42 protein-coding genes and 1 other RNA gene are annotated in these 57,671 nt (G+C 28.9%); 32 read left to right on the top strand and 11 right to left on the bottom strand.

What is annotated here, in order from left to right; translation table 11 throughout:
• The first annotated feature begins 257 nt into the window (after positions 1-257).
• The 9 genes from BR69_RS0101460 to BR69_RS0101420 all read left to right on the top strand — a co-directional run bounded on the left by BR69_RS0101460 (position 258) and on the right by BR69_RS0101420 (position 10,879).
• The gene (locus BR69_RS0101460) at positions 258-1,451 is read left to right on the top strand and encodes a phosphoglycerate kinase (protein WP_027631582.1); all 1,194 of its coding nucleotides are present in this window, start codon (positions 258-260) and stop codon (positions 1,449-1,451) included.
• Between the two features lie 240 nt (positions 1,452-1,691).
• Positions 1,692-2,444 (top strand): triose-phosphate isomerase, encoded by a 753-nt coding sequence (tpiA, locus tag BR69_RS0101455; protein WP_027631581.1) that lies wholly within the window; start codon positions 1,692-1,694, stop codon positions 2,442-2,444.
• Positions 2,445-2,820: 376 nt separating this feature from the next.
• Positions 2,821-4,350 carry a 2,3-bisphosphoglycerate-independent phosphoglycerate mutase gene (gene gpmI, locus BR69_RS0101450; RefSeq protein ID WP_027631580.1) on the top strand — a complete coding sequence of 510 codons (1,530 nt, stop codon included), beginning with the start codon at positions 2,821-2,823 and terminating at the stop codon, positions 4,348-4,350.
• A gap of 448 nt (positions 4,351-4,798) precedes the next feature.
• Positions 4,799-5,710, top strand: coding sequence for an ABC transporter ATP-binding protein (locus tag BR69_RS0101445; protein ID WP_027631579.1), 912 nt, complete (start codon positions 4,799-4,801; stop codon positions 5,708-5,710).
• Positions 5,710-6,942, top strand: a complete 1,233-nt coding sequence (locus tag BR69_RS0101440) for an ABC transporter permease subunit (protein WP_027631578.1) — start codon at positions 5,710-5,712, stop codon at positions 6,940-6,942. Before BR69_RS0101445 ends, BR69_RS0101440 begins: the two co-directional genes overlap by 1 nt.
• Before the next feature lie 281 nt (positions 6,943-7,223).
• Positions 7,224-7,658, top strand: a complete 435-nt coding sequence (locus BR69_RS0101435) for a PTS sugar transporter subunit IIA (protein WP_034849043.1) — start codon at positions 7,224-7,226, stop codon at positions 7,656-7,658.
• A gap of 58 nt (positions 7,659-7,716) precedes the next feature.
• Positions 7,717-8,007: a PTS sugar transporter subunit IIB gene (locus BR69_RS0101430; RefSeq protein WP_034849041.1), complete on the top strand. Its 291-nt coding sequence runs from the start codon at positions 7,717-7,719 to the stop codon at positions 8,005-8,007.
• 16 nt (positions 8,008-8,023) lie between these two features.
• Entirely contained in the window at positions 8,024-9,313 is a 1,290-nt protein-coding gene (locus tag BR69_RS0101425; protein WP_027631575.1) for a PTS ascorbate transporter subunit IIC, read from the top strand.
• A gap of 447 nt (positions 9,314-9,760) precedes the next feature.
• Positions 9,761-10,879 (top strand): Ldh family oxidoreductase, encoded by a 1,119-nt coding sequence (locus tag BR69_RS0101420; RefSeq protein WP_027631574.1) that lies wholly within the window; start codon positions 9,761-9,763, stop codon positions 10,877-10,879.
• 76 nt (positions 10,880-10,955) lie between these two features.
• Here BR69_RS0101420 and BR69_RS0101415 read toward each other — a convergent pair whose 3' ends face one another.
• Positions 10,956-11,489 (bottom strand): DL-endopeptidase inhibitor IseA family protein, encoded by a 534-nt coding sequence (locus BR69_RS0101415; protein WP_027631573.1) that lies wholly within the window; start codon positions 11,487-11,489, stop codon positions 10,956-10,958.
• 444 nt (positions 11,490-11,933) lie between these two features.
• On the opposite strand from BR69_RS0101415, the gene eno reads away from it, so the two are divergent.
• From eno to BR69_RS0101375, 8 genes are all read left to right on the top strand, one after another.
• On the top strand, positions 11,934-13,235 hold the full coding sequence (gene eno, locus BR69_RS0101410) for a phosphopyruvate hydratase (protein WP_027631572.1): 1,302 nt from the start codon (positions 11,934-11,936) through the stop codon (positions 13,233-13,235).
• Positions 13,236-13,419: 184 nt separating this feature from the next.
• Complete coding sequence (secG, locus tag BR69_RS0101405) at positions 13,420-13,650, top strand: preprotein translocase subunit SecG (protein WP_027631571.1); 231 nt, start codon at positions 13,420-13,422, stop codon at positions 13,648-13,650.
• A 317-nt stretch (positions 13,651-13,967) separates the two neighbouring features.
• Positions 13,968-15,995 (top strand): sodium-translocating pyrophosphatase, encoded by a 2,028-nt coding sequence (locus BR69_RS0101400; protein WP_027631570.1) that lies wholly within the window; start codon positions 13,968-13,970, stop codon positions 15,993-15,995.
• Positions 15,996-16,676: 681 nt separating this feature from the next.
• Complete coding sequence (gene citS / locus BR69_RS0101395) at positions 16,677-17,978, top strand: citrate/sodium symporter CitS (RefSeq protein ID WP_242840636.1); 1,302 nt, start codon at positions 16,677-16,679, stop codon at positions 17,976-17,978.
• A gap of 140 nt (positions 17,979-18,118) precedes the next feature.
• Positions 18,119-18,379, top strand: a complete 261-nt coding sequence (gene citD / locus BR69_RS0101390) for a citrate lyase acyl carrier protein (RefSeq protein ID WP_027631568.1) — start codon at positions 18,119-18,121, stop codon at positions 18,377-18,379.
• Positions 18,379-19,257, top strand: coding sequence for an HpcH/HpaI aldolase/citrate lyase family protein (locus tag BR69_RS0101385; protein WP_027631567.1), 879 nt, complete (start codon positions 18,379-18,381; stop codon positions 19,255-19,257). The genes citD and BR69_RS0101385 overlap by 1 nt, the downstream gene beginning before the upstream one ends.
• Positions 19,258-19,270: 13 nt before the next feature.
• The gene (citF, locus tag BR69_RS0101380; RefSeq protein WP_034849033.1) at positions 19,271-20,827 is read left to right on the top strand and encodes a citrate lyase subunit alpha; all 1,557 of its coding nucleotides are present in this window, start codon (positions 19,271-19,273) and stop codon (positions 20,825-20,827) included.
• Between the two features lie 516 nt (positions 20,828-21,343).
• Positions 21,344-22,018: a GntR family transcriptional regulator gene (locus BR69_RS0101375; protein WP_027631565.1), complete on the top strand. Its 675-nt coding sequence runs from the start codon at positions 21,344-21,346 to the stop codon at positions 22,016-22,018.
• Between the two features lie 340 nt (positions 22,019-22,358).
• Here BR69_RS0101375 and BR69_RS0101370 read toward each other — a convergent pair whose 3' ends face one another.
• The 4 genes from BR69_RS0101370 to BR69_RS0101350 form a co-directional block, all read right to left on the bottom strand.
• On the bottom strand, positions 22,359-22,643 hold the full coding sequence (locus tag BR69_RS0101370) for a PqqD family protein (RefSeq protein WP_027631564.1): 285 nt from the start codon (positions 22,641-22,643) through the stop codon (positions 22,359-22,361).
• 15 nt (positions 22,644-22,658) lie between these two features.
• Positions 22,659-24,395, bottom strand: a complete 1,737-nt coding sequence (locus tag BR69_RS0101365; protein ID WP_027631563.1) for an ABC transporter ATP-binding protein — start codon at positions 24,393-24,395, stop codon at positions 22,659-22,661.
• 7 nt (positions 24,396-24,402) lie between these two features.
• Complete coding sequence (locus BR69_RS0101360) at positions 24,403-25,434, bottom strand: radical SAM protein (protein ID WP_027631562.1); 1,032 nt, start codon at positions 25,432-25,434, stop codon at positions 24,403-24,405.
• A 336-nt stretch (positions 25,435-25,770) separates the two neighbouring features.
• Entirely contained in the window at positions 25,771-26,652 is an 882-nt protein-coding gene (locus tag BR69_RS0101350) for a radical SAM protein (protein ID WP_027631561.1), read from the bottom strand.
• Between the two features lie 484 nt (positions 26,653-27,136).
• On the opposite strand from BR69_RS0101350, the gene BR69_RS21640 reads away from it, so the two are divergent.
• The 3 genes from BR69_RS21640 to rnr all read left to right on the top strand — a co-directional run bounded on the left by BR69_RS21640 (position 27,137) and on the right by rnr (position 31,273).
• Positions 27,137-27,505, top strand: a complete 369-nt coding sequence (locus tag BR69_RS21640) for a hypothetical protein (RefSeq protein ID WP_150112240.1) — start codon at positions 27,137-27,139, stop codon at positions 27,503-27,505.
• Positions 27,506-27,626: 121 nt separating this feature from the next.
• On the top strand, positions 27,627-27,794 hold the full coding sequence (locus BR69_RS21745; RefSeq protein WP_160169929.1) for a hypothetical protein: 168 nt from the start codon (positions 27,627-27,629) through the stop codon (positions 27,792-27,794).
• Between the two features lie 1,247 nt (positions 27,795-29,041).
• A complete protein-coding gene (gene rnr / locus BR69_RS19675) occupies positions 29,042-31,273 on the top strand; it encodes a ribonuclease R (protein WP_051623441.1) in 2,232 nt (743 codons plus the stop codon).
• Positions 31,274-31,589: 316 nt separating this feature from the next.
• On the opposite strand, the gene BR69_RS0101330 is transcribed toward rnr, so the two are convergent.
• Positions 31,590-32,360 (bottom strand): SDR family NAD(P)-dependent oxidoreductase, encoded by a 771-nt coding sequence (locus BR69_RS0101330; protein WP_027631560.1) that lies wholly within the window; start codon positions 32,358-32,360, stop codon positions 31,590-31,592.
• A 572-nt stretch (positions 32,361-32,932) separates the two neighbouring features.
• On the opposite strand from BR69_RS0101330, the gene BR69_RS0101325 reads away from it, so the two are divergent.
• On the top strand, positions 32,933-33,685 hold the full coding sequence (locus BR69_RS0101325) for a class I SAM-dependent methyltransferase (RefSeq protein ID WP_051623440.1): 753 nt from the start codon (positions 32,933-32,935) through the stop codon (positions 33,683-33,685).
• 73 nt (positions 33,686-33,758) lie between these two features.
• Here the strand turns inward: BR69_RS0101325 and rsgA are convergent, their stop codons facing one another.
• Positions 33,759-34,823, bottom strand: a complete 1,065-nt coding sequence (gene rsgA / locus BR69_RS0101320) for a ribosome small subunit-dependent GTPase A (protein ID WP_027631558.1) — start codon at positions 34,821-34,823, stop codon at positions 33,759-33,761.
• Positions 34,824-35,122: 299 nt separating this feature from the next.
• On the opposite strand from rsgA, the gene fsa reads away from it, so the two are divergent.
• The 3 genes from fsa to smpB all read left to right on the top strand — a co-directional run bounded on the left by fsa (position 35,123) and on the right by smpB (position 36,998).
• The gene (gene fsa / locus BR69_RS0101315; protein ID WP_027631557.1) at positions 35,123-35,767 is read left to right on the top strand and encodes a fructose-6-phosphate aldolase; all 645 of its coding nucleotides are present in this window, start codon (positions 35,123-35,125) and stop codon (positions 35,765-35,767) included.
• A 222-nt stretch (positions 35,768-35,989) separates the two neighbouring features.
• Positions 35,990-36,316, top strand: coding sequence for a DUF6054 family protein (locus tag BR69_RS0101310; protein WP_027631556.1), 327 nt, complete (start codon positions 35,990-35,992; stop codon positions 36,314-36,316).
• Positions 36,317-36,524: 208 nt separating this feature from the next.
• A complete protein-coding gene (gene smpB, locus BR69_RS0101305) occupies positions 36,525-36,998 on the top strand; it encodes an SsrA-binding protein SmpB (RefSeq protein WP_027631555.1) in 474 nt (157 codons plus the stop codon).
• Between the two features lie 135 nt (positions 36,999-37,133).
• On the opposite strand, the gene BR69_RS0101300 is transcribed toward smpB, so the two are convergent.
• Entirely contained in the window at positions 37,134-37,895 is a 762-nt protein-coding gene (locus BR69_RS0101300) for a Nif3-like dinuclear metal center hexameric protein (protein ID WP_027631554.1), read from the bottom strand.
• Positions 37,896-38,429: 534 nt separating this feature from the next.
• On the opposite strand from BR69_RS0101300, the gene BR69_RS0101295 reads away from it, so the two are divergent.
• Both BR69_RS0101295 and BR69_RS0101290 read left to right on the top strand, forming a co-directional pair.
• Positions 38,430-39,332, top strand: coding sequence for a hypothetical protein (locus BR69_RS0101295; RefSeq protein ID WP_027631553.1), 903 nt, complete (start codon positions 38,430-38,432; stop codon positions 39,330-39,332).
• A gap of 112 nt (positions 39,333-39,444) precedes the next feature.
• Positions 39,445-43,482 carry a hemoblobin-interacting domain-containing protein gene (locus BR69_RS0101290; protein ID WP_027631552.1) on the top strand — a complete coding sequence of 1,346 codons (4,038 nt, stop codon included), beginning with the start codon at positions 39,445-39,447 and terminating at the stop codon, positions 43,480-43,482.
• A 107-nt stretch (positions 43,483-43,589) separates the two neighbouring features.
• On the opposite strand, the gene BR69_RS0101285 is transcribed toward BR69_RS0101290, so the two are convergent.
• Complete coding sequence (locus tag BR69_RS0101285) at positions 43,590-43,904, bottom strand: DUF3784 domain-containing protein (RefSeq protein WP_027631551.1); 315 nt, start codon at positions 43,902-43,904, stop codon at positions 43,590-43,592.
• Between the two features lie 105 nt (positions 43,905-44,009).
• Positions 44,010-44,141 carry a hypothetical protein gene (locus tag BR69_RS22050; protein WP_423219665.1) on the bottom strand — a complete coding sequence of 44 codons (132 nt, stop codon included), beginning with the start codon at positions 44,139-44,141 and terminating at the stop codon, positions 44,010-44,012.
• A 178-nt stretch (positions 44,142-44,319) separates the two neighbouring features.
• Here BR69_RS22050 and BR69_RS0101275 point away from each other — a divergent pair, with 178 nt between their 5' ends.
• The 6 genes from BR69_RS0101275 to dptH all read left to right on the top strand — a co-directional run bounded on the left by BR69_RS0101275 (position 44,320) and on the right by dptH (position 56,601).
• A complete protein-coding gene (locus tag BR69_RS0101275; protein ID WP_027631550.1) occupies positions 44,320-44,895 on the top strand; it encodes a GNAT family N-acetyltransferase in 576 nt (191 codons plus the stop codon).
• Between the two features lie 423 nt (positions 44,896-45,318).
• Positions 45,319-45,652: a transfer-messenger RNA gene (ssrA, locus tag BR69_RS21355) on the top strand.
• Between the two features lie 541 nt (positions 45,653-46,193).
• Positions 46,194-48,017, top strand: coding sequence for a radical SAM protein (locus BR69_RS22045; RefSeq protein WP_207640745.1), 1,824 nt, complete (start codon positions 46,194-46,196; stop codon positions 48,015-48,017).
• A gap of 160 nt (positions 48,018-48,177) precedes the next feature.
• Complete coding sequence (gene dptF, locus BR69_RS0101255; protein WP_027631549.1) at positions 48,178-49,956, top strand: DNA phosphorothioation-dependent restriction protein DptF; 1,779 nt, start codon at positions 48,178-48,180, stop codon at positions 49,954-49,956.
• Complete coding sequence (gene dptG / locus BR69_RS0101250; RefSeq protein ID WP_027631548.1) at positions 49,956-51,368, top strand: DNA phosphorothioation-dependent restriction protein DptG; 1,413 nt, start codon at positions 49,956-49,958, stop codon at positions 51,366-51,368. Before dptF ends, dptG begins: the two co-directional genes overlap by 1 nt.
• Complete coding sequence (dptH, locus tag BR69_RS0101245) at positions 51,349-56,601, top strand: DNA phosphorothioation-dependent restriction protein DptH (RefSeq protein ID WP_027631547.1); 5,253 nt, start codon at positions 51,349-51,351, stop codon at positions 56,599-56,601. Before dptG ends, dptH begins: the two co-directional genes overlap by 20 nt.
• Positions 56,602-56,638: 37 nt before the next feature.
• On the opposite strand, the gene BR69_RS0101240 is transcribed toward dptH, so the two are convergent.
• The gene (locus BR69_RS0101240) at positions 56,639-57,640 is read right to left on the bottom strand and encodes a hypothetical protein (protein WP_027631546.1); all 1,002 of its coding nucleotides are present in this window, start codon (positions 57,638-57,640) and stop codon (positions 56,639-56,641) included.
• Positions 57,641-57,671: the final 31 nt, after the last annotated feature.

The following is a 57,671-nucleotide window of genomic DNA, read 5'->3' as shown; positions in this document are numbered from 1 at the left end:
AAAATGTATAATATTTTATAATAATATATGCTTATTGGAATAATTATTTCTATGATATAATATTTATGGCTTTAATTAAACATTAAAATATAAAATTTAGCTTAATTTACATGAGTTTTATTTATCTTAAGTTCTAGGTAGTTTCATTCTAAAGTTTTCAAACTTTTATATAAAAGTTTGAAATTATAGATGATAGGACTTTAAGGTTAGGATAAATTTATGTAGTACCATCAATAGAAAGTAAAGAGGTGGATAAAATGAAATTTAATAAGAAGACTGTAGAAGATTTACAAGTTAAAGGTAAAAAGGTATTAGTAAGATGTGATTTTAACGTACCACTAAGTGAGGGCAAAATCACTGATGAAAACAGATTAGTTGGAGCAATGCCAACTATAAAGTACTTAGTAGACAATGGTGGAAGAGTTATACTATGTTCTCACCTTGGAAAGGCTAAGGGTCCAGATCCAGCATTAAGCCTTGAGCCAGTAGCTAAGAGACTATCTGAAATGTTAGGAAAAGAAGTTGTTTTTGCAGCAGATGACAATGTAGTTGGAGAAAATGCTAAGAAGGCAGTAGAGTCAATGAAGGATGGGGATGTAGTACTTCTTCAAAACACAAGATTTAGAAAAGAAGAAGGAAAGAATGAAGAGACTTTCTCAAAGGATCTTGCATCTTTAGCTGATGTTTATGTAAATGATGCCTTTGGAACAGCTCATAGAGCTCACTGTTCAACAGTTGGAGTAACAAACTTTGTAAATGAAGCAGCATGTGGATATTTAATACAAAAGGAGCTTAAGTTCCTTGGAGAAGCTGTTGAAAATCCAGAGAGACCTTTTGTTGCAATACTTGGAGGAGCTAAGGTTTCAGATAAGATAAATGTTATAAACAACCTATTAGATAAGGTAGATACCCTAATAATAGGAGGAGGAATGGCATATACCTTCTTAAAAGCTCAAGGATATGAAATCGGAACTTCATTACTTGAAGCAGATAAGGTGGATTACGCTAAAGAAATGATGGAGAAAGCTAAGGCTAAGGGTGTTAAGCTATTACTTCCATTAGATAATGTAGTTGGAGATAAGTTTAGCAGTGATGCAACTCCAGTTATAACAGAGGATCAAAATATACCAGAAGGACATATGGGACTTGATATAGGACCAAAAACTTCAAAAATTTATGCTGATGCAGTTAAGGAAGCTAAAACTGTAATATGGAATGGACCAATGGGAGTATTTGAGTTTGAAAACTTTGCTAAGGGAACTATAGAAGTTGCAAAAGCTATGGCAGGCTCAGATGCTACAACAATCATTGGGGGAGGAGATAGTGCAGCTGCTGTTAATATATTAGGCTTTGGAGATAAAATGACTCATATATCAACAGGTGGTGGAGCATCTCTTGAGTTCTTAGAAGGAAAAGACCTTCCAGGAATATCAGCTTTAAATAATAAATAATATATAAAATTTTTCAATTAAATAATTAGTCATTATGCTTATATATCTTATGTTATACTTGGTGAAGACACTATGTTTATATAATTTTTAAAAGCATATTATATTTACTGAACTTCCATAGGATATTAAGGGCATATTTGACTAATTATTTTCTTAAAATACCTAAGTTTAATTTATAATTGGCTATTGATTAGTTATCAATGGTGAATTATAAATTAAAATTAAAAGGAGTGTTTAACAATGAGAAAGTCAATAATAGCTGGAAACTGGAAAATGCACTATACTGTTTCTGAAACAGTTAAAACAATAGAGGAATTAAAGCCACTTGTTAAAGGAGCAAACTGTGATGTAGTTCTTTGCGTACCTTTCACATCATTAGATGCTGCATTAAAAGCAGTAGAAGGAACTGATATAAAAATAGGAGCTCAAAACATGCACTTTGAAGAAAAGGGTGCCTTTACTGGAGAAATAGCTCCAGGAATGCTTGAAGATATGGGAGTTCATTATGTAGTAATAGGACATAGTGAAAGAAGACAATACTTTAATGAAACAGATGAAACTGTAAATAAGAAGATTAAGGCAGCATTTAGCCACAACATAACTCCTATACTATGTGTTGGAGAAAGCTTAGAAGAGAGAGAAGCTAATATAACTAATGAAGTTATAGGAGCTCAAGTTAAACTTGATGTTATGGGACTTACTAAGGAAGAAGTAGAAGATCTTGTTATAGCATATGAGCCAATCTGGGCAATAGGAACAGGTAAGACTGCAACTTCAGATCAAGCTAATGACACAATAGGAGCTATAAGAAGCATTGTAGAAGGATTACATGGAAAAGAAGTAGCAGATAAGGTAAGAATACAATATGGTGGATCTGTTAAGCCAGGAACTATAAAAGAGCAAATGGCAAAACCACACATAGATGGAGCTTTAGTTGGGGGAGCAAGCCTTGTAGCTTCAGACTTTGCTGGAATTGTAAATTTTGATAAATAGCATAGACAATAGTTAAAGGTAAGTTTTAAGACTTTAAGTAAGCTTAAACAATTAAGAGGGATTGAGAGGTGAAAATGTTTTGATAATCCCTCTTAATTGATAACCATTCCTTATATCTATTGTCTTTTTTATTACATAAAGAGTATAATTAAGTTAATAAAAGAAAAACAATAATATTAAGATTTATAAGTCTTATAATAGTTAAAATAAAATTTTTAAAATTAAGTTTAAGTTTTGTTTAGGCTTTAATAGAGCCAGAGAACAAAATCAATCCTTTTAATTAAGCTATTTATTCTCTAAAAGATAGCTAAGTTTATTAGGATAAATATCACATAAATATAATAAGAATTAGGACTTTAGGTTTAGGAGGGATATTATGGCTAAAAAACCAGTTATGTTAATGATATTAGATGGATTTGGAATAAGTGATAAGGTTGATGGTAATGCTGTACTTGCAGCAAATAAGCCTAATTATGATAAATGTTTTAATAACTACCCACATACACAAATTGCAGCTAGTGGATTAGATGTTGGACTTCCACAAGGACAAATGGGTAACTCAGAAGTGGGACACTTAAATATAGGTGCTGGAAGAGTTGTTTATCAAGAGCTTACTAGAATCACAAAGGAAATAGAAGAAGGAGCTTATTTAAACAATGAAGAACTAAACTTAGCTATGAATAATGCAAAAGATAAGGGAACAGCTCTTCATCTTCTTGGATTATTATCTGATGGGGGAGTTCACTCTCATATAGATCACTTAAAAGGTCTTTTAAGAATGGCTAAGGAAAAGGGACTTTCAAAGGTTTATGTTCATGCTTTTATGGATGGTAGAGATGTTTCTCCAACATCAGGTAAGGGAACTGTAGAAGAGCTTAAAGCTTATATGGAAGACCTTGGTGTAGGTGAAATTGCTACTTTATCAGGAAGATACTATGCAATGGATAGAGATAATAGATGGGAAAGAGTAGAACTTGCCTACAATGCTATGGTTCTTGGAAAAGGCGAAACTGCAATAAATCCAGTAAACTATATAGAAAAGTCTTATAATGATAATAAGACAGATGAGTTTGTTCTACCATGTGTTATTATGAAGGATGAGAAGCCAGTAGCTAAAATCCAAAATGGGGATTCTATTATCTTCTTTAATTTTAGACCAGATAGAGCTAGAGAAATTACAAGAGCAATAAATGATAAAGTTTTTGAAGGATTTAAAAGAGAAAACTTAGATCTTACTTTTGTAACTATGACTCAATATGATAAAACTATAGAAAATGTTCATGTAGCATATAAGCCACAAAGTTACTCTAATACTTTAGGTGAATACCTAGCTAAGAATGATAAGACACAATTAAGAATGGCAGAAACAGAAAAATATGCTCACGTAACCTTCTTCTTTAATGGAGGAGTTGAAACTCCAAATAGTGGAGAAGATAGAGCGTTAATACCATCTCCAAAGGTAGCTACTTATGACTTAAAACCAGAGATGAGTGCTTATGAACTTACAGATGAATTAATAAGTAGATTAGACTCTGATAAGTATGATGTTGTAATAGTAAATTATGCTAATCCAGATATGGTAGGACATACAGGAGTATTTGAAGCAGCTAAGAAGGCTGTAGAAGCAGTAGATACTTGCCTTGGAAGAGTAGTTGAAAAAGTTCTAGAAAAGGATGGAACAGTATTTATAACTGCTGACCATGGTAATGCAGAGCAAATGATAGATTACTCTACAGGAAAGCCAATGACTTCTCATACAACAGAGCCAGTTCCTTTCATATATGTATCAAAGGATGCTAAGGAAATGAGAGAAGGCGGAAGATTAAGTGATATAGCACCAACAATGCTTAATGTTATAGGTCTTCCAGTTCCAGAGGAAATGACAGGTAAGAGTTTAATAAAATAATTAATATATTATATAAAACAGAATTCTAACATTAGTTAGGATTCTGTTTTTTTACTTTAATTATAGGGTTTTTAGCTTAAATCTTAACTTATACATGCACTTAAATCCTTTAAAACCTTAGATCTTAAGTAGTGCATAAGATGAATTTTAAATTGAAAACCCTATATAGGATTTTAATATAAAGCATTAATTTATTCATTAAAATATATTTTATTTATAATGTTTAGATATGGGGATGAATTAAATTTTAAACTTAAAGCCTCATATAAAAACTACTATTTAATAATTTCTTAAGAAATACTTTCAGATTTCTAAAGCTTTAGGTTATATAATTACTTATATGATATAATTGTTTACAGAAAGTAATTGCATAAAATGTAATTACTTACATTTCATGCATGTAACAAGGGTTGATACAGGGTAAAATATTATAATTAGGAGTGAAACTATGAAGGCTTTAGAAATTAAAAATCTATATAAATCCCTAGGAAAGCGAGAAATAATAAAAGACTTATCCCTAGAGGTTAATGAAGGAGAAATATTTGGTTTTTTAGGACCTAATGGAGCAGGAAAGACTACAACCATAAGAATGATAGTAGGGCTTATAAACCAAGATAAAGGTACTATAAGAATAATGGATAAGGATCTTAAAACCCACAGGGAAGAGGCTCTTAGAAATGTAGGGGCAGTGGTTGAAAATCCAGAACTATATAAGTATTTATCAGGAAGAGAAAATCTTATGCAAATAGCTAGGATTAGAAAGGTTTCAAAGGATAGGGTAGAGGAAGTAATAAAACTTGTAGGATTAGAAGGCAGAATAGATGATAAGGTTAAAAAATATTCCTTAGGAATGAAACAAAGACTTGGACTAGGTGCTGCCTTATTATCTAACCCAAAGTTATTAATCTTAGATGAACCTACTAATGGATTAGACCCAAATGGAATTATTGAATTTAGGGAAATAGTTAAAAGAGCGGCATTAAGAGAGAGAATAGCAGTTTTTGTATCTTCCCATATTTTAAGTGAAGTAGAACAGTTATGTGATAGGGTTGCATTTATAAACCATGGAACTATAAAATCTGTAGAAAGCATAAATAAAAGTGGTATGGATACAGAAGAAGAAACTGTGGTACTGCTTACAAGAAATGAAGAGGTAGCTATGACAAGTTTACCATCCATAGAGAGGGTTATTAGCTTTAATAAAAAGGAAGAAGGAATAATTATTAAGGTGGAAAGTGGACAAATACCAGGCCTAGTAAAGGATTTAGTAGCAGTAGATATAGAAGTAGATGAAATTTATAGAAGACATAGAGGGCTTGAGCAAAGGTATATGGAGATTATGGAAGGGGGAGAGAAATAATGATTTTTACGCTAATTAAAAATGAAATTATAAAAATACTTTCAAGGGGAAAGACTTGGGTAGTATTTGTTATGTTTATAGCACTAATTGGTCTTTTATCCTATGGTTTGAATAGAGAAGCAAATTATATGAAAAAAATTGATTCACCTAAACAAATGGTTAAGAATTCAGAATCACAGATTGATTATTATAAGGATCAAATAAAATCAATGGAAGATAGTTTGAAAACAAAGGATGATCCTGAACTTAAAATAAAGAAAGAAAGTATGGAAAGAAATAAAGAGGATATGGAAAATAGCACTAAGGAAGCTAAGAAATTAATAGCAGAGGGTAAAGGAGATGAACCATTTCCTTTAGATTTAGATAAGGAAATAAAAGATATAGAATCTAGGCTTAAGAATGCTGATATACCTGATGAACATAAAGTTAGGGATGAAAATCAATTAAAATTATATAAATATTTAAAGGAAAATGGAATTACCCCTGAAAAGCCTTATGTTCTTAATGGATATAATCATATAATGACAGTAATAAGTATTTTAGGACTTATATTCTTAACAATTGGATTATCTATATTTGGTAGTGATATGGTATCAGGAGAATGTACACCACCTACTTTAAAGTTTTTACTTGTACAACCTATAAGTAGGGGAAAGGTACTTTTCTCAAAATTTATATCTCTTGTAATTGTATGTATAGCTATGATTCTATCTGTAGAAGTCCTTTCATTTATTGTTATGGGGGTAATTAAAGGTTTTGGAAACTCCAATTATCCTGTGATATATGGAACCCAATATGCTTTTGATTTAACAAGGGTTGTAGATGGATCACATCCTATTAATATGGTTAAGGGAAGTGGTGAAATTATTACTATAGCAGCCTTCCTTTTAAAAGCTTTAGCTTACCAAACTTTATTTATAGTTACAGTTTGTTCTGTAGTATTTTTAATGTCTACTATATTTAAGAGTAGTATGATATCTATGGCAGTATCTACTTCATTTTTTATAATATATAGTGTGTTAGTAAATGCTATAAGCTCCTTAAAAAAGATATCACACTTTATTTTTATAACCTATGGACAAGCTCCTTCAGTATTAAGTGGGGACTTGGCTATGATGTATAAAAACCCTAGTATAACCATAAGAAATGGTATTATAGTTATGGTTATTACTATTTTAGTATCTTATACCATAGCACATATTAATTTTAAGAGAAAAGATATACTTATATAAAATTCTTATAAAAAGTAAAATGTACCCTATAGAGTAGACATGATAAAAAGTCTATTTTATAGGGTACGTTTTATTCCCATAACTTAGGTTATACTATTTTTTATATATGACTCTTTTAGGCTAGACTTTAAAATCACAATAATAAATAGTTGTAGAGTATATAAGAATTTTCTATAGAAATATGAATTTCTATAAGTATTATAAATACATGAAAGGTTTCCTAGAAATAAAGTGATTTATTTCTTATAATTAATAAGGAGTTATGGGGAGGTGAGAACATTTTGAAAAAACTTTTAACTTATAATACTGTGGAACTTCAGGTGGATGCTAATACTTGGAAAGATGCTATAGAAGTTTCAGGTAATCTTCTTGTTAAAGAGAACAAGGTTGAAAAAGCTTATATAAATGATGCCATAGAAGTGGTAGAGAAATTTGGTCCTTATATAGTTATAACTAATGGGGTAGCCATAGCCCACGGAAGACCTAGTGAGAATGTTAAAGAAGATGCTATAAGCTTAATTACTTTAAAGAAGCCAGTAAATTTTAATTGTGATAAGGATCCTGTATATGTGGTACTTACCCTTGCAGCTACCAGTAAGAGTAATCATATAGAAGCTTTAGGAAGTATTGCAGAGTTTTTAAGTGATGAAAAAAATATAAAATACTTAATGGAAGAAAAGGATAAGGAAAAAGTTTTAAAAGCTATTAATGTATAAGAGTTTATTGTTCCTTATAAAAAATAGCTTAATTATTTATAAGATAAGGGGGAATAACATGAATAAAATTAAGATAATGACAGTATGTGGATTTGGAGTAGGAACAAGCTTAATATTAAAGATGAATATTGAAAGTGTTTTAAATAGTGAAAGTATAGATGCAGAAGTTTTTTCAGAAGAGATAATGGCAGCTCCATCTAATAACTGTGACTTAATATTTACATCTAAAGAGTTTTATGAAGAGTTAAAAAGTAAGGTTAAGGTACCAGTTATAGAAATAAATAATTTTTTAAGTAAAGATGAAATAAAAGAGAAAGGATTAGATGTTATAAAGGGAATTTTAAAATAACATCTAGAAGGTAATTATGAAGGGAATAAGTTTTTTAGTTAATGAAATAATGAAACAACCACCTCTATTTTTAGGAATAATAAGTCTCCTAGGATTAATTTTTCAAAAGAAATCCATAGAGGATATAATAAAAGGAACAGGAAAGACCATAGTAGGGGTAATAGTCCTTATGAAGGGTGTAGACATTATAGCGGCAGCAATAGAGCCTATATCTAAGGCTTTTAATGCTCTATATGGAATTGAAGAAGCTGCAGGTGCCTCTTATATGGGAACCACAGCATTTATTGATACCTATGGTTTCTCTATAGGAATTGTTATGTTATCAGCTTTTATAATAAATATAATAGTAGCAAGATTTACAAGGATAAAGAATGTATTTTTAACAGGTCATATATTATTCTGGATGGCAGTTATATGTGTATCCATTGGGGTAGAAATGAATCTTTCAGGAATGAACTTATTTATATTTTCAACTATAATACTTTCATTATACATAATAATAACACCAGCACTTATAAGACCTTTTGTAAAAAATGTTACGGGAGATGATTCCTTTACTATAGGACACACTACCCTAGGATTTAGTTTAATAGGAGGTTATGTTGGTAGATTTCTTGGAAATAAGGAAAAGTCTACAGAGAATTTAAAGCTTCCAAAGTCCTTAGGATTTTTAAGAGAGACTACAATAACTACATCTATAGTCATGATTATTGTTTATTTAGCTGTGGGAATTATAGTGGGACAAGGTTCTAGAGTTATGATATTTGGAGAAGGAAAAGAAGTTTTCGCTAGTTTTTTTGTTTATGCTATAATACAAGGATTTACCTTTGGAGCAGGATTATACATATTACTTGCAGGAGTAAGACTTATGATGTCTGAAATAATACCAGCATTTAAAGGAATATCAGATAAGTTTATTAAGGGAGCAGTACCTGCTTTAGATTGTCCTATGGTATTCCCTTTTGCTCCTAATGCTGTTTTAATAGGCTTTATAGTAAGTATGATATCCAGTGTTATAACCATAGTTATAGTTTCTTATATGGGATTATTTAAGGTTGCTTTAATACCTTTAACAGTGGCATGTTTCTTTGATATAGGTCCAGCTGCAGTGTTTGCAAACTCAGAAGGAGGAGTAAGAGGCGTTATTATCTCAAGTATCCTTAATGGAGTACTTTTAATTTTATTTGCAGGTATATCTATTGGACTTCTTACTGAAACTATACCAGATTTCCTTAGAGCTTTTGGGGGAAATGACTTCTCCATATGGACTATATTATTTAGGGGAATCTTTAAGATATTTGTATAACGGATTAGAATTAGTGAGACTCTATTTTATGAGTTTCACTAATTTTTTTTATGGTTTTGATTATAATTACTTTTGAGTAAGGATCTTTATTATAGATAGTCACAGAGAAATTAAACTTATCCAATAATTTTTCCTATCATCTATAAAGTTACTAAATAAAAATTTAAGGAATAATTTAATGGTATATTGTAGATATCTATAGTATTAATAAAAGAAATAATTAAACTTAAGGAACAACTTACTTTAAGCTTATAATATTATATATAGAAAACAACTTTGGAAATATATAGAAGGTAGAAAAAACACCATCTGAAGGAAGATTCCTTCTATATCCTTAAAAGTAGTTTGATTTTCTTTAAAATAGGTTAATGGTTATTAGTTGACTATTATTATCCATAGAAATATAATGTAAGTAAATTCTGAAAACTTAAACGAAGAGGTGTAAATATGAAGGAAAATATTTATTGGATAGACTTTGAGACAATGCATAACTTTATGATAGACGTATTTAAAGGCGTGGGTGTTAAGGAAGAGGATGCTAAAATCTGTGCTGATGTTTTAATAGAAGCAGATATGAGAGGAATAGATTCCCATGGAATAGGAAGATTAAAGCCAATATATTATGATAGAATAAAAGAAGGTATACAAGACCCTGTTACTAATATTGAAATAGTTAGAGATAAGATGGCAACGGCAGTTATAGATGGGCATAATGGAATGGGTCATGTTATCAGTAAAAAAGCTATGGAAATGGCCATAGAAAAGGCAAAAATCTATGGAATGGGAATGGTGGTTGTAAGAAATTCAACTCACTATGGTATTGCTGGATATTATCCTTTAATGGCTGTAGAGAATAATATGATAGGAATAACAGGAACTAATGCAAGACCAAGTATAGCTCCTACCTTTGGGGTGGAAAATATGCTTGGAACTAATCCATTAACTTTTGCAATGCCAAGTGATGAGGAATTCCCATTCTTTTTAGATTGTGCAACATCCATAAGTCAAAGAGGTAAAATTGAGGTATATGACAGAATGGGAAAAGATATTCCAGAAGGCTGGGTTATTGATGAGAATGGTAATGCAAGAACTGATACCCATGAGGTCCTTAAGGATCTAGTTAAAGGTAAGGCTGCTTTAGCACCACTTGGAGGAATTGGAGAAGATGGTGGAGGGTATAAGGGCTATGGATATGCAACTGTTGTAGAAATTTTAAGTGCTGCATTGCAAGGAGGAGCCTTCCTTAAGGGACTTTTAGGCTTTGATGAAGAAGGAAATAAGGTTCCTTATAGACTAGGACATTTCTTTATAGCCATTGATGTAGAGCATTTTATAGATGTAGATAAGTTTAAGAAGAGCACAGGAGATATTCTTAGGGATTTACGTAACTCTAAAAAAGCTCCAGGGCATGATAAAATATTTACTCCAGGAGAAAAGGAACATGAAGCATGGCTTTATAGAAAAGATAAGGGAGTTCCAGTAAATGCTGCTCTTCAAAAGGATATGATTACTTTAAAGAAAGAACTTAATTTAAGTAAGTATAGTTTCCCTTTTGAAGAAGCTTAAAATAATATATACCTAAAAAGAAACACTATGGGTTATATTTTTATAATCCCTTAGTGTTTCTTTTATACTATACTTCTTATACATACCAAAACTCACAAAATTTCCATTTTCCATTTATAAGCTTTAATACTTTTTTCTCTTCTACTTCTAATGATTTATCTAAAAAGGTAACAGTTATTTTATCTTTATCAAAATGAAAGTTTTTTTCAGATTTATCATAATTAACTCTTAAGCCAGCATCTCCCATGACAAAGTATAAGGTTTTATTAATAGTTATCATATATCTATTTAAAATGTTATCAATAACTTCTTTCTTAAAATAAGGAGAAAGCTTTTCTAAAATTTCTTCCTTAGAATTGTAGTTAGTATATTTACCATAGGTAAAACCATTAAGGGATATGGGGTTTTTATCATAGTAAGCACTGCCTTTAAATAGGGTTTTAAGGAGCTCTTCTCCTTTGGCTACAATTTTTAAAAGTTCTTCTTCAGAAGGGTATTCTATGGTTGACTTAATTTCTATTTTCTTAGGGGGTTCTAAACTTTCACTTTTATAAGTACAGCCAATTAAAAGAAGGGGTAATAAGGAGAGAGAGAAAATAGTTTTTTTCAAAACATCACATCCTAAATATAATAGTTCACTAGCAGTATATTAAGAAAAATATATAAGGGAACTAAAAGATAATAATTTAAATAAATCAATTATCACAAGAATTTAATGGATATAAGGTATAATTACTTATAAAAAAGAAATTATATTTATATATGGATTTTAGTAAATACAGGTTATAATATTAGTAATTAAACAATGTAAGCAATTACATTGTTGGAAATTATAATTATTTAATAATGATTTTGTTTAACACTTGAAAATGGATTTCAATACTAATATAATTATAGATATAAAAGTAATATTTTCTACTGAATAAAAATAAGTGAAATTGAAGAAAATATTACTACATACTGAATATAGGTATTTATGTTTAAGATTAAGATAATAATAAGTTTGTTATTTTAAACTTAAAATCATATAGCAGTTTTTAGGAGGTAATATTTTATGAAAAATTATGTTGAAATTGTAGACGTATATGCAAGACAAATTCTTGACTCAAGATGTTTCCCAACTGTAGAGGTTGAAGTAACATTAGAAGATGGTACAGTTGGAAGAGCAGCAGTTCCATCAGGAGCTTCTACTGGAATATTTGAAGCAGTAGAGTTAAGAGATGGAGATAAGGAAAAGTACAATGGTAAGGGTGTTTTAAAAGCTGTTGAAAATGTAAATGAAGTTATAGCACCTGAACTTGTAGGAGCAAACATATTTGATCAAGTATCTATAGACAAAACAATGATAGAATTAGATGGAACAGATAATAAGGGTAAGTTAGGAGCTAATGCTATGCTTGGAGTTTCCTTAGCATGTGCTAGAGCTGCTGCAGAGTACTTAGGATTACCTCTATATCAATATATAGGTGGAGTAAATGCTAAGGTTCTACCAGTTCCAATGATGAACATAATAAATGGAGGAAAGCATGCAGATAACAATGTAGACCTTCAAGAATTCATGGTAATGCCAGTAGGAGCTCCTTCATTTAGTGAAGCTTTAAGAATGTCTGCTGAAGTATATCATGCCCTAAAGGGAATATTAAAATCTAAGGGTTATGAAACTGGAGTAGGTGATGAAGGTGGATTCGCTCCAAACCTAAAGTCAAACGAAGAAGCAATACAAGTTATAATAGAAGCTATAGAAAAGGCTGGATATGCTCCTGGTAAGGAAATGTTCATAGCTCTTGACCCTGCATCTTCAGAAATATTTGAAGATGGTAAGTACAACTTAAAGGGAGAGGGTAAGGTTCTAAGCCCAGAAGAAATGGCTGACTTCTATGTAGACTTATGTAATAAGTACCCAATAATATCTATTGAAGATGGAATGGCAGAAGAAGATTGGGAAGGTTGGAAGTTAATAACTGAAAAGCTTGGAGACAGAGTTCAATTAGTTGGAGATGACCTATTTGTTACAAACACTGAAAGATTAACAATGGGTATTGATAGAAAGGTTGCTAACTCTATATTAATAAAGTTAAACCAAATAGGTACATTAACAGAAACTTTAAATGCTATAGAAAAGGCTCAAAGAGCTGGATATACAGCAGTTGTTTCTCATAGATCAGGAGAAACTGAAGATACAACTATAGCTGATTTAGTTGTTGCAGTTAATGCAGGACAAATAAAAACTGGTGCTCCAGCAAGATCAGAAAGAGTTGCTAAGTACAACCAATTATTAAGAATTGAAGAAGAATTAGAAGATATGGCAGAATATGGAGGAAGAGATGCTTTCTACAACGTAAAAGATAGAAAGTAGTCTTGAATCTTAAATAATAAATACCCTTGTATAATGCAAGGGTATTTCGTTTCTAAATTTAAATTATTGAAAAAATATATAAAAAATTCCAGTTATAAGTTCTAAATATATTGTATAATTCAATGTTATATGTTAGAATGGGTGCATATATTAAAACTTATGTTTTGAATGGAGGCGTAGTGCTGTGCACAATATTTTAGTTATATTGGAATTTATATTATCTACATTATTAGTAATTGTAGTTTTACTTCAGCCAAGTAAAGCAGACGGATTAAAGGGATTTGTAACAGGAACCACGGAAACTTTCTTTAGCAAGAATAAATCTAGAACAAGAGAAGCACTACTTTCTAAAGCAACGGTAGTTGTAGCAGTATTATTCGCGGCAAACACTATAGCACTAAATGTAATAAAGTAGTTAAAAAAGATATGCTGACTTATCATACTATTAAGTTCTCTTAATAGTTAATATGTGATTAAGTTGGCTTTTTTTTTAACTTTAAGGTGTTGGTTCATTAATGTACTAAAGATATTGTTAAATATTATATCTTAATGTAAATTAACTTCAGATACTAGTTGAGTTATCTCATTGAAAATCTTAGTTATTATAAGTTAAAGTTTTTATCTTATAATTTAAAACCAAGAATTATATTTGTTTTAATAGTTAATTAGTAATTTAAGTTTAATTCACTAAAGATATAATTTTAAATAAAGCAATATACAGGGGGTAGAGACATGGACAAAATTTACATTTATGCTGCAGTAAGCGGTATAATAGCACTTTTCTTTGCTTTCTTCTTAGCAAAGGGGATTTCTAAGCAAAATGCTGGAAATGAGAGGATGAAGGAGATAGCAGGCTACATTGAACAAGGAGCTATGGCATTCCTAAAAAGAGAGTATAAATATCTTACTATTTTCATTGTTATTGTTGGAGCTATAATAGGAATATTCCTTAATGTTCAAACTGCTATTGCGTTTATAATTGGCGCAATATTCTCAATACTTGCAGGATATTTTGGTATGAAGGTGGCAACCTCTGCTAATGTAAGAACAGCAGAGGCAGCTAAAACTGGACAGGCTCCTGCACTAAAAATAGCTTTCTCTGGTGGAGCTGTTATGGGAATGTGCGTTGTTGGGCTTGGTGTACTTGGAATAAGTATTCTCTATATAATATTTGGAGGAGAAACAAGTTACTTAACAGGATTTGGACTTGGAGCTTCTTCTATTGCATTATTTGCAAGAGTTGGTGGAGGCATATATACTAAGGCAGCAGATGTAGGAGCAGACTTAGTTGGAAAAGTAGAAGCAGGAATACCAGAGGATGATCCAAGAAATCCAGCAGTTATAGCAGATAACGTGGGAGATAATGTGGGAGATGTTGCTGGTATGGGGGCTGATTTATTTGAGTCTTATGTTGGATCTATAATATCAGCTATAACTTTAGGATCTTCTATGGCTGTTAATATGAGGGAGAAGGCTATAATATTTCCTATGCTTTTAGTATCTATTGGAATAATAGCATCTATTTTAGGAACATTAGTTGCAAGAAATAGTAAAGCTAATAATCCACAAAAGGCATTAAATAGTGGAACCTATATTGGAGGAATAATAGTAATAATATCAACATTAATTTTAAGTAAGACAATGTTTGGAGATTTTAAAGCATTTTTTGCTGTGACATCAGGATTATTAGTTGGTATGTTAATAGGGAAGGTTACAGAAATTTATACATCAGCAGATTATAAGTCAGTTAAAACTATTTCAAACCAATCTCAAACAGGACCAGCTACAACCATAATATCAGGTCTTGCTGTTGGAATGAAGTCTACAGTAATTCCTATTATTTTAATAGTTGCTGGTATATTAGTTTCTTTCTATGCTATGGGAGGCAATGATGTTAATATTAATGGATTATATGGTATATCATTAGCAGCAGTAGGGATGCTTTCTATTACTGGACTTACAGTGGCTGTAGATGCATATGGTCCAATAGCAGATAATGCTGGAGGAATAGCAGAAATGGCTCACTTACCTTCTTCAGTAAGAGAGATAACAGATAAGCTTGACTCTGTAGGTAATACAACAGCAGCTATAGGTAAAGGTTTTGCCATAGGTTCAGCTGCTTTAACGGCTCTGGCACTTTTTGCATCTTATGCAGAGGCAGTAAAGCTTCAATCAATAAATCTTTTAACTCCTGTTACCCTAGTTGGGGTTTTATTTGGAGGAATGCTTCCATTCTTATTTGGAGCTTTGACTATGGAATCCGTAGGAAAGGCTGCTAATGAAATGGTGGAAGAGGTAAGAAGACAGTTTAAGGAAATTGATGGAATAATGGAAGAAAAGGCAAAGCCTGATTATGCAAGATGTGTTGAAATTTCAACGGCAGCAGCATTAAGAGAAATGATACTTCCAGGGGTTATAGCTATTGTAGTTCCTATATTAGTGGGAATTTTATTTGGAGCAGAAGCTTTAGGAGGTCTTATAGGTGGAGCTGTTGTAACAGGAGTTCTTGTAGCAATTTTAATGTCAAATGCTGGGGGAGCTTGGGATAATGCTAAAAAGTATATAGAGAGTGGAGTATATGGAGGCAAAGGAAGTTTTGCTCATAAGGCTGCAGTGGTAGGAGATACTGTAGGAGATCCATTTAAAGATACTTCAGGACCATCTATGAATATACTTATAAAACTTATGACCATAGTGTCCTTAGTTTTTGCACCAGTAATTCTTGAATATGGTGGAATTCTTTTAAGCTTGTTTAAATAGAAAAATATAAATTTAGATAAGAATCATAAATCCAGAGCTTTTGCCTAGGTAAAAGCTCTGGATTTAAAATATTAATTACCTTGTAGGGTAAGAGCTAAATATAAGGTTAAATATAGGGTTTTAATATGAGTTTTTAACCTATTCATTAAAAATATCCCTGATTTAACTTAACCTAGGCACATGTATAACTTAATTTTAAAACTTAAAATCCTATATTATAGAATTTTAACATAAGCTCTTAACTTATTCATTAAAAATGTACTTAGTTTATCTTGCTTTAGCGGATGTGTAAATTAACTTTTAAAAATAAAATTCTATAAAATAATAGTAAGCTGTGTTATAGTGCAATATTTATGCTCTATAACACAGCTTATTTTATGTGTAAATTATTATACACCATAGCTTATATAAAGTCTTAAGATGTAAAAATGAAATTAGAAACATTAATAAATATGAGGAATAGTGAGAATTTCTATAAATTTTTAATAACAAATATGTTTTAAAGGAATACTATTAAGGTACTTATATTCAGGATATATAGAGAAATTTATAAAAAAATTATAAGTTTTTCTAAAACAAAAAAAAGATGTTGTGAAAATGTATACAATGATGTAATATTGTATACAAGAAAACCATTACAATGTTTCAAAATTACTATCTAATTTTAGAGGGGGAATTTACTTGGAAAAAGAACAAAAACAATTTAAAATTTTTGGTATGCCTTGGTATTTATTCGCTATATTTGCCATAGCAGTTATTGCCTCTTCTTTACTTAATGTAGTTAGTAAAGAAATAACTTTTGGATTTGCAACAATGTTTGTATTAGGAGTTATCCTAGGAGAAATAGGAGACAGAATTCCAATATGGAATGAATATGTAGGTGGAGGAGCTATCCTTGCATTTATAGCGTCAGCCTATCTTGTATACATTGGTGTAATGCCAAAAGGAACAACAGAAAGTATAACATTCTTCATGGAAGAGACGAACTTTTTAAATTTATTCATATCAGTACTTATAACAGGAAGTATATTATCTGTAAATAAAAAGCTTTTAGTAAAAGCATTAACTGGTTATGTACCAGCAATTTTAGGCGGAGTTTTAGGAGCATTTGCTTTAGGAGCCTTAGGTGGACTTTTAGCAGGAGTATCCCCAATAGATGTAGCAATGAAATATGTATTACCTATAATGGGTGGGGGAACAGGAGCAGGAGCTATACCAATGTCTGAAATTTATAAGTCAGTAACAGGTGGAGATCCTAAGGAGTTTTTATCCTTTGCATTCCCTATATTAACTATTGCAAATATAATTTGTATAATAGCAGGAGCTCTTCTTAATAAATTAGGGGAAAGATCAAAAGGATTAACTGGAAATGGAACCCTAATGAGGGGAAAAGGCTTCGATGCAGAAGACAAGAAGGTTAACGTTAAAATAACGAACAATGAAATTGGAGCTGCATTACTTATGGCAACAGCATTCTATGCTATAGGAGCTGTTATGTCTAAAAAAATATTACCTGGAATAGGTGATGTTAAATTCCACACTTTCGCATACATGGTTTTATTTGTATCATTATTTAATGTATTAGACTTAGTGCCAGAGGATATAAAGCAAGCATCTAAAAAGCTTCAAAGCTTCTTTACTGCAAAATTCCTTTGGGTAATAATGATAGGAGTTGGAGTTGCTTACACTGATATTGGAGAAATAATAGCAGCTTTAACATTAGGAAATGTATTTATAGCTACCTTTATAGTTATTGGTGCTATAATAGGATCAGGATTTGTTGGATACCTAGTTGGATTCTATCCAATAGAGACAGCTATAACAGCAGGACTTTGTATGGCTAATAGAGGAGGATCTGGAGATATTGCAGTACTTGGAGCTGCAAAGAGAATGGAACTTATGTCCTTTGCTCAGATATCCTCAAGAATAGGTGGGGGACTTATGCTAGTAATAGCTAGTGTGGTCTTTGGAATGTTCATGTAAAGCATAAGATTAATTTAGAGACTTTTATATTAATCATAAGAAAATAATCTTAGCTCATATGGCTTATAGCTATATGAGCTAAGATTACAGCTAAAGGAAAGTCTCTTTAATATAAAATTATTCACAGGAGGAGAGTAGTTATGATAGGAACAGCTGGAAATGAAAAATCAGATGACGTATTAGTAACTGTGGATCTATCTCATAAGGAAGGTATAGAAATAGAGCTAATAAGCAAGATAGAAAAACTATTTGGAAAGCAAATGAAAGAGGTTGTTTTAAATACATTAAAAGAACTTAACATAGAAAAAGCTAAGGTTGTAGTACAAGATTTTGGAGCTTTAGATTTTGTAATAAAGGCAAGAGTTAAAACAGCAATAAATAGAGCAAGGGGGAATAAATAATGAGTAAAAGACTTAGAAGATCCATGTTATTCTGTCCTGCTAGTGACCCTAAAATGTTAGTTAATGCACCTGTGTATAAGCCAGATTGTATAGTTTTTGACTTAGAAGATGCAGTGGCTTATTCAGAAAAGGATAGTGCTAGAGATTTACTTTGTGAGGCACTAAAGACTGTAGATTATGGAAACTGTGAAGTTTTTGTAAGAATAAATGCATTATACACTGAATTTGGAAAGAAAGATGTAGAAGAGCTTGTAAAGGCAGGAGTTAAGAATTTAAGACTTCCAATGACTGAGAGCAAAGAAAACATCATAGAACTAGATAACCTTTTATCTTCCCTTGAAAAAGAAAATGGAATAGAGGAAGGATATATAAAGATACAAGCAGCTATAGAGACTCCAAAGGGAGTACTAAATGCTCTTGAAATAGCAAATGCTAGTGATAGAGTAGTTGCAATTTCTATTGGAGCAGAAGATTTTACAAGAACCTTAGGAGTAGATAGAACTAAGAGTGCCATGGAACTTCAATGGGCTAGAGGATATATAGTACTAGCTGCTAATGTGGCAGGAGTAGATTCAATAGATACAGTATTCGCTGATATTAGTGATATGGAAGGCTTTGAAAAAGAGGTAAGGGATGCTAAGACCTTAGGATTCTCAGGAAAGTCTTGCATACATCCAGCTCAAGTAAAATTAGCTCATAAGGTGTTTACACCTACCAATGAGGAAATAGAAAAATCCCTAGAAATAATAGAAGCTGCAAAGGAAGCAGAGGAAAAAGGAATTGGAGTTATAACTGTAAGAGGAAAAATGGTAGATATTCCAGTTATTCAAAAAGCAGAAAGAGTAATAAGCCTAGCAAAAGGTGCAGGAGTTATTTAAAGGAGGGATTCTAATGGAATATGTAGTTAACGCCTTAGGAAAAAAATTACCTAAGTTTATAGAAGGATATGGAGAAGTTAAGCCTTATATTGGAGATTTTAAAGAAGAAGTAAATCCAACAGGTAGAATCCATGGACCTTTAAAGAGTTATTCTGTAAAATCACAGGATAAATTATTAAAAACTATAAAAGAAGCCATAGAAAAGGTAGGATTAAAGGATGGAATGACTGTTTCCTTCCACCATCACCTAAGAGGTGGAGACTATGTTTTAAATATGGTAATGAATGAGATAGCAGCCCTTGGGATAAAGGATATAAAAGTTTTTTCATCCTCTTTAACAGGAGCTCATGAGCCCTTACTTGAACATGTAAAATCAGGAGTGGTTTCAGGTATATGTACAAGTGGTCTTAGAGGTGCCCTTGGAAAAGAGACTTCAATAAACAATGTGGTAGGAAAGCCAATAGTGTTTAGAAGTCATGGAGGACGTGCAAGAGCAATAGAATCAGGAGATGAAAAGATAGATGTAGCATTTATAGCAGCTCCTGCTTGTGATAATCAAGGGAATATGAATGGTAGAGAAGGAAAATCTTCCTTTGGTGCCATGGGATACGCTATGGTAGATGCACAATATGCTGATAAAGTAGTAGCTATAACTGATAACTTAGTAGCTTACCCCCTATATCCTGCTAGTATAAATCAGACATTAGTAGACTGCGTAGTTGTTGTGGATGAAATAGGTGATCCCTCTAAGATATCTACTGGTGCTACAAGATTAACTAAGAGTCCAACAGAGCTTTTAATTGCAGAATATGCAGCTGAAGTTTTAAAAGCATCAGGACTTGTAAAGGAAGGTTTTTCATTCCAAGCAGGTAGTGGAGGAGCATCTTTAGCTGTGGCAAGATTTTTAAGAGAATACATGTTAGAAAATAACATAGTAGGATCTTTTGCCTCAGGTGGAATAACTTCAACTCTTGTAGATTTCTTAGAAGAAGGTTTATTTAAAACATTACTTGATACTCAAACCTTCGATGCTGCAGCAGCAGGGTCTATGAAGAGGAATCCAAACCACATAGAAATGAGTGCATCTATGTATGCAAACCCACATAACAAGGGCTGTGTTGCTCATCAATTAGACATAATGATGTTATCAGCAACAGAAATTGATGTGAACTTTAATGTTAATGTTCTTACAGGATCTACAGGACTAATTATGGGAGCTATAGGAGGTCACCCAGACACCGCAGCAGGAGCAAAGCTGACAGTAGCAGTGGCACCACTTATAAGAAAGAGAATTCCTATAATAGTTGATAATGTAACAACTGTAATAACTCCTGGAGATAACATTGATGTTGTAGTTACTGAAAGAGGAGTAGCAGTAAATCCAAAGAGAAAGGATCTTCTAGAGAAGTTAAAGGAAACAAAACTTCCTTTAATTGATATAGAGGAGTTAAAAAACTTAGCAGAAAGCTTTACAGGAAATCCAGAGAAGGTAGAATTCTCTGATGAAATTGTAGGGGTAGTAGAATATAGAGATGGAACTGTAATAGATTTAGTTTACAAAGTAAAATAGACTTCCCCATATTTTAGTAGCATATGGGTAAAGACTTGACTTCATAGAAAAAGATTTATAATTTTAGAATCAAATTTTTAAAATGAAACTTTAATAAGAGATTTTTAAATAATAAAACTTTTTTAAGTGAACTCTATTATAAGGTTAACAAGGGTAAATAAGTGTTGTAGAAGGCATTACTAAATATGATTATATTATATTTAGTAATGCTACTTTAAAGGATTTAGGTTTACAAATATGTTAAATAATGATTAAATATATATGTAAACACATTTAAGTGTTTCCAATACCCCTTATTTTCATAATTTATATTTAGGCGTGATAGGTTACTATCATGCCATTTTTATATCTGTATTTCTGCAAGGGTATAAACTTTATTATGTAAAAGACATGTATAAAATATAATTATGAAGTTAAGAAAAATAAGGATAAACACCTTCTTGTATATGGTTTATTTAGTATGTTAGAATGAATATGGGTATATAAATTAAATAAATTTACTAAGGGGAGAGTCAGTTGTATAGTTGCTTAAGAAAAATAGATGATAATAATAATAAGCCTATTAGAGAGGTAGTATTAGAAGAATTAAGAAGAGCCATATTTAATAATATGTTAAAGCCAGGAGATAGATTAGTTGAAATATCCATTGCGGAGGCTATGGGGGTAAGTAGAACTCCAGTAAGGGAAGCATTAAGACAATTAGAGCTTGAAGATTTAGCTGTTAATACTCCAAGGAAGGGAACTATTGTACAAGGAATTTCTTATGATAGAGCCATGGAGATGTATGAGATAAGAGAAGTTTTAGAAGGACTCGCAACTAAATTAGCATGTTTAAACATTTCAAGAATAAAAATTAATGAGCTTAAGGAGCTCCTTGAAAACATGGAACATAATATAATTAATAAGGATGTAAATAAGGTATATTACCTTAATCAAAGATGGAATGAAATAATTCTTGAAGCTTGTAATAATGAATTACTTGTAAAAAAAGTTAGTGACCTTTATGAACAGCTTAGAAGGCTTACTGTTTTTAGTTTATATGATGAGAATCTGCAACGTTCTGCAATGAATGAATATTCCTTTATAGTAGAAGCTATAGAAAAAGGGGATGAAAATAAGGCAGAGAATTTAGCTAGAGAACATGTAAGAAAAGCTAAGAATAGATTTACAGTGGTTTATAAAAATAGTTAGAATATATTTAAGTTTATCTGTTGAGATAGTTTAGAATTTGCTTGGTAGAAATTAATTATCATAACAAGTTGATTAAAGTCTCCACTGATACAGTATAAGAACATTTCATTCTACTATTAATAAACTAACTCTCGATTAATGAAATTTAATAGATAAAAATGAAGTTTAAAAAGTCTGATTTTGGGTGTACAATATGTTTATTATATTTTGTGGGACAGTTAGTATAGCTATTAATAATTAAATAAAAGAGGGAATATAATAATAGTGTGTAGAATGAGTATCTATATATTAAACTAATTGTATTAATAAAAAAGAGTTAAATGTTTGTATATACAAACATTTAACTCTTTTTTACTAATATATTTTTAGATAGAAGATTTGATATAAAGTTATTTACGTCATTACTTATAGTAGATTGTTCAACATTAAATTCATTTGAAATAATTTCAAGTAATTCATTAAGGGTTTTTTCAGATATTAAATTACTAAGTATTAATTGACCAGTTGAATTAAGTAAAATCAAATTAGAATTTGTATTAACAGAGTTTTTTTCTGTTAATACGTATTGATCTTGAAGTTTTGTCAATTCGTAATTGGAGCTTAAAATATATAGAACTTTATTCATAATAATACCATCCTTTTAATTTTTTTGATTTAGATATAAGTTATAATATTTACCTTGAATCATCATTAGTTCATCATGAGTACCACTTTCAACTATATTACCATCATCTAATACAAAAATTTTATCAGCATTTTTTATTGTTGATAATTTATGGGCAATCATAATAATCATTTTATTTTTAGCAAGATTCATTAGTTTAGATTGTATTTTATTTTCAGTAATAGTATCTAATGATGAAGTATATTCATCTAAAATTAATACAGAACTTTTCTTTAGTAATTCACGTATTATGCAAATCCTTTGTTTTTCACCACCTGAAAGATTACTTGAGTCTTCGCTTATTTTTGAGTTCAATCCATCAGATAAATTGGAAATCAGTGGGTCTAAAGAGAATTCATTTATATAGTCATTTATTAAATTTTCAGAATTAAGACTTTCGTAATTGTATGTTAGATTTTCATATAATGATCTATTGAACAAAAATCCTTCTTGATCAACATAACTTATAAGTTTACGTAGAGTTTGGGTATCAATAGAATTTATATCAATGCCATTTATATATATAGAACCTTTAGAGGGATTAAATAATTTCAACAAAAGCTTTATAATAGATGTTTTTCCAGAACCACTTTGTCCCACGAATGCAATAAATTGATTGCTTTTTATTTTAAAGTTTATGTCATTTAAAACTTGGTTATTCTCATCATAACTGAATGATAAATTTTTAAATTCTATTAAGTCAATATGATTCAATTTATGTCTGTCCTTAAAAGAAAAAGGACTTTCTTCAGGATCAATAGTACTAAGATTATATAATCGCTCAGCAGAAGCTTTAGAAATTTTAAAAAGAGGAACTAAATTAATAGCAGGAACAAATGCCTGGGATAATTTGTTGAAATAAATAAGAAAGAGTGTTACTGTACCAACAGTTATTGAATTTTTATATATTAATAGAACCCCAACAATTACTATGATTGGAATGCTTAAATCTTTTAAAAGACGAGAAATTAAATTTCTTATTATATTTGTATTATCTCTTTTTCTTAATGAAAAATAATACTTTTTCAAAAATTTATAATTACGATTAATTTCATAATCTATTTTATTCGATATTTTAATAAGTTTTATACCTTGAAATGAGTTAGTTAATTCTTTTTTTGCTACAGCCAAATCTTCATTATGATTTTTATAGAGTTTTTTTAATGGAAAAGAGAAATTAATAACTATGTCTAATGAAATTAATATCATTGACAATAATGCTAATAATATATTATATTTAAACATTATACCTAATATTATTAAGAATTGAATCATACTAAATAAACCCTCAATAATGTTATAAATCATTAAGCCATCAATACCAAAGGTATCATCAAATTGTCTAGATACAAGATAAGATGGAGAATTTTTTTGGTAGAATGATATAGGTAATTTTAATGTATGATTAAATAAGTAGTTTTGAATATCACTAAATACCGATATTTTAAATTTTAAACTTAAGATTTGGAAAATGTATCTATTAATATACTTACATATAAAGATAAGCATCCATAATCCACCTAGCATTAAAATATCATTTGTATAAGAGGTATTAAGAGATGTATCAATCAAGGTTTTAGCAAATTTAGGTTCTAATATATCAAAAAAAGTGTTTAATCCAATCAATAAGATAAAAATTACAATATAAAATTTTTTTTTCAACATAAATAAATACACAAATTTTATTGAATCATCAAATTTAAATTTTTTCAATTACAAATCACCCTTTTAAAAGAATTTGTGTAAATTCAGCTGAAAAATTACACTCATTTTTTGGTTGAATATATAAATTATTATATTCATTTTTAAATATAGGAGCACATAATCCACAAATACCTTTATTAGAGCAGTTACTACAATAAGTTTTAGTTTCAATTTCACTTTTTCGCTCTTTTAAAATTTTATCCCAACAATATTCAAAGGAATTTTCTAGTAGTGAAAACTTATTTTTATTGCTTAAATTACATAAATACATAGATCCTTGAGGATCAATGTAAGTATTAGTTAATCCAGCTTTACATTTTTTTATACCATTATCCCAAGCGATATGAGGAGTTTCTAAAAGTTGTTTAAGCTTAAGTTTTTCTTCAGTTGAATATAAGTTTATTAAATCCGATGGCGAAACCTGTAAGTTTTTTGGGTAGGAATTTCCATCTAGATAGCATCTTATTTTTCCATATAGATGAAAATTAAATTTATTTTTTTTAGCAAAATTACGTATTAAATTAATTTCATTCTCATTTACTATGTTAGCAATTACTTGTATTTTTAGATTTATTCCATTTGTTTTTAATTTTAATATAGAGTTATGAACTAGATCAAAACTATTATGACTTCTAGTAAAGTCATTATAAGTTTTATTGTTTATTCCATAAAGTGTTATAGAAATAGATTCAGGCTTAAACTTTGATAATATATCTATCGCATCATTTGTTATTAAACTTCCGTTAGAGATTATATGTATTTTAAAATTTTTATTATATGCATATAAATATATATCTAAAAAATCTTTACGTGTGAAAACTTCTCCACCAGTGAACGTAATATAAATACATCCTTTTTCTTTAAGCTTGTCTATAATTAGAAACCAATCTTTGGTGGACAATTCTAGCAAGGGCTGGTTTTTTATTGGTGTTTGGTAGCAATGAATACATTTAAAATTACAATTATAGGTTAATTGTATACTTGATCTTATTGGAATTCTATTATCAAGTAAGTAATTGTCAAATTTGTTTATTAATTTATTACTCATATTAATGCTCCTTATATTAAATTTTATATAAACAAGAAATGTTCTTATTTAGTAATTTATTAATTAACTAGGATATTAGCCAGCCCAAGGATTATCATCATCAGATGCGCAAGCACAAACATTGCCAAGTAGATTTATAGTTATTATTTCAAATTCAGGCTTCTCATAAAACATAATTAATACCTCCTCTTAAATTTATTAGTTTCATTTTGAATTCAGATTTTTCATGAAACATATCTAATATCTATCAAATTTTATATAATTAAAGAACATTTCTTATTTAATTCGCTTTATATTTAAATAAATTAAAATAGTAATTATAATAATATAAAATTATTAACTCATAAAATAAAGACAAAGTTCACAAGTACTATTTATTTTATTAGAATTAAATAATGTTTTATAATTAGGAACTAGATTACATAAATAATGTTTTTTTAAGCTTTCAATTTTTTTATTATTATATAGGGTTGAATTAATTTCATCGATTAAATTTTTATTTATATTACCTAGATAAAAATTAGAATTATTTAATGTAAAGGCAGGACCACAGCAAGCATATATATTCCCTGTATAAGTAATTACAGGACATCCTATTTGATTACATTTATAGCCTTCAATAAGAGATAAATTTGGTTTAGTATTTATGCAATTATTTTTAGCTTCACCAAAGTTAGATACATACTTAAGCCTTATATTTTTAGAATCTGAAATTACTTTATTTATCTTCTTAATTGTATTAAATTCATTTAATAAATTTTCAAAACAAATAGTTATGATTACATCTAATCCTTTATTTTGTGCATCAACTATACATTGAGTTATTGTATCTAAACTAATAAATTCCTGATGATAAGAATCAGTACTAATTTCTAATCTGGATACTCCGTGTTTTTTTAAATCTTCCAAAATTTTCAATCTTTCAGTAGTGTTTTGAGCCCAATAGGCGTTTGTACATATAGAAAAATATATGTTTTCATTTATAAAAAAATTTTTGATTAATGATTTAAAATCATTCCAAAATAGCATAGGTTCTCCGCCACTAATTGAAATTTTTTTAATTTCATTATATTTACAAAAAGCTAATGATTTTAAAAAAGTTTCATTACTCATTTTTTGATTTTCATTAAAAAGTGGGCTTACAAAACAATGTTTGCATTTTAAATTACAAATATTGGTATAAAATAGTGTAATCTTATTTATTGGAAAAATATACATTATAATACAGCCCCTTACAATATAATCTAAAATTAGAATACACTATAAGGAAAATAAAGTCAATATATACAATAAAATAAATAAATGAAATTAATTGTAAAAATATATTATTAGGATAAGTTGGATTTATTAGTTGTAAATTTGTAAATTGAAAAAGTAAGTTCCGGTATTATCTATAAACAGAAGTTAATTTTGCAAAGTATTTTATATAATTAATTTGATATTTGTCCTGAGCATATTAGTAGGATTAATTATGTTAAATAATAAATTATGCAAAGGAAAATACCTTAGAATAGAAGACCACCTTATAATTGAATATGGATTAGATCAAGATTATACGTTAAAAGAAATTACTTAAAAAGTTAAGAAGGATCCAACAACTATCTAAAAGGGGACTAAAAGAAATAAATTTTTAAAAGTGAATAAAAGAAAAGAACACGATATATAACCATGCCAATACCGAAGAAGTTGCACCAAGACAAATTTGTGTAATAGTGGATGTAGCAATCAATATAAGAAGTGTAGATTTATAAATTGTTATAGAACTTGTAATGAATATTTAACTAAGAAATGCTCTAAACTTAACCGTTACCCATATGTTTGTAACGGATGTAGCGCAGCTACTACGTGTACAGCTGAAAATAACTATTATAAAGCTAAAGTTTCAGATACAAAGTATAAAGAACTCTTAGTATCGTCTAGAGAAGGCCTTAATATAACTCCAAAGAAATTAAAAAAGATAGATGATATAATTTCACCACTGATTAAGGGACAGTTAATATCTTATATTTTCACTCATCATAAGAATAAAATAAGTTTCTGTGAAAGAATTTTAAGATTATTATTTTTATAAAAATGCTTTTTCGGCTAGGAATATTGCTTTGTGTAGGAAAGTGAAGTATAAATCTAGAAAGAAATCTACACTTTCTATAATTAAAGAATCTACTGATAGAGTTGGGAGGACATTTAGTGATTTGGTTAAATTTACTGAAGCTAATCCTAATATTCTCATAATAGAGATGGATAGTGTCCACAGTACACGAAGTGACAAAGTTCTTCTAACTTTACTTTTTAGAAACTGTTCATTAATGATAGCTTTTCTGCATGCAACAATAAAGCAAACGGAACTTAGTTTTGTATGACTATTTCATAGACTTAATAATCATGTTTAAAAGCCCTAGAAAAATGATTACATTATAAGAATTATAGCCTATTTTAACTACTAAATTTAAGTGTAAAAACTGAATTTATCCTTGCAGTTACAATGGCTTAGAGTAAAATAGAAATTAGTTTTTCATTTAACATGAATTTATTAGTCTATTTTCAAGCTATATAATCTTAAAAATAAAAGAAGTAGAAATAGGAACTTTAGAACATTGTTGATATTTATAAATGGCAAGCTAATTATTAGTTAAAAGCATATAAATAAGTAATAGAATAAAATACAATGCCCAATAGTGGTATAGCAGCTGCATTTTGTTATAATCCAACATAATTGTTTAGGGAAGGTTTTAGTTCAATAAATCAGGAAGTTATAATTATAAAAAGTTTAGACTAATTGATAGTATAATTATTCTAATATGCCATTTTCATAGGGACTTTGGAGCAGACATAATTTATGGAAAATGTGACTTGAAAAATAAACTTATTAAGGATTTAAAGTTCATGTATTTATAACTTTTGATGATTATATCTATAACTAATCAGTTGCAAGAATAGTTGTAGATGATAGATTACCAATATTAGAGTTATCAAGTAATATGTATAATATAAATATAATGGATAATAAAGTTCAATGTCGTAAAATTTCCAGATAATTAAATTTTAAAGTAATGAGAAGGATTTAGTCACATTTTGACAAGTGTCTTAGAAATTAAATATATGAAAGATACTTTCAAGATTAAATTGGAGTTTTATAATAAGAATTAAAATAATACATGATAGTTAATGAAAAAGTTTTAATGTTAATAGATACATATTTAATAAAAGAGAATTAATAGTTGAATAATAAATTTTTTAGTACCATATCATTTATAAAATTTTATGTTTCTTTTACGTTTATTAATATTCTTTAAAAGTAAAAATATATTCTAATGGCTTAAGGTTAGTAAAGTTTAGATTATAAAAGGTTACTATAAATCAATCTTAATTTTTAAAAATCTAGTATAGTAATTTTAGCATTTAACCTTTTGGGAAAGTATTAAGAAGTTATTGAGAAAAGACTTTTCTTTCTTTAAACTGTGGAAAGTAATGAGAATTTAAAGGAAAAAACAAGTATTTAACTTGATTTTTTTATGGTATTGCTAGAAAATAGTATATAGATAAGGAATTTATAAAGCACTAAAAGGACATAATAATTAACAAATATAAAACTTTCGGAGGACAATTTATGAAAATAAAAGAAGCAATTTTAGGCTTTATGAGAGAACAAGCTTATAAGCCTATGGATATGCAAGAGTTATCAAAGATATTTGATATAAATAAAGAAGAATATAAAACCTTTAAAAAAGCGATAAAGTCAATGGAGAAAGAAGGAGTCATTGTAAGAAATAGAAATGATAAGTTTGGACTTCCAGAGAGAATGGGACTTGTTTCAGGAAAACTTCAAGTTCATTCTAGAGGATATGGTTTCTTGATTCCTGATGAAGAGGAAAGACAAGATGTATTTATTCCTAGCTCATTTATGAATGGAGCAATGAATGGGGATAAGGTTATAGCTAAGGTCTTAAAAGAAGACGTTAAGGGTAAAAAATGTGAAGGTGAAATAATAAGGATAATTGATAGAGCTAATAAAACTATCCTAGGAGTATACGAAGATTCTAAAAACTTTGGATTTGTAGTAGCAGAGGATAAGAGAATACAATACGATATATTTATACCTAGACAGAAAAAGGGAGATGCAAAAACTGGAGACATGGTTATAGTAGAAATAACCCAGTGGCCAGAGAAGAAAAGAAATCCTGAGGGAGAAATAGTAGACATCTTAGGTAAAAAGGGAGAAAAGGGTATAGATATATTAGCCATCATTAAAAAGTTTGCCCTTCCAGAAGAATTCCCAGATAAAGTAGAAAAATTTGCAGCTAATATAGAAGAAGAAATCTCAAAGGGTGAATATAAAAGAAGAGTTGACCTTAGAGATGTTAGAATGGTAACCATAGATGGAGAGGATGCAAAGGATTTAGATGATGCTGTATCCATTGAGAGATTACCTAATGGCAAATATAAGTTAGGAGTTCATATAGCTGATGTAACTCACTATGTTAGAGAAAATAACCCTCTAGATAAAGAGGCATTAAAAAGAGCAACTTCTGTATATTTAATTGATAGAGTTATACCTATGCTTCCAAGAAAGCTTTCTAATGGTATATGTTCCTTAAATCCAAAGGTAGATAGATTAACATTATCATGTATTATGACAATAGATGGCAGCGGAAAAGTTGTGGATCATGAGATAGTTGAAAGTGTTATAAAAACTAGTGAAAGAATGACCTATACAGATGTTACTAAGATTTTAAGGGATAATGATGAAGAACTTATAAAAAAATATGATTATCTAGTAGATGATTTTAAGGCTATGGAAGAACTTTTTGAAATATTGAATCATAAGAGACTTCAAAGAGGAGCTATAGATTTTAACTTTGAAGAATCTAAAATAATTTTAGATGAATTAGGAAAGCCTGTGGACATTAAACCTTATGAAAGAGCTGTAGCTAATAGAATTATAGAAGAATTTATGTTAGTGGCTAATGAAACAGTAGCAGAGCATATGTTCTGGACTAAGACACCTTTTGTGTATAGAATCCATGAAGAGCCAAATGAGGAGAAGCTACATCACTTTAGAGAATTTATATATAACTTAGGTTATGTAATGAAATGGTCTAATGAAGTACATCCAAGAGCTCTTCAAGATATTCTTGAAAAGGTTAAAGGAAAGAAAGAAGAAACTGTGGTTTCAACATTACTTCTTAGATCTATGATGCAAGCTAAATATGCACCTCAATGTGTTGGTCACTTTGGTCTTGCTGCAAGATACTATTGTCACTTTACATCTCCAATAAGAAGATACCCAGATCTTCAAATTCATAGAATAATAAAAGAATTTATAAATGGAGGGTTAACTGAAGAAAGAATAAAGAATCTAACCTCTATTGTAGAATATTCATCTAGACAGTCTTCAGAGATGGAGAGAATAGCTCAAGAGGCTGAAAGGGAAGTAGATGACCTTAAGAAGGCAGAGTACATGTCAGAGAGAATAGGAGAAGAATATGAAGGAATAATTTCTTCTGTAACATCCTTTGGTATGTTCGTAGAACTTCCAAATACTATTGAAGGTTTAGTTCATATAAGTGATTTAAATGGAGATTACTTTATATATGATGAAAGACATTTAGCCTTAATTGGAGAAAGAACTAAGATGATGTATAGACTAGGAGATAGTGTTAAAATAAAAGTAACAAAGGTAGATATAGATAATAGAGAAATATACTTTAGGTTAACTGAAGAAGATCATGAAGATGAGGAATTAGAGATTCATGATGATATAAAGGAAAGCTTAAAATCAGGAATATATGAAGAAAAGGTAATGGCAATAGAAACTGGATATCATGATGAAGTAGAATAATTAAAAGAGGAAAGGCTTATGGAGGTATGATCCATAAGCCTTTTAGGTTGTGGGTTATTTAATATATAGGTTGTAAGCCTATATAAAAATACTATGGTTTAATAGATATAATTTTAAAGATTGGGATATTAACTATTACAAGAGGTATTATAATACATAAGTATTAAGAGTGTTCTATATTAGGTTAAGATTATATTAACTTACCTAAATGTTTTCATATAAAAATTTATACAATTATTAAGTTTATAAAAGATTTAGGTATAGAGATATTAAAAACTTTACTAGAACTAAAAAATTATCTCTAAGGTAAATAGGATTAAACTCCATTCACCTTAGAGATAATTTTAATAAGTAATTTCCTAGGTAATATTTTGGAGAAAAAGGCCAAGAATTTATTATTAAATCCAGGAATTATAATAGTTTTACCCTTTATAAATCCATCATAGGCTATGGTGGCCACTGTAGAGGAGTCCATCATAGATTTTTTAGCAAAGTCTGCTTTTTTAACCTTAGCATTGTTTTGAAAGTTTGTGTCTGTGGGACCAGGACAAAGGACACTTATTTTTATATCCTTATTTTTAACTTCCTCTCTTAAAGCTTCTGTAAGGGAAAGAACATAGGCCTTACTACTATAATATACTGCCATATAGGGTCCAGGAGAGAAGGCAGCAGTGGAGGAAACATTAAGAATTCCACCATGATTTTTCTCTACAAAATAGGGTAGAAATACTTTTGTCATATGGGTTAGGGATCTTATGTTTAAGTCTATTATGTTCAAATCCTCATTTTCAGGAATTTTATAGAATGGACCAAAAGAACCCACCCCCGCATTATTTACTAGGTATTCTATTTGAACCTTAGAAGAAATTATATTTTCACATAAATTATTTATTTCTTCTGATCTTGATAAATCACAGGTAAATATAAGTACATCTATTAAATATTCTTTAGATAAAGTATGTTTAATAGTTTCAAGCTTTTCTTTATTTCTAGATACTAATATTAGGTTATGCTTATTTGAAGCAAATACTTTAGATAAATCATATCCTATGCCACTGGTAGCTCCAGTTATAATTGTGTATTTCATAAAACTAGCCTTTCTATTATAAATTTATATAGTATATAATCCAAAATAAATTTTAATATTAAAGTCATTATATTTTAAAAAAATTATAGAATTTAAATTTAAAAGTTTATTTATATGGCTAAAATACTATAAATCAAAGATATTTTCAATAATAAGTTAAAAGTTTATATTAAAACTTAATAAGTCTCTAATTTGAGTTTTAAATTACTAAGGATTAACTTCTAATTAATAATAAAATTATTAATGTATTTAGTTAGTATAATAAGGTATTATACTAAAATTAGTATATAACTGAATAAAAAATAAAACTTATGAGTATCATAGTGTATCCCATATTGTTAATAATATTGAATATTATATCACAGTTTTATAACTAACTTGTAAATTTAATGTGTTATATATTTACAAATTATTAAGTAAATAATATAATTTAATAGAACAAAGCATACTTATTATAAATTTTTATTATTTTATATTATATAAACTTATAGATATTATTCATATTTATAATATATACTAGATTAGGGGTAGTTAGTCAGGGAAGAAAAGTTATGCACAAGGTGGTGTTAATAATGAAATATTATGGAAATTTATGTACAATGATGTACGACTTAGACAAGCCTCATGCTCCTAAGGATGAGTTAGAATTTTATATGTCCTATGTAGAGGATATTAAAATGAAGATATTAGAACCTTTATGTGGTTCTGGTAGATTCTTAATACCCTTTTTAGAAAAGGGATATGATATTACAGGATTCGATATATCAGAAGATATGATAAATTCCTTAAAGGAGAAAGCTAAAGTAAAAAATTTAAATCCTAAGGCATATAAGATGTCTATGGAAGAGTTTAATCCATCAGAAAAGTTTGATTTTATAATGATTCCATGCAGTTCCTTTTCATTGCTTTTAGAAAAGGATGTTATTATAAATTCCCTTAAGGTTTTAAAGAATGCCTTAAAGCCAGGGGGAAAATTACTCTTTGGAGTTGAAACCCTAAACTCTAAAGGAGAACCGGTATTAGAGTTTAAGACAAGTAAGACTTATATAACCCCTGAAGGACATTTACTTATGGAAAAGAGTAAAAATATATATGATGATAACACTAAAATTTTATCTATACCATTATTTTATGAACTATATGATGGGGATAAATTAATTGAGACAGAGGATATGGACTTTAAAATAAAGTTATATGATTTTAAGGAAATGGATGAATACCTAAAAGAGGTAGGTTTTGAAACTTATAAAGTTTACAATTCTTATAATAAGGATGAGGTAAATGAAGAAACCTGTGAAACCTTATTATATGAGTGTATAGGTTAAATGAATTTTTACGTTAAGAATAAATTATAAAAGATACAGGAAGCTTTTAAAAAGGCTTCCTGTATCTTTAACTTTAATAAGAGTTTTTTTTCATTAATAAAGATTTTTTATTATTCTTAAACTTATTTTTTATTTTATCCTTAGATTTTTCTCTAGACTTAAAATAAGTTTCTTCTTTTTGTAGCTTTAGAAAGCTTTTATACCTTTCTTCATCTATGGTACCATCTTCTAATGCCTTTAATATGGCACAGCCAGGTTCATTTTTATGATTACAATTAGTAAACTTACAGCTATTTGATAAATTTTCTATATCCATAAAGAGGTTTGATAGCCCTTCATCTAAGTCTAATAGTTGAACTTCTTTCATACCAGGGGTATCAATTACAATTCCATTATCTTCTAAGACAATAAGCTCCCTATTGGTTGTTGTATGCTTTCCCTTATCCATAAGATCACTTACATCCTTAGTTTTTTGTCTTTCTTCCCCTAAAAGAGCATTTATTAAAGTAGATTTACCAACTCCAGAAGATCCAATAAAAGCTACTGTAATACCAGTTCCCATATTATCTACTACATTATCAAAACCTTCTAAGGTTTTTGAACTTATCATATATATGGTAATATTATTTATAGACTTTAAAATATCATTAATTCTTTCTTCAGGGTTTTCACATAAATCTTTTTTAGTTAGTAGTATTATAGGCTCTACATTTCCTTTAAAAGCCAAAGCTATATATCTTTCAAGTCTTCTTATATTAAAGTTATCATTTAAAGACATACATATAAAAAGCTTATCTATATTAGAGGCAACTATCTGTTCTTCAGTAGCGACACCAGCTACCTTCCTTGAAAATTTACTCTTTCTTTTTAATACATTGTGAATTCTTAAGGTATCATTTTGGGAGAGGGGCTTATCTAAAACCACCCAGTCTCCTACAGCAGGATAACTATCTTTTCCAGTAGAGGTATGCATAAATCTACCAGATACAGGACATAAGAATTCTCCTTCCTCTGTAGCCACCCTATAAAGATGTTCATATTCTACAATTACCCTTCCTGGGATATAATTATTTTTCTCATTTAATTTATTAAAGTCCTTTTCAAAGTTTTCATTCCATCCTAATTTAACTAAATTCATATATTCCTCCTAAATTTAGGCATAAAAAAGCCCTAGAATAGCTAACTACTCTAGGGTACAAAACGAAAACTATAGACTATATCTAGAGTAGCAGCTTAAATTATACATTTTTGATTTAAAATATTTCTTCGTATTCATCATAGCCACCACATCCTTTCATTAATTAATAACCTAATATTACTATATATTTTATTATATGTAAAGATGTTTTTTAAAATATATAGTAATATTACACAAAATGAAAATGATTACAAATTATGATATAATATTTTAGGTAATATAAAAGGAGTGTGAGGATAATGAAATTATTTATTGATACTGCCATAACAGAGGAAATTAAAAAGGCAAATGATATGGGAGTTATTTGTGGAGTAACTACAAATCCTTCATTAATAGCAAAGTCAGGAAGGGACTTTAAGGAAGTTATAAAAGAAATAACATCTATAGTAGATGGGCCAATAAGTGCAGAGGTTATAAGTCTTAAATCAGAGGAAATGGTAGAGGAAGCACTAGAACTTGTGAAAATACATGAAAACATAGTTATAAAGCTTCCAATGACAGAGGAAGGATTAAAGGCTACAAAGATTTTATCTTCTAAGGGAATAAAGACTAATGTAACACTAATATTCTCAGCAGCTCAAGCATTACTTGCAGCAAGGGCAGGTGCTACTTTTGTAAGTCCATTCCTTGGAAGACTTGATGATATTGGAATGGATGGGATGAACTTAATAGAAGAAATAGTAGATATTTTTGAAATACATGGAATAGAAACAGAGATAATAGCAGCTAGTATAAGAAATCCTATTCATGTAACTAAGGCAGCAAGAATAGGGGCACACATAGCTACAGTTCCATATAAGGTAATAATAGAAATGACTAAACATCCTTTAACAGATATAGGTATAGAAAAGTTCTTAAAGGACTGGGAAGGTGCTATAAAATAAGCTAATATATTTAATAAAAGACCAGGGAATAGTTAGGTTTAAACTATCTCTTGGTCTTTTATAGATCTATCATTAGTTTAATGGTAGAATATTTGAATCTTAAAACTTTATAAGAAGGAATTTATATAATAATTAGATTTATCTTTATTAAGGTATATAAATAATATAAAATAGAATTAATTGGTAGTATATATATTGAATTATATAAGGAGTGGTCTGTTTATGGCTGAAAAAATAATTAAGGTTAGTATATCACCTAGCATTGCTCAGGAAATAGTAGAAAAAAATATTGGGGCAGATTTAGTTTATAGTGAAATCAATAGAATAGATGGGAATATAGAGTATGGAGTTTCCATATTTGAGAAATACTTTTTTAGAGCTTCAAATAGAGCTGCCCTTACTGTGATTTTTAATAATGTAAATGGGGAAACTTTAGTTAAAGCTATTGCTACAGGAAGTTCTCAGGGAGTTATATTTAATATGGACTGGGGCGCAGCTGATGATTTTGCATATTCTGCTATAGAATGTTTAGAAAAATATAGTTATTAAGATTAGATAAAAACATTGGATTTTTAAATAAAAATTCTTCTAATATCATTAACGCATTCAATGATTACTTAGGAGTTTTTTAGTGAAGAATAAAACCTATGAGGAGCATTAATTAAATAAAAAAATAAAGTATAGTATTTTTATAACAAATTTAAATATAAATATGATATTATTATTTATATGCCATTTAGGTTTGTGAGGTGAGATTATGGCTAAAACTGGAGCAAAGAATAATAAAACTTTAGCTGAAAATAGAAAAGCAAGACATGACTATTATGTAGAAGAAGCCTTTGAAGCAGGAATAGAGTTAGTAGGAACGGAAGTAAAGTCTATAAGAGCAGGAAAGGCTAACTTAAAGGACTCCTATGGTGAAATAAGAAATGGAGAAATATTTATAAGAAATATGCATATAAGTCCTTATGAACAAGGAAATATATTTAATGTAGATCCATTAAGAGATAGAAAACTACTTATGCATAAGATGGAAATTTCTCAGCTTACTGGAAGAACAGCTCAAGAAGGCTATACCCTAGTACCATTATCTTTATATCTAAAAAATGGTAGGGTAAAAGTAGCTCTTGGAGTAGTTAAGGGTAAGAAAAATTATGATAAGAGAGACTCATTGCTTGAGAAAGCACATAAGAGAGACATAGAAAGAGAAATGAAGAATAAGTATAGATAAGGAATACCTAATTTAAGGTATTCCTTATTTGTATTTTATAGAAATTTTTATTCATATGTAAAAATCTTTAAAGCTAATTATTTTGTTTTTCAAGAATAATTAGCTTCATTATAAGGATTTCTCTGTTATTATGTGTTATTTTATATTTGCTTCATAATGTTCTTCATTAAGTCTCACTACTTCAAGTTTCTTTATATTCTCATTCAATTTCAATGCTAAACTTTGAATTCCAAAGAATTCTGTGAAAGTATGACTCCCAATGATAAGGTTTATTCCTTTAAACTTAGCATATTGAATGGTATACAAATTACATTCACCTGTAATGTATACATCACACTTATTTTCAACTGCTTCCTTAAGGCAAGCTGTTGGTCCTCCATTACCACAGACTAAGCCCACTCTCTTCACCTTTTTGTCATTAAAATTCCAAGATTTAACAGGTTCTTCAAGTAGATTTTCAATATTTTTTACTAATTCATTAAATTCAATTTCTTCATCATATTCTGCGATTCTACCAAAATATAATCCTTCCCATTCATGGGTTCTTTTAATATTTTCTAAATTCAATTTTTTTAATAAGCTATCATTTGTTCCAAAGTTACAGTCATCAAGTGGCAAGTGATTATAGTAGTGACTTATACCATACTCTGATAATTTTTCTATGCATGCCTCTTTTAATCCATATATTTCATCCCATGCATCATGATGTGTCACCATCATATCAACTCCATGAATTCTTGCTTCCTCTATAGTTTCAAGAGTTAGGTTAACACAGTATCCTAATTTTTTAACTTTTTTATCTGCATTGTATGTAATACCAGATTCACTAGAATAGATTTCCTTATTTGTTACATTAAAAAGTTCATTAATTCTTTCAACAATATGTGAAACATCCATATACTTACCTCCTCAATTTCATCATGTTTTGCCTTCAATTCTCATTATTACCTTGGCTTTAATCAATTTATTTGTACAAATAAATTGTTGTTTATATTTTTTTATACAGCTTAACTCTTAGTATCTCTAACTGATCCTTAAGATTCTTATTTTTACATATAGAATTTACTATAACTATTATAATTTATTAAACTATATATTCTAAAGAAACATATAAGGTTTATATTATGCTTTAAGGTAATGTATATTTTACCATAATAGAAATAATTAGACAAACCATAAGCCAAATTCTTTATATATAGATTATCAAGTCTTATAACTTTAAGAGATTATCTATTTTTCAATTATATATAAGATTATATAGATAAGTATTAAATGTAAACATTGTTAATTAACAAACTAATTTATTAATTTTACACAGAAATTTATAATAAATACCTGTTTTATACATTTTATATGAACAAGTATTATTTATTATGATAACATTAAGAACGTAAATCAGTTGATAATATATATCAAAAAGGAGGGAGTAATATGAACAAAAAGGTAACAGCAATTGCTACATTCATTGTGGTAATGGCAGTGGCCGTTGGTGCATATGCCTTAAATGGTAATAATAAGCCATCTAAGTCTAATAATAAGGAGTATAGCTCTGCATCAAAACAAGAAAAAGACTCTAAAATCAATGAAGAAATAAAGGAGGTTGTTCAAGAATTCACAGGAAGTGGTAATGAAGAAAATAAAGCTGTGGATGCATCAACCAGTGCTTCAAAAGAAGAGGTTATGGTTAATGGGAAAAAGGTAATAAAATCTTCCACTGGATATATTAATGGAGGGGTAGAGGCAGTAACTTCTTCTTCTAAGAAAAGTAGTGGAGGAAGTACTGTTACTACAGTTAAGCCAATAGATGCTTCTACAGGTAGTGGAGGGGTAGATGTTATAACAAATCCATCAAAGCCTTATGTAAATAAAGATGATAATAAGAAGCCTACCACAGGAGATAAAAAGCCAAACAATGATGGGAATACAAATAAAGGTGATAACTCTGGAGGAGACAAGGATCCAATAGATGTTATAACCACTCCTTCAAAACCAACCACAATACCAGAAGGTAATAAGGATGAAGGTACTGGTGGAAATACAGGGGATAAGGAAGAAAATAAACCAACTACAAAGCCTGATGTAGTAAGCACTAACTTAATAAACAAAGCTAAATCTAGAATAATGGAAGTTCACTTTGTCTACTATGGGGTTATAGTTCTTGAAGATGGAAACATAAATAATTGTAAGTTTTATGTTGATGGAAAAGAAGTAACTCCATCTAAGGTAAACAAAGAAGGAACTATAGTAAAGATAGAACTTGGAAGCAAAGCTTCAAGGGACTTAAGAGTGGTAAAGGGAAGTGTTGAAGATACAACTACACTTAAATATAGATAAAAAAAGTCTATACAACTAAAAAGCTATATAGACAAGTTACCCAAGAGGGATTATATAAAAATTCGAAAATCAATTATAACACAGGAGAAAAATAAAAGAAAGGAGAATGTATATGATAAAAAGATCTAGTTATATAAAGGCATTAGCCATGGGGATAACTTTTACTGTTTTTTATGGAATAAGTGCAAAGGCAGCCCCAACAGAGATATATGGATATAGAAGAATGAGTCTTTATGATTTTCATAAAAGTAGCTACGATAAATATGGAAATGTTAGATATATGCCAGGTGGATCAGAGTTTTCCACTACAGGAAACAATAAAGTAGGGGGAGAGGTAGATACAACCACCACAGCAAGTATTAAAAATAACTCAGTAGCTAAAAGTAGTCCAATAGTTAGAGCAAAGAGAAGTGCAAAAACTGTAGATGTATTATCTTCTGCAAGTAAGAAAGACAAGCCAGGAAAAGATGGAGGCAGTGATGTAGTAACCTCAGCTTCTGGAGGCTTTGTAGCATCTGATGTAGTATTTGACTTTAATATGTTATCAAACGCTTTTATTTTAAAAGATCTAGGATATGATGTAAAAGAGGCAAATGAAATAATAGATATATTTAATACAACAACTAGAACTCATATAGGAAAAAGAGGAGTATTAGATTTCTTAGTAGATTATGAAGACTATTTAGAAAAGGCAAATAATGCTTTTTATGATGATGAATATTTAAGTTTTGAGGATTATATAAAATCCAATGATTATAAAAAGAGAAATTATCCTTATAAGGTTAAGTATATATTAGAGGATGGAGCTTTTGGAGATCAAATGGACCCAATGGAAGTAAATAAAAAAGATTCTCCAAAGGTAAACCCAGATTTAGAAAACAATATTAAAGGCAATAAGGTAGAGCTTAAGTTTAAGGAAAATGAAGATTGGGCAAATAATCTAGAAAGTATAAGAGTAGGAAATAACCTTCCAGAAAAGCTTATAGGAGATTATGTTAAGGCTGAAAAAGACAAGCTTATAATAGATAGTAGTGTTTTAGACCTTGGAAACAATGCTCTTACTATAAAAACTAAAGGCTATAGAACCATATATGTGAATCAACCTATTTATAAAGGAAAGGTTAAGCCAGAGATTAAAAACAGTAATTTATTAGGGGAAGATATAAAAATAACTAAGGTTACAGAAGACTATATTAAGAGTCTTAAATCTATATCAATAAATGGTAAAACCTTAGATAAAAACAATTACTATTATGAGAAGGAAGGAAATACCCTTATTATAAAAAAGGAAACCTTTGATGGAACAGGGGTATATAGCATAACCTTAAATAATGAACCAGAATATGAAAATATAACATTAACTACAGTTATAAATAGAGATAATAAAGAAGGTATAAGGTTAATACCTGATATTACAAATAATGTTCATGGAGAAATATTAGAACTTCTTATAGAAAACTATAATGAAGAGTTAAATGGTAAAATAGAAAAAATATATGTTGGACAACACTTATATGATTTTAAAAAGGAGAATATAAGGGATGGAAAGCTTATAATTACTCCTGAAGACTTAAAGAATCAAAAAGGAAAGATTCAAATAAAGCTTATATTAAAGGATGGAAATGAAATAAGTGCTATCCAAGTAGTTGAGGAAAACAAGGATATACTTAATGCACCTAAGCTTAAAGCTGAGCCAAGAGAAGTTGGACAAGATATTTATTTAGATTTTGAGAAAAATCATAAGTGGGAAAGGTCCATATATAGTATAAAACTTATGTATGCTGTAGAGAGCACGGGACTTGCCACTGAATTAGAGTATAAAGTGCAAGATGGAAGAATTATATTAAAATATGATTCTAATGTATTTAGAAGAAATGGAATGTTTAAGGTTAGAGTATTTGCTAATGGTTATGAACCAGAAGATGTTATGGTGGAACTGAAGAAAGATCACCCAAGCTTCCTATTACCATATCCTCCAAAGGTTAATGAAGAGTTTAAGATTCAAATGACTCAAGGAACTCAAGATAGTGATTGGAGCTTAAATATAAACTCAGTAACCTTAGATGGAAAGCCTCTTGAAAAAGATAAGGACTTTTCTCCTATGGTAACAGGTATTAAGTTCTTAAAGGATTCAATAACTACTAAAGGAGACCATAAGCTAGTAGTTAAATCCACAGGATATAAGGATTATGAGGTAGTATTAAAAATTAGGGATAATAATGGGGACTTAGTAGACCCTATAGAAGTTGATAAGTTATTCTTTAAGGATACAGTGGTTAAGGGAGAGGATTTTGTTATAGAAACTCCTCAAAGTAGCTGGCTTGAAAATATAATTCAATGTGAATTAAATGGAGCATCCCTTAAAGAAGGAGATTTTGAAATAAAGGATAATAAATTTATAATAAAATCTCATAATATAACAAAAGATGGTGAAAATGAGCTATTTGTAAAAGCAAAGAATCACAATAAAGTAAAGATTAAATTTAATGTTAAGAATAATACTGCTCTTAAAAATGGTCCTATTATAGAGGGAATAACTAAGGATAATATTGCCTCAAAGGATATAGAGTTATCCTTTAAAGATGATGAACCTTGGAGAAACTCTGTAGGTAATATAAAAATAAATGGAGTTAACCATTCCTTAAAAGAGGTTCATTTAGAAAAGGGTAAAATAGTCTTCCCATCAGGACTTTTAAAGGATGGATTAAACAATATAGTAATAGAAGCAAAGGGATATAATAATGTAAGCTTTGTTCAAGAGATAGGAAAAACAATACCAGATAAGGTAGCTATTCTTCTTAAGACTATAAAGCAAGGGGATAAGGTTGTATTAAATTATGCCTATACTTCAGAATTTAATGTGGAGAATATTACTGTAAATGGACAAGAAGTAGGCCTTAAAAATAATTGTGAAAGAACCATGTTTGGAGATTTATATATTAATACTAAGGGAGAGCTGTTTAAAGAAGCTGGAACCTATTCTGTAGTTATAAAAGCTAAAGGCTTTGCAGACAAGGAGTTTATTATAACTGTAAAGGAAAGAAAGATAGATAAACCTAAGGATGATAAAATTGAAGATGGTAATAAGGAAAAGGAAACTAATAAAGAATTAAAAGAAGTTCCATCTAGTGTATCTTTACTTACAGCTGATATAAACCTAGGAGATAAGGTAAGAATAGATGATGCAAAGACCTATAACTATAAGGTAGATAAAGTATTAGTAAATAATAAAGAATTAACCCTAAACAAGGATTACTCCATTGATCTATTTGGAATAATGAGAATTAATGAAGAAGTCTTTAATAAGGAAGGGGAATACACAATAACCTTAAAGGCAGAAGGATTTAAAGATAAAGAGCTTAAGGTTAATGTAAAAGATAAAAATAAAAAAGTAGAAGAAAATAAAGACAAGCCTAAGGATAAAATAAAACCAGGAGATAAGGAAAGTGATAACCTTGAAAATAATAAAGAAACTCCTAAAGATGAGGAAAAGAAAAATCAGTTAAAAGAAGTACCTTTTAATGTAGACCTTAATGCCTCAAATATAAGTTTAGGAGAAAAGGCTAAGGTTAGGTTTGCTAAGTCTTCTGAGTATACTGTAAATAAGGTATTAGTAAATAATAAGGAAATAGATATGACTAAATATACCTCCTTTAACTTTATGGCAATGCTTGAAATAAGTGAGGAAGTTCTTAATAAAGCTGGAGAGTATATAATAACATTAAAAGCAGAAGGGTTTAAGGATAAGGACTTTAAACTAACTGTAAAAGATACAAATATAAATAAGGAAAAAGAAACACCTAAAGATGAAGAAAAGAAAAATGAAAACAAAAAAGAAGATGTATCTAAAGTAGAAGATAATAACCTAAAAGAAGTTTCTTCTAATGTATCCTTATTTACAAAAGAAGTGTTTTTAGGAGAAGCAGTTAGAATAGATTCAGTAAAGGGACGTGAATACACTGTAGAATCAGTTCTAATTAATGGAGAAGAAATAGACTTTAAAACCTTTTGCACCATAGATTTCTTTGGAATAATGAGAATAAAGGGAGAAGCTTTTAAGGATTTAGGAGAAAACACAATAACCCTTAAGGCTAAAGATTTTAAAGATAAAGAACTTAAAGTTAATATTATTGAAAAGAAGAAAAAATAAATAAAACTAAAAGAAGAGGCATAGGATTTATGTCTCTTCCTTTAAAATTAAGGCTCTGTTAGAGAAAAGTGTTGATATACAACATAAAAATAAGGTAGGCAACTACCTTATTTTTTACTTTTAAATCTATTTCCTGTATTTGCATATATTATTACAAAAACTATTGAAACATTCAATAAAGCAGTCCCAATCCAGAATAATATCTTCATCATGAAAATATCACTTAAAGTGAATAGTGATATACAAAAAGCAACCATAAACATAAGTTTACCCATGAATTTACATAAAGATATTACATCATATTTTTCTTTTTCTTCTTTACTCATAGTGTTGAATCCTGCTATTAAAAACGACCATTTACCTAAAGATAACATTGTGCCAATAAGTATAAATAAAGCAATTATTAATATTTTACCAACCATAAAATCACCTCACATAAAATTACAGTTCAATATATGGTCTTATATAACTCAATATAAATGATTTTATATTACATTTCAATTATTTTACAAATATTATTCTAAGTTTTATTTTCTTAGTTTATATCCTTCTATTTTAGTATGAACAAATGGAATTACACTATTAATAGGTATATTATTTGTCTTTATAACCTCTTTATTTTTATTAAAACTTTCATTAGAAGAACCAAGTGTTAGCATTTTCTCTATATAGTTAAATACTTTTCTTAGTTGATATTCATTAAGTGAAGTATTTTTATGTGATAAGTAACAAAAAAGTATTACTATAATAAAGAATATTTACCATAAATATGAATATATGATATAATTTTACCTAGAATAACTATAAGTATAACATATTTTATGAGGTGGGAGATTTATGATAATAGGTAAAGAGATACTAATAAGACCATTGGAAATAGGAGATGAGGAATATTTATATAAATGGTGGAATGATGAAGACATGATGAGCCATGCTGGCTTTGCCTTTGGGACCCTAGAAAGTAAAGAAGCCATAAGACTTAATGTGTTAAAGAGTGCAGAGAATTCTAAGCCTTTCTCTAATAGAAAGCTTTTTATTTTGTGTAGAAAAGAAGACTTAAAACCTATAGGAGAGATGAATTACTCAGAGTGGGATATAAGAAATCAAAAATGTGAAATAGGGATAAAGATTTGTGAAAACTTATATCAAGGAAAAGGATATGGGGTAGATGCCTTGTATCACTTTATAGATTTTTTATTTAGATATTTAAATTTAAATAAGGTAGAGCTTACTACCATGGAAGATAATAAAAGAGCACATAATTTATATGAAAAACTAGGCTTTAAGGAGATTGGAATAATTAGAAAGGCATATTTTGATAGTAGGCGTGGAGAGTTTTCTAATGCTATATATATGGATATATTAAAGGAAGAATGGATGGAGAGAAAAGATAAGGTTACCTTTAAATATTAAAATCTTTAAGTTGAATTTTTAATAGAGACTTTATTTTATGAAGTACATAGATTTTACAGTATTAAATAAAGAGTTATATGTAAAAGGAATAAAATCTATAAATAAGGGGTATTTAAATCTTAAAAGATTATATTAAAGTTTTTAAATTTTAGATAAAAATAGTTAGATATAAATAAAATGGTATGCAATACAATTAACTATAAGAAGAGGAAACAGTTATACATTGAATAAAGTTTTAATATAGTATAAGATAATAACTGTAGCAAGGATAAAGGCTAATAAGTACTAAGATTAAAAACCTTAGTTGACAACAAGTCATCCTTGTAATAAAATTAATTAAGTAGTTTACTTAAGGTAAACTTTAAAAATTGAATATTGTATATAAGGAAGCGTTTATAAGATTATTACCTACCATGGGGGCGCAATGGTTTCGACGGGGGTAAGAGGTCTTGAGGAAGCGAGTAGAGGGAAGCATAAGCCCGCTTTAAAAAATCATGCACTAAATGTAAACGCAGAAGACAATTTTGCATTAGCAGCTTAATATAGCTGTTCGTTCTACCTGGGAGTCCTACGGCCTGGGATAGGGCGCCGATTAGTAGGGAACCGAGCCTTAGAAAGCTTTGACTAAGGAACGGAATTTATGAAGCTACTAAAGTAAAGAGCCTGCCAGTGGGCGCTTTATGGAGGGAATGTTAAAACGCTAGGCTGCACTCGGAGATGCCTTAGGAGTTCTATCTTCGGACAGGGGTTCGATTCGGTAGAGTCGCCTTACGAAGCAATTCGTAAGTGAAAACCTGGCTTTATCGGTGAAACCGTAACACGTGACGGTGACGGCAATACCGAGAGGTATGGAAGGAAACTTACCAGCCTTGTATCGACTCATAGGTCTCTAAAGCTTTAAGCAAAGAGATACTAGGATAGAGGTCATAAACTATACTAAGGCCTTTATAATACGCCAGGGGGCTTAAAATTTAAGTCCAAGATATAGTCAGTGCTACTTAGAAATAGTAGAATAACATGTCCCCTCGCCTCCACCAATAAATCCACGACATGATTGTCGTGGATTTTTATATTTAGGAATATTTAATCTTTAGAACTGTTTTAGGAAAAAGGAATGAAGTTTTTTAAAAAGAAGTCGATAACATAAAACAAGGAATAATATTCCCTTTTATATCAGCATAAACTACATTTTCTATATTGATGTAAATTAAAATTGTATTTAAATATAAATATTAGTATAATAAATAATAGATCGAATAGACTTTCGATCTATTATTTACTTTTATGGAGATATATTTATGAGAATAGGATTAATTGATGCAGATTTAATGGATAACGGAACACGACATCCTAATTTAGCTTTAATGAAATTAGCTGGATATTATAAGTCTAAGGGACATGAAGTAACTTTAATTTATAATAATTATGAAGAAGTCAAAAAATATGATAAAGTATTTATTTCTAAAGTCTTTTCTTTTACAAACATTCCTAAATGGGTAATTGAGTTAGAGCATGTTAAAATAGGGGGAACAGGTTTCTTTCCAGATGGTGGAGAGAACTTAAGCCATGAAATAGAGCATCACATGCCATATTATGATTTATATAAGGAGTATGTCGAAGGACAATTAGCTTTAGGTAAAAGAAGAAGTGGATTTTCAGATTACTTAGATTATTCTATAGGATTTACAACGAGAGGATGTTTTAGGAAATGTTCTTTTTGTGTTAATAAGAAATATAATCGAGCATTTAGACATTCACCAGTATCAGAGTTTTTAGATGATAAAAGACCCTTTGTATATTTATGGGATGATAATATTTTAGCTTTTGAAAACTGGGAAGAAGTTTTAAATGACATAGAGGCTACGGGAAAGCAATTTCAGTTTAGACAAGGGATTGACATAAGGTTAATGACCGATAAAAAGGCAAAGAGATTTAATGACGCAAAGTATCATGGAGATTTTATTTTTGCGTTTGATAATATACAAGATAGAGAGTTAATTATTGAAAAGGTACAATTATGGAGAAGGTATTCAACAAAGATTTGTAAGATGTATGTTATTAGCGGATATGACTCTCAAGATGAAGAAGATATTAGAGGTGTATTCGAAAGAATTAAGATACTTATGAAGTACGGATCTTTACCATATATAATGAGATATGAAGATTACAAAAAGAGTAAATATAGAGGTATGTATGTTCAACTAGCTAGATGGTGTAATCAACCTAATTTCTTTAAAAAGAAATCGTTTAGAGAATTCTGTGTTGCTAATCAAGAATATCATTCTAATAAGGAAACTAATTGTGCTGCTTATCAAGCAATGCTAGATTTTGAAAAGGATTGTCCTGAAATTGCAGCAGAATACTTCGATTTAAAGTTTGAAGAAGAGAATATGTATAAATTCCAATATGGATTTGGAAGAAGATATGCCAACAAACATTTATGTAATACGTGTATAAAAAAGAACATTACATGGGAATCAATTAGGAGTAGTGAAGTTAATGAAAAGGAAGTTCTTAAGCTTTATTTTACTAAGCAAATTGATTTACAATGCTGTAATTATGAAAACTCAATTTGTAATAACATAGACTTATATAGCAAGTACATAGTAGATTTATTGTTAAGAACTAATATTGAAGATATTATTGATTATATAAGTAAGAGTGATGATTTAGAGGACGTATTAACAAGAGAAAGGTTGAAATTACAAGATCACAATGAAGCACTATTTACGTTAATAGAGCTTTTAAACAAAGATTCAAATAGAATGTATACATTAAAAGAAATATCCGTTGGAATAGGAAAAGATTATGATGATAAATCTTTAAAAGATATAGAAGAAAATTTAAAGTTTGCAGCGTTACTAGATTTAGTTCAAATAACAGGATCAAGATCTAAAGCTAAGGTTATTTTATCTAACTTAGGTAAGGTATATTCTAGTTGTAGTAATGATGAAAAAGAGAAGTTAATATTAAGATTATTATTCAGAATTCCAAAGGTACAACAGGAATTCATAAAAGAAAATGATAAAAATGTTAATAAATACGTTAATATCCCCAAAACACTTGGATATAGAAGATCAAATTCGGAAAATATGGTAATATTAATAGAAAAGAACATTTGATCGATAAATTATTTGATTTAATAGAGGGATATTAGGTGTAGGTGAAGTTTAGGCTAGCTTAGAAATAACCAGATTGATTATGAAATAATTGATCTGGTTTTACCTGAGGCTAGCTTTAATTTTTGAATTAATACAATAGATAATAGTTGGAGGGGTAGAAATGGCTGAAACTTGTTTTCTAGATGAGTTGAAAAAGTTAAAGATGTCATCAAAAGAGGCAGTAGATCACATTGAGGATTTTAGTGAATTTAAGCAATATATGCACGTTGAAAGAGAGATAGAAAAAGAACTAAAAGGGATGTTAGATGAGGCAATACGTGCTTCAATGGGAAGATTAATTTTAGTATGTGGTAGTTCTGGAGATGGTAAATCTCATTTACTATCGTATTTATTGAATAAATATCCAGAACTTAATGATGCGATAGAGGTACATAATGATGCAACAGAAAGTTTTGACCCTAAAAAGACATCTTTGGAAACGTTAAAAGAAGAGTTAGAAGAGTATAATGATGAAAATATAGATAGTTGTGAAACTATTAAGGTATTGTTAATTAACTTAGGTACATTAACTAACTTTATTGATTCAGAGTATGGAGAAAAATTCAGTAGGTTGAAAGCTTATATAGAAAACAATCAAATATTAATGGCAGACGTAATCAACAAAATAGAGATTAGGGATAATAAATTTTCATATGTAAATTTTGCTGATTATCATATGTTTTCACTAAGTGATGAAGGGGTAGGCTATGAATATATTTATGAATTGATGGATAAGGTATTTGCTAAAGCTGAGAATAATAGATTTTATACAGAGTATAGAGAGAAATGTTCTATATGTCATGTAAGAAAAAGATGTCCTATAAAAGAAAACTTTGAGCTTTTAAGTACAGTTGAAGTGAAGGTAGGAGTTTCATCTAAACTAATTGAAATAATGATAAAAGAAAAGGTATCTATAACTACAAGAGCAATAATGAACTTTATATATGATATTATAGTTCATCCAGACTTTAACAACTTAACTAGAGAAAAATTTCTTAAAAAGATAGATAAATTAAATATCATAGAATACATGGATGCATTAACTGCAAATATTATGTTTATAAATAAAGATTCATCTAGAATTATAAAGGCCTTAGGTAATGTTGATCCAGTGTTATGTTCTAATGAAGATATGGATGATTTAATAAATAAATTAAATAGAGAACCGTACTTTGCAAGAAAATACTTAGAAAAAATATATCCATTAGATAATACCTATATCGTAGATGTATTAAATGATGAGATTGAACTTAAAAGAATTTTTACTAATTCTAAGATAAATAGGCAACAGCTGCAAAAGTGGTTGATTAATCATTATTTAAGGCTAGATTATTTATGTGGTAGCGATAATGAACTGTATAAGGACCCTGTTTATAGTGAATTTATTAAATACTTGTATGTCTTTAATGCTAATGATATTGCAGAATTAGGGGATTTATATGATTCAGTAAGTGAAGCTATATATAAATTGGACAATGTTAAATCTTCAGATAGCAATATAAGAATAAATATGGGGAAATTGCAAAATAGGTTTAAGATATATGAAAAGTTATATTTAGAATGTGAAGAAGATGAATCAGACAATAAAGTTTTAACAGGAAGGCTAGATAAGTTTGTTTCAAACATAATATTAGATTTTGTTATAAAGAACAAGGTTGATGGATTAACTGTTAAGCTTGATTACAAGCTATATAAATTATTAACAAAAGTAAGACAAGGGTATATTCCAAAGAAAAAGGAAAGAAGTGATTTTATTAGCTTTATTGATTCTATTGAAGAGATAAAGAATTATGGAGAGCAAAATAAAGAGATCTATATTAAAGAAAACATAGCTGATGGTGTAGAAACATTTAAGTTCGCTAAAAAGTTTGGTAAGTATAAATTTGAGAGGATTAAATAATGGGATATAAGATTGATATAAGCAAAGTAAAGAAGGATTATAGTATGCAGGATCCGACTAAGAAACCAACACATAAGCCTAAAACTAAAGATAAATTAATAGTTCCATATAATGTTAGACCATTAAAGGAGCATAAGGATATCATAAAAAGGTTTGATGAGTGTATTGGAGCTTTTTGCTGTAACTTATTAAATTGTAATGCAACTGAGTTTAATAAAGAGGTATTCTTTTCAGATATTATAAATTCAGTAGAGTTTGAGACTGAAAATGATAAAGAAAAGTTTAAAGAGGTAGTTTCAACAGTTTTCTTTGATGAAGATAAGGGAATTGCAAAGTTTCATCCTAAAGTTTTAGTTTATTCAATGACAGAAGAAGAAAACATAGAAATGGGTAATTTTCTATATGATGTTTTATTTGATGAAAAAGAGAACTATGGAAAATGTATTGAAGAAGTATTTGAAAATAAAACAGGAAATGTTTTAACTGATTTAATTTTAGATAAGCTACCAGAGGTAGATATAAATAGTGAAAAGAAAAAGAAACAATATAAGAATTTCGCAGAAGAAATTACGTCTGTTTTTAATGAGGATTTGAAATATCTTTTAAAAGGAAATAGGGACTTTTGTTCTCAAATAGTAACCCTTTTAAAGTTCTATTATGTAGTTTATATATTAAGGTCAGTTGGTAATTTAAATAATATGTTTAATGAAAAGGAAGTACCGTTAATATACTTTACATTTGATTGGGAAAAGGTTTCTAAAGGGCGTATAGGATATGAAAATGGATGGTGCTTAGTAGAAAGTGCTATAACTAGTTTAAGATCTCATGAAATATGCCTAAATATTTTAAACTGTTCAAAAGCTGGCCGTAATAATTATACTTACAAGGAATTTAAAGAATTAGTTAGCAAAATGAATGATGATGAGAAACGAGAGACATTGAAGAATTTATCTGAAGTAGTAGGTATGTACGAAACTGCTATAAAAGATGAAAATGAATATTGGACAGAATATGAATTTGACTCTGATACTGATGATGATATTTTAGTTGAAGTTGAGAAATTATATGGCTTAATACATAATCATCATTCGAAGGTTACAAATGCTATAGAGTTAAGTCGTCGTTATTACGATTGGTTCTTTGAGTTTTGTAGAAATAACTTCTTAAGAAATAGGGGAAGAAATGGCATGACATTAAACTTAACAGAAGAATATGTAATACTATTAACTAAGCTATGTATAAAAGATGAGCAAAAGGTTAGATTACAATACGTTATAAAAGAACTTGAAAGAAGAGGGGTTTATCTAGATAAGGATTCAAGAAATAGATTAATTGATTTTTATCAAAGATTAAATGTATTAGAAAAGAAAAGTGATAGTGGGGATGCATTATATGTTAGATCAATTTTATAATTTTTTAGCTAAAAAGGTTGTTGAATATTTTGATGGGACAAGAATTTATTATGGTGATAGATATGAAATTCAATTTGAAAAAGAGTCAGATGTAAAGCACTTATATGAAGAAATAAAAAACATCTCTGACAGTAAACTATTTAAATATCAAGTTAATGAGAAGTATGAGGAATATACGACATATTCAATTAAGTTTAATGATATTATATTAATTGTTGCAGCTACAATTGATGGTGTTAATCCAGATTTCTTAGCTACATTAAGAAATGAAGTTAGTACAAACATGAAGTCACAATTTAAGAATTCAGCAATATTATTCATTCATACAAGTAATAAAGATACTATCACAGATGGAGGTATAAACTTTCAAAAGGAAGGTATGCCATTCCATTCTAAGACATTAATAAATGATATAAATTATCTTATAGATACAAGTAATCTTGCATTAAGTGCAAAATATGTATTAAAGTTTGACCTAAGAAGAAGGGAGAGAGAAGATTCTGATGAAGGTCAATCAATATTACAGTATAGCGATATAGTATCTATAATAAATAAAGGCTATATAGATGATTCTGAATTTAAAGAATTTGAATTATTTAGAGACCCTAAGCTAGATACAATTAATGATGAGAAGGAAGCTATTAGTAGGTTAAATGAGAATTCCCAAGCGTACTTAAAGATAGATAATATCCATAAATATGGTGGAGATATAGATAGTAATTTAGAAAAGTTTTTAGATGAAACAGGAAAAAAGAAATTAGCTAATAAAGACTGGTTTAATGAAGAATATAAAGTTGTTAGACAGTCTATGGATAATTATGACGAAAAGGATATCATCTATGAAGGTAGTTCTATAGAAAATATCTCTAAGGAAGATTACTGGGAGAAGGAAGAAGGACCAACTAAGGCACAACGAAGAAAGAGAAGCATAATTGTTTTTAATAAGGATAAAGTTGATAATATCAAATTATCTTTTGCTTTTGATAATAAGTTAGAAGCTATTAAAGATAAAGGTGTTAAATGTGATTTTGGGAAGAATGTTTCAGCTAAGATAAATAATAGGAAGATTAATGTGACATTAGAAGACTTAGAAGAGAAGGTTAGTTTTTATAAGGTATCTTATTCAGGAAAGAGTAATTATGAGTTTAAGATAGTCGTTATTCCAATGGATAAAGCTATATTTGAGGATACAGTTGTAAGAACTAATTACACTATAAAGATAGCTAAAAAAGAGCAAAACATTACGCTCACGACATCAGATTCAGAGTTTACGTTAAATCCATATGGTGAAGATACATCATCAATAACTTTGAATTTCCAAGATGAGAATGTACCTATTAACGCTATTAATAAGTTTAAGGTGAAAAATAAGATAAAAATAGATGAAAATGAAGATGCATATAGATTTAATCTTATGCTAGATAACCTAATAATTCCTGTTAATATTGTTGGAAGCAACTCTAAGATTACACGTATTAGTGGAAGACAAATTTGGATAAATAAATTAAGAGATAAGGGTAGCTATAAATTTCTAGATAATAAAATTATTAAAGATGAGAATGTTAATTTTGCTTATGATGAATTTAAAGTTAATCTTGATAGAGAAGAGTTTATCTTGAAAAATGGAGGAATGGCCTTCGTAGAATCAAATGGAAAACTAAAGGTTAGAGAGTTAAAAGTTTGTGATAAGTTAAAAGAAGCTTATAACAGAATTCTTGAATACTATAAGTCAAATGTTGTTTTACCAAGCTTAGCTTATATCGATGAAGATTTAGCAGAAAGATTAAAAACGTATATTGATATATACTATTCCAAATTAGAAAAGATTAAGTACAATGACAATATGTGTGATGAATTTGTTGATTTACTAAGAGTTGGGACAATAGAAGGAATGGGTTCATCTAGACAGATATTACTAACACCATTACACCCTATTAATGTGTCATATCAACTTATGATCACAGAAGAGTTAAAGGATAAAGTGATTTCTGATGAGGAAGATTTAGAAAAAGAAATTGCTAATAAATTAGATTCAACAAACCTTATTCCTTATATATCTTTTGGTGGAGAAAAGCTTTATAGATCTGTAGAACAAAATCATTCTAAAGAGTGGAAGCAATATGTAATAAATGATATTGATTTTAATGAAAGAAACAGAGGATTTGTTAAGAAGTTAGTTAGAGAAAAAATAAATGAATTTATAAAACACTTTAAGACTTTATTCTTATCTACAGAACTGCCATTAAGGATTAATTTAATTAATACAGGATACTCTAAAGATATTTTACAAGGGATAATAGACTATTATAATGAAGAATTAAAGAGTAAGGGAATTGAGAAGTTAAGACCACTTATTATTAATATATACAATAAGTCTGGTGATAGCGTATTTGAGGAGCTTCAAAATTATGTGCATGTTGATGAGGCAGAGGAAAAGCTAGGTTTATCATTTGCAATAAAATCTAGCAATAAGAAGTATTCTAAGGATGATATTTTTGACATTGTAAATTCAAAGCTTAGCTATTATATAAAGAATTATGATACTACTAAGTATGAATATAGTCATATAACATTCTACGAAATGGAGCATGAGTTCTCTAATAAAAATACAATAATGGATAATATAAATACGGGTGTATCACTTGGTGGATTATTATCATCAGTTCCTTCTAAAGAAATATCTAAGTCATATAGAACAGGGTATGGAACTAAGTTTATTTATTCTAAAAATACACTTATAAAAATGGCTACTAAAATGAATGCATTAATTTGTTCTGCTGAAAATGAATCACCATTTGATGATAGTAGGTGCAAAACTACAGCTATAGATGAATATAAAGAAGATCAATTAAATCGTATTTATGAATCTGCAAATTGGGTAACATTCATAAATCCAATGGTTGGATTACAATTTTTTAAGGATACTATTGAAGAGAAAGATTTACTTATTATACACTATAGTGATCAATATACACCATCTTCTGGATATGACTCTATTACAGTAACTAAAAAGACTAAGCAATATAAGGAAGTAATAAAGAGTTTCTTAGAAAATAAAAATGTATTATTAGGAAATGATGATGAGTTAATAACTAAAGTAATAAGCTGCTTTAATGCTATAAATGGAGATTGGCTATTAAAAATTATTTCTTGTAATGGATATGAAGATAGAGAGAAGCTTAGCATTGTATCTACTATAAAGTTGAGTTTGTCATATTTTTACAATGAAAATATTGTATGGGTTCCAATTTCATTAGAGGAAATTCTAAGAATATCCAAAGGTTGTGGCTTAAGTAGTAAAGAAGGTTTGTTCTCAGTAAAAAATCTAAGTGGTGATGGTGCTTATTCAGATGATTTGTTATTAGTAGGAATAGAATGTTGTGCTGATGGTAATATAGATGTTCACTATTATCCAATTGAAGTTAAGATTGGACAAGTTAAAGGGGATGTAACTAAAAAAGCGAAGCTACAAGCGTACAAAACAAGAAACCATATAGAAAGAAATATAAGCAAAGAAATTAATGATAAATTACAAGCAAAGATATTTAGAGATTTTCTAATTAAGTTAGTTCTTGTAAGCATCGAGAAATTAAAGCTTTATAATGTGTGGGATGAACAAAATTGGGATTCTATTATAGAAACGGATGTAAGAACAAAGTTATTAAATGATGATTATAGAATATCTAATAGTTTAGATGAGATAATTGGAAGAGGTGCTATATTTACTTTTAAAAGTGATATATCATTTGAAAAGAATGGTGAACTTGTTTCAATTGGTGTTGATGAATTAGGAGATGCTTTTAATCAGGAAGAATATGATAAGGGAAATAAGATTTTAGAATTAGTATTCCCAGAAGCATCAGGATATAGAAATATTTTAAGAAGTGTTGAAGAAATAAAGAACAATTTTATATTAGATAAGAGCGATATAAAGAGTGATACATTATTATATAACCTATATGAAGGTAGAGTTTGTGAAATGAAAGAAGAAACGTCTATTAATGATAATTCAAATGATGAAAAATCAAGTGCCATATATAGTGAAAATAGCGGTGAAGATATTGTAGCAGTTGCAGAAACTAAAGATCCATTATCAGTTCTTTTTGGAAGAGATATTCATAGAGATTGTGAGGTGATTTGGAATCCAACTGATTCAATACAAAATAATCATACTAATACAGGCATAATTGGAACTATGGGAACTGGTAAAACTCAGTTTACTAAATCTCTTATATATCAATTAAATAAAAATACTTATCAAAATATTGATGGTAAAAAGATTGGATTGTTAATATTTGATTATAAAGGTGATTATATAGATAATGAATTTGTTGAGGCTACAAATGCTAAGGTATATGAGACATATCATCTTCCATTTAATCCACTAGAATTAGTTCAAGGAAATAAGGAGAAAAACTTATTACCATTATACACTGCTAATGCTTTGAAACATACAATGACTACAGCTTTTGGTTTAGGTGTAGTTCAAGAGAACAAATTAAAAGAACTTATAATGAATGCATATGATAAACGTGGAATTAAAAAGAATGATCCGAACACATGGACTAAAAAACCACCTACTATAGCAGAAGTATGCAGAGAGTTTTTTGATGATGAAGATGTAAAGCAAGATAAACTATTTACATGTTTAGATAAGTTATATGATTTTGAAATATTTGATCCAGATGTGGATAACTCTAAATCATTATATGATATGATTGATGGAGTTACAGTAATAAACCTTTCAGACAGTGATTCGGATATTCAAAACTTAGTTGTAGGTATAATACTAGATATATTCTATTCACAAATGAAAGTATTAGGAGAAAGTAAACTTGATGATAAGTATAGACAGTTGAGTAAGATGATCTTAGTTGATGAGGCCGATAACTTCTTGTGTGAAAATTTCCAAAGTTTAAAGAAGATCTTAAAAGAAGGTAGAATGTTTGGAGTAGGAACAATACTATCAACACAGCTACTAAGCCATTTTTCTACAGGAGATAATGAATATGCAAACTATATCCTAACTTGGATAGTACACAAGGTATCAGACCTTTCAATAAAAGATATAAAGTTTATATACAATACAACGAATAAGACACAGGAAGATGAGCTGTTTACTAAGATAAAGTCATTAGAAAAACATAAGAGTTTAGTAAAGCTAGGAAATGTTGAAGATGTTATCTATATGGAAGATAATGCTTTTTGGATGGAAATGCAAAAGAATAAATAGAAAAAATGAGCAACATTTACGTTGCTCATTTTTTTAGTTAAAAAGATAATTTATCTAAAAGGATGTTTAAAGATTCAATATTTTTAGCTTTTAAAAGATTAACAAGATATTTGATATTAGATCTTCTACGTAAATAAGTTTTCTCTGAAATAGTAGGTACACATATTTCTTTAACATTAACTTGGTAATTAAACTTACATAATGAAATCAAGTGTTTAATAATGTTACATTTCAAAATTTCAAAGAAAATAATATTATCAAAAACTTCTTTATTAACATTAAGAAGAGCTTCTCCTAATGGAGTTAAAGACACAGTTTTTGGAACAGATGAACTAATAGAAACTAGCTCAAGAAGTTCTCCAGTTTTAGATTGATTCTCACCATATTTTTTATAGGCATCTGTTTTTTTATCACCTTCGGTAAGAAGTAAACCTACATCATTATAATTTAAAGGTTTCTCAATGTTTGATAAAACAGAAATAAGATTAATAGTTGAATTGTCAAAATTACTAAATTGAAGGATATCATTAGAGGTTAACTGAATATAAGAATAATCTATGTAATCTATAATAGAGTTAATTTCTGGTAATGTTAAATTATTTACAGTACTTATATAGGAGTTATCAGAGTGTGTGAAAAGTCCTTTTAATGTATTATAGCTTGATGTAGAGATATCCCATAAAGTTGTTTCTATAACTTTACCCGTATTTAGATGTATCATTTTATTAATATATACTAAAGGAATACTAATTTTTTCATCAATAAAAAGCATGTCCGATTCAACGCTATTAGAAAAGATAATATTAATCTTTTGAGTATTAAGAGATGAAAGAAATTCAATAGAATTTTTATATAAAAACATAAGTTTATTTTCATTTATGAAAATATTTATATTAGTATTTGGATATGTATCTCTTAGAGAAAAGATTTCACTTAAGTGAAAATTTGAAAATAATGATATAAATAGAGTTAATGATCTTTCTGGATATGATATATTTCTTAACTTAATTAGTGGTAGTGTTTGTATTTGATTTTTCAAGAGTAATACTCCCTTCAACAATTATAGTATT

Source organism: Clostridium hydrogeniformans DSM 21757, from assembly GCF_000686705.1.
Lineage (GTDB): Bacteria > Bacillota > Clostridia > Clostridiales > Clostridiaceae > Clostridium_Z > Clostridium_Z hydrogeniformans.
This window is presented reverse-complemented; position numbering and strand designations above follow the sequence as displayed.

Coding starts and splice junctions, on each gene's coding strand:
- BR69_RS0101460 (WP_027631582.1), top strand. CDS start 258: ATGAAATTTAATAAGAAGACTGTAGAAGATTTACAAGTTAAAGGTAAA.
- tpiA (WP_027631581.1), top strand. CDS start 1,692: ATGAGAAAGTCAATAATAGCTGGAAACTGGAAAATGCACTATACTGTT.
- gpmI (WP_027631580.1), top strand. CDS start 2,821: ATGGCTAAAAAACCAGTTATGTTAATGATATTAGATGGATTTGGAATA.
- BR69_RS0101445 (WP_027631579.1), top strand. CDS start 4,799: ATGAAGGCTTTAGAAATTAAAAATCTATATAAATCCCTAGGAAAGCGA.
- BR69_RS0101440 (WP_027631578.1), top strand. CDS start 5,710: ATGATTTTTACGCTAATTAAAAATGAAATTATAAAAATACTTTCAAGG.
- BR69_RS0101430 (WP_034849041.1), top strand. CDS start 7,717: ATGAATAAAATTAAGATAATGACAGTATGTGGATTTGGAGTAGGAACA.
- BR69_RS0101425 (WP_027631575.1), top strand. CDS start 8,024: ATGAAGGGAATAAGTTTTTTAGTTAATGAAATAATGAAACAACCACCT.
- BR69_RS0101420 (WP_027631574.1), top strand. CDS start 9,761: ATGAAGGAAAATATTTATTGGATAGACTTTGAGACAATGCATAACTTT.
- eno (WP_027631572.1), top strand. CDS start 11,934: ATGAAAAATTATGTTGAAATTGTAGACGTATATGCAAGACAAATTCTT.
- BR69_RS0101400 (WP_027631570.1), top strand. CDS start 13,968: ATGGACAAAATTTACATTTATGCTGCAGTAAGCGGTATAATAGCACTT.
- citD (WP_027631568.1), top strand. CDS start 18,119: ATGATAGGAACAGCTGGAAATGAAAAATCAGATGACGTATTAGTAACT.
- BR69_RS0101385 (WP_027631567.1), top strand. CDS start 18,379: ATGAGTAAAAGACTTAGAAGATCCATGTTATTCTGTCCTGCTAGTGAC.
- citF (WP_034849033.1), top strand. CDS start 19,271: ATGGAATATGTAGTTAACGCCTTAGGAAAAAAATTACCTAAGTTTATA.
- BR69_RS0101370 (WP_027631564.1), bottom strand. CDS start 22,643: ATGAATAAAGTTCTATATATTTTAAGCTCCAATTACGAATTGACAAAA.
- BR69_RS0101360 (WP_027631562.1), bottom strand. CDS start 25,434: ATGAGTAATAAATTAATAAACAAATTTGACAATTACTTACTTGATAAT.
- BR69_RS0101350 (WP_027631561.1), bottom strand. CDS start 26,652: ATGTATATTTTTCCAATAAATAAGATTACACTATTTTATACCAATATT.
- rnr (WP_051623441.1), top strand. CDS start 29,042: ATGAAAATAAAAGAAGCAATTTTAGGCTTTATGAGAGAACAAGCTTAT.
- BR69_RS0101330 (WP_027631560.1), bottom strand. CDS start 32,360: ATGAAATACACAATTATAACTGGAGCTACCAGTGGCATAGGATATGAT.
- BR69_RS0101325 (WP_051623440.1), top strand. CDS start 32,933: ATGAAATATTATGGAAATTTATGTACAATGATGTACGACTTAGACAAG.
- rsgA (WP_027631558.1), bottom strand. CDS start 34,823: ATGAATTTAGTTAAATTAGGATGGAATGAAAACTTTGAAAAGGACTTT.
- fsa (WP_027631557.1), top strand. CDS start 35,123: ATGAAATTATTTATTGATACTGCCATAACAGAGGAAATTAAAAAGGCA.
- BR69_RS0101310 (WP_027631556.1), top strand. CDS start 35,990: ATGGCTGAAAAAATAATTAAGGTTAGTATATCACCTAGCATTGCTCAG.
- smpB (WP_027631555.1), top strand. CDS start 36,525: ATGGCTAAAACTGGAGCAAAGAATAATAAAACTTTAGCTGAAAATAGA.
- BR69_RS0101300 (WP_027631554.1), bottom strand. CDS start 37,895: ATGGATGTTTCACATATTGTTGAAAGAATTAATGAACTTTTTAATGTA.
- BR69_RS0101295 (WP_027631553.1), top strand. CDS start 38,430: ATGAACAAAAAGGTAACAGCAATTGCTACATTCATTGTGGTAATGGCA.
- BR69_RS0101290 (WP_027631552.1), top strand. CDS start 39,445: ATGATAAAAAGATCTAGTTATATAAAGGCATTAGCCATGGGGATAACT.
- BR69_RS0101285 (WP_027631551.1), bottom strand. CDS start 43,904: ATGGTTGGTAAAATATTAATAATTGCTTTATTTATACTTATTGGCACA.
- BR69_RS22050 (WP_423219665.1), bottom strand. CDS start 44,141: ATGCTAACACTTGGTTCTTCTAATGAAAGTTTTAATAAAAATAAAGAG.
- BR69_RS0101275 (WP_027631550.1), top strand. CDS start 44,320: ATGATAATAGGTAAAGAGATACTAATAAGACCATTGGAAATAGGAGAT.
- BR69_RS22045 (WP_207640745.1), top strand. CDS start 46,194: ATGAGAATAGGATTAATTGATGCAGATTTAATGGATAACGGAACACGA.
- dptF (WP_027631549.1), top strand. CDS start 48,178: ATGGCTGAAACTTGTTTTCTAGATGAGTTGAAAAAGTTAAAGATGTCA.
- dptG (WP_027631548.1), top strand. CDS start 49,956: ATGGGATATAAGATTGATATAAGCAAAGTAAAGAAGGATTATAGTATG.
- dptH (WP_027631547.1), top strand. CDS start 51,349: ATGTTAGATCAATTTTATAATTTTTTAGCTAAAAAGGTTGTTGAATAT.